Origin of the sequence: Pseudomonas sp. WS 5078 (assembly GCF_012985745.1) — a bacterium.
Lineage (GTDB): Bacteria > Pseudomonadota > Gammaproteobacteria > Pseudomonadales > Pseudomonadaceae > Aquipseudomonas > Aquipseudomonas lundensis_A.
Window position 1 is genome coordinate 1 of the sequence record NZ_JAAQWX010000013.1, and the last position, 57,671, is coordinate 57,671.

51 protein-coding genes and 1 pseudogene (1 of these 52 running past the window's edge) are annotated in these 57,671 nt (G+C 57.6%); 32 read left to right on the plus strand and 20 right to left on the minus strand.

Annotation, left to right across the window (positions count from 1 at the left end; genetic code table 11):
• Positions 1–357 precede the first annotated feature (357 nt).
• From recC to HBN68_RS16765, 6 genes are all read left to right on the plus strand, one after another.
• Complete coding sequence (gene recC / locus HBN68_RS16740) at positions 358–3,807, plus strand: exodeoxyribonuclease V subunit gamma (RefSeq protein ID WP_169965468.1); 3,450 nt, start codon at positions 358–360, stop codon at positions 3,805–3,807.
• Positions 3,807–7,499 (plus strand): exodeoxyribonuclease V subunit beta, encoded by a 3,693-nt coding sequence (gene recB, locus HBN68_RS16745; RefSeq protein ID WP_169965466.1) that lies wholly within the window; start codon positions 3,807–3,809, stop codon positions 7,497–7,499. Before recC ends, recB begins: the two co-directional genes overlap by 1 nt.
• Complete coding sequence (gene recD, locus HBN68_RS16750) at positions 7,496–9,580, plus strand: exodeoxyribonuclease V subunit alpha (RefSeq protein WP_169965464.1); 2,085 nt, start codon at positions 7,496–7,498, stop codon at positions 9,578–9,580. The genes recB and recD overlap by 4 nt, the downstream gene beginning before the upstream one ends.
• A gap of 146 nt (positions 9,581–9,726) precedes the next feature.
• The gene (locus HBN68_RS16755) at positions 9,727–10,302 is read left to right on the plus strand and encodes a YfiR family protein (protein ID WP_094995266.1); all 576 of its coding nucleotides are present in this window, start codon (positions 9,727–9,729) and stop codon (positions 10,300–10,302) included.
• Positions 10,299–11,570 (plus strand): diguanylate cyclase, encoded by a 1,272-nt coding sequence (locus HBN68_RS16760; protein WP_169965462.1) that lies wholly within the window; start codon positions 10,299–10,301, stop codon positions 11,568–11,570. The genes HBN68_RS16755 and HBN68_RS16760 overlap by 4 nt, the downstream gene beginning before the upstream one ends.
• A gap of 6 nt (positions 11,571–11,576) precedes the next feature.
• Positions 11,577–12,080 carry an OmpA family protein gene (locus HBN68_RS16765; protein WP_094995268.1) on the plus strand — a complete coding sequence of 168 codons (504 nt, stop codon included), beginning with the start codon at positions 11,577–11,579 and terminating at the stop codon, positions 12,078–12,080.
• Between the two features lie 154 nt (positions 12,081–12,234).
• Here the strand turns inward: HBN68_RS16765 and HBN68_RS16770 are convergent, their stop codons facing one another.
• The 6 genes and pseudogenes from HBN68_RS16770 to HBN68_RS16790 all read right to left on the minus strand — a co-directional run bounded on the left by HBN68_RS16770 (position 12,235) and on the right by HBN68_RS16790 (position 15,975).
• The gene (locus HBN68_RS16770; RefSeq protein WP_047295510.1) at positions 12,235–12,489 is read right to left on the minus strand and encodes a bacteriocin immunity protein; all 255 of its coding nucleotides are present in this window, start codon (positions 12,487–12,489) and stop codon (positions 12,235–12,237) included.
• Between the two features lie 7 nt (positions 12,490–12,496).
• Positions 12,497–12,604 (minus strand): annotated as a pseudogene (locus HBN68_RS22430) (colicin); the annotation flags it as partial.
• Positions 12,580–13,026, minus strand: coding sequence for an S-type pyocin domain-containing protein (locus HBN68_RS16775; RefSeq protein WP_346010215.1), 447 nt, complete (start codon positions 13,024–13,026; stop codon positions 12,580–12,582). The gene HBN68_RS16775 and the pseudogene HBN68_RS22430, both read right to left, overlap by 25 nt.
• Positions 13,027–13,212: 186 nt before the next feature.
• Positions 13,213–13,464: a bacteriocin immunity protein gene (locus HBN68_RS16780; protein ID WP_047278554.1), complete on the minus strand. Its 252-nt coding sequence runs from the start codon at positions 13,462–13,464 to the stop codon at positions 13,213–13,215.
• A complete protein-coding gene (locus HBN68_RS16785; protein WP_169965460.1) occupies positions 13,464–14,813 on the minus strand; it encodes an S-type pyocin domain-containing protein in 1,350 nt (449 codons plus the stop codon). The genes HBN68_RS16780 and HBN68_RS16785 overlap by 1 nt, the downstream gene beginning before the upstream one ends.
• A gap of 214 nt (positions 14,814–15,027) precedes the next feature.
• The gene (locus HBN68_RS16790; protein WP_094995066.1) at positions 15,028–15,975 is read right to left on the minus strand and encodes a LysR family transcriptional regulator; all 948 of its coding nucleotides are present in this window, start codon (positions 15,973–15,975) and stop codon (positions 15,028–15,030) included.
• Between the two features lie 112 nt (positions 15,976–16,087).
• Between HBN68_RS16790 and HBN68_RS16795 the strand changes: the two genes are divergently transcribed.
• Positions 16,088–17,599, plus strand: a complete 1,512-nt coding sequence (locus tag HBN68_RS16795) for a CoA-acylating methylmalonate-semialdehyde dehydrogenase (RefSeq protein ID WP_169965458.1) — start codon at positions 16,088–16,090, stop codon at positions 17,597–17,599.
• Between the two features lie 10 nt (positions 17,600–17,609).
• Positions 17,610–18,497: a 3-hydroxyisobutyrate dehydrogenase gene (gene mmsB, locus HBN68_RS16800; protein ID WP_094995064.1), complete on the plus strand. Its 888-nt coding sequence runs from the start codon at positions 17,610–17,612 to the stop codon at positions 18,495–18,497.
• A 102-nt stretch (positions 18,498–18,599) separates the two neighbouring features.
• Here mmsB and HBN68_RS16805 read toward each other — a convergent pair whose 3' ends face one another.
• A complete protein-coding gene (locus HBN68_RS16805; protein WP_169965456.1) occupies positions 18,600–20,003 on the minus strand; it encodes an amino acid permease in 1,404 nt (467 codons plus the stop codon).
• 150 nt (positions 20,004–20,153) lie between these two features.
• A complete protein-coding gene (locus HBN68_RS16810) occupies positions 20,154–21,047 on the minus strand; it encodes a LysR substrate-binding domain-containing protein (protein WP_169965454.1) in 894 nt (297 codons plus the stop codon).
• Positions 21,048–21,190: 143 nt separating this feature from the next.
• On the opposite strand from HBN68_RS16810, the gene HBN68_RS16815 reads away from it, so the two are divergent.
• Entirely contained in the window at positions 21,191–21,955 is a 765-nt protein-coding gene (locus HBN68_RS16815) for a sulfite exporter TauE/SafE family protein (protein ID WP_169965452.1), read from the plus strand.
• Here HBN68_RS16815 and HBN68_RS16820 read toward each other — a convergent pair.
• Positions 21,945–22,259 (minus strand): putative quinol monooxygenase, encoded by a 315-nt coding sequence (locus HBN68_RS16820; RefSeq protein ID WP_094995060.1) that lies wholly within the window; start codon positions 22,257–22,259, stop codon positions 21,945–21,947. The genes HBN68_RS16815 and HBN68_RS16820 overlap by 11 nt on opposite strands.
• Positions 22,260–22,456: 197 nt before the next feature.
• On the opposite strand from HBN68_RS16820, the gene HBN68_RS16825 reads away from it, so the two are divergent.
• From HBN68_RS16825 to HBN68_RS16840, 4 genes are all read left to right on the plus strand, one after another.
• Positions 22,457–23,041 (plus strand): NAD(P)H-dependent oxidoreductase, encoded by a 585-nt coding sequence (locus HBN68_RS16825; RefSeq protein WP_094995059.1) that lies wholly within the window; start codon positions 22,457–22,459, stop codon positions 23,039–23,041.
• A 68-nt stretch (positions 23,042–23,109) separates the two neighbouring features.
• Positions 23,110–24,021 (plus strand): LysR family transcriptional regulator, encoded by a 912-nt coding sequence (locus HBN68_RS16830; protein ID WP_094995058.1) that lies wholly within the window; start codon positions 23,110–23,112, stop codon positions 24,019–24,021.
• 87 nt (positions 24,022–24,108) lie between these two features.
• A complete protein-coding gene (gene ggt / locus HBN68_RS16835) occupies positions 24,109–25,776 on the plus strand; it encodes a gamma-glutamyltransferase (protein WP_094995057.1) in 1,668 nt (555 codons plus the stop codon).
• A 170-nt stretch (positions 25,777–25,946) separates the two neighbouring features.
• Positions 25,947–27,392: a SulP family inorganic anion transporter gene (locus HBN68_RS16840; protein ID WP_094995056.1), complete on the plus strand. Its 1,446-nt coding sequence runs from the start codon at positions 25,947–25,949 to the stop codon at positions 27,390–27,392.
• Positions 27,393–27,460: 68 nt separating this feature from the next.
• Here HBN68_RS16840 and HBN68_RS16845 read toward each other — a convergent pair whose 3' ends face one another.
• Both HBN68_RS16845 and HBN68_RS16850 read right to left on the minus strand, forming a co-directional pair.
• Positions 27,461–28,726, minus strand: coding sequence for a DUF2599 domain-containing protein (locus HBN68_RS16845; protein WP_169965450.1), 1,266 nt, complete (start codon positions 28,724–28,726; stop codon positions 27,461–27,463).
• 191 nt (positions 28,727–28,917) lie between these two features.
• Entirely contained in the window at positions 28,918–30,840 is a 1,923-nt protein-coding gene (locus HBN68_RS16850; protein ID WP_169965448.1) for a methyl-accepting chemotaxis protein, read from the minus strand.
• Between the two features lie 334 nt (positions 30,841–31,174).
• Here HBN68_RS16850 and HBN68_RS16855 point away from each other — a divergent pair, with 334 nt between their 5' ends.
• On the plus strand, positions 31,175–31,897 hold the full coding sequence (locus tag HBN68_RS16855; RefSeq protein WP_169965446.1) for a histidine phosphatase family protein: 723 nt from the start codon (positions 31,175–31,177) through the stop codon (positions 31,895–31,897).
• A gap of 5 nt (positions 31,898–31,902) precedes the next feature.
• Here the strand turns inward: HBN68_RS16855 and HBN68_RS16860 are convergent, their stop codons facing one another.
• From HBN68_RS16860 to HBN68_RS16870, 3 genes are all read right to left on the minus strand, one after another.
• Positions 31,903–32,502, minus strand: coding sequence for a DUF2589 domain-containing protein (locus tag HBN68_RS16860; protein WP_249275403.1), 600 nt, complete (start codon positions 32,500–32,502; stop codon positions 31,903–31,905).
• Between the two features lie 64 nt (positions 32,503–32,566).
• A complete protein-coding gene (locus tag HBN68_RS16865) occupies positions 32,567–33,214 on the minus strand; it encodes a DUF2589 domain-containing protein (protein ID WP_094995053.1) in 648 nt (215 codons plus the stop codon).
• Positions 33,215–33,295: 81 nt separating this feature from the next.
• The gene (locus HBN68_RS16870; protein WP_169965444.1) at positions 33,296–33,679 is read right to left on the minus strand and encodes a transcriptional regulator; all 384 of its coding nucleotides are present in this window, start codon (positions 33,677–33,679) and stop codon (positions 33,296–33,298) included.
• A 165-nt stretch (positions 33,680–33,844) separates the two neighbouring features.
• Here HBN68_RS16870 and HBN68_RS16875 point away from each other — a divergent pair, with 165 nt between their 5' ends.
• A complete protein-coding gene (locus HBN68_RS16875) occupies positions 33,845–34,399 on the plus strand; it encodes a pesticin C-terminus-like muramidase (RefSeq protein ID WP_169965442.1) in 555 nt (184 codons plus the stop codon).
• A gap of 10 nt (positions 34,400–34,409) precedes the next feature.
• On the opposite strand, the gene HBN68_RS16880 is transcribed toward HBN68_RS16875, so the two are convergent.
• Complete coding sequence (locus HBN68_RS16880) at positions 34,410–34,919, minus strand: hypothetical protein (protein WP_094995050.1); 510 nt, start codon at positions 34,917–34,919, stop codon at positions 34,410–34,412.
• A 202-nt stretch (positions 34,920–35,121) separates the two neighbouring features.
• Positions 35,122–35,565, minus strand: a complete 444-nt coding sequence (locus HBN68_RS16885) for a TM2 domain-containing protein (protein ID WP_169965440.1) — start codon at positions 35,563–35,565, stop codon at positions 35,122–35,124.
• 292 nt (positions 35,566–35,857) lie between these two features.
• Between HBN68_RS16885 and HBN68_RS16890 the strand changes: the two genes are divergently transcribed.
• From HBN68_RS16890 to rfbC, 16 genes are all read left to right on the plus strand, one after another.
• Positions 35,858–36,871, plus strand: a complete 1,014-nt coding sequence (locus tag HBN68_RS16890; RefSeq protein WP_094995048.1) for an ATP-grasp domain-containing protein — start codon at positions 35,858–35,860, stop codon at positions 36,869–36,871.
• Between the two features lie 51 nt (positions 36,872–36,922).
• Positions 36,923–38,053 (plus strand): trypsin-like peptidase domain-containing protein, encoded by a 1,131-nt coding sequence (locus HBN68_RS16895; protein WP_262373563.1) that lies wholly within the window; start codon positions 36,923–36,925, stop codon positions 38,051–38,053.
• A 76-nt stretch (positions 38,054–38,129) separates the two neighbouring features.
• The gene (locus tag HBN68_RS16900; RefSeq protein ID WP_169965436.1) at positions 38,130–39,266 is read left to right on the plus strand and encodes a phosphoribosyltransferase domain-containing protein; all 1,137 of its coding nucleotides are present in this window, start codon (positions 38,130–38,132) and stop codon (positions 39,264–39,266) included.
• Positions 39,256–40,014: a trehalose phosphatase gene (locus HBN68_RS16905; RefSeq protein WP_094995045.1), complete on the plus strand. Its 759-nt coding sequence runs from the start codon at positions 39,256–39,258 to the stop codon at positions 40,012–40,014. Before HBN68_RS16900 ends, HBN68_RS16905 begins: the two co-directional genes overlap by 11 nt.
• Entirely contained in the window at positions 40,007–41,101 is a 1,095-nt protein-coding gene (locus tag HBN68_RS16910; RefSeq protein WP_094995044.1) for a cysteine protease StiP family protein, read from the plus strand. Before HBN68_RS16905 ends, HBN68_RS16910 begins: the two co-directional genes overlap by 8 nt.
• Positions 41,101–42,060, plus strand: coding sequence for an HpcH/HpaI aldolase/citrate lyase family protein (locus HBN68_RS16915; protein WP_094995043.1), 960 nt, complete (start codon positions 41,101–41,103; stop codon positions 42,058–42,060). The genes HBN68_RS16910 and HBN68_RS16915 overlap by 1 nt, the downstream gene beginning before the upstream one ends.
• Positions 42,057–42,731 (plus strand): HAD family hydrolase, encoded by a 675-nt coding sequence (locus HBN68_RS16920; RefSeq protein ID WP_094995042.1) that lies wholly within the window; start codon positions 42,057–42,059, stop codon positions 42,729–42,731. The genes HBN68_RS16915 and HBN68_RS16920 overlap by 4 nt, the downstream gene beginning before the upstream one ends.
• Positions 42,732–42,807: 76 nt before the next feature.
• Complete coding sequence (locus HBN68_RS16925; RefSeq protein ID WP_094995041.1) at positions 42,808–43,398, plus strand: TerD family protein; 591 nt, start codon at positions 42,808–42,810, stop codon at positions 43,396–43,398.
• Entirely contained in the window at positions 43,395–44,579 is a 1,185-nt protein-coding gene (locus HBN68_RS16930) for a TerD family protein (RefSeq protein ID WP_094995040.1), read from the plus strand. The genes HBN68_RS16925 and HBN68_RS16930 overlap by 4 nt, the downstream gene beginning before the upstream one ends.
• Positions 44,580–44,645: 66 nt before the next feature.
• Positions 44,646–45,095, plus strand: a complete 450-nt coding sequence (locus HBN68_RS16935; protein ID WP_047277599.1) for a tellurite resistance TerB family protein — start codon at positions 44,646–44,648, stop codon at positions 45,093–45,095.
• Between the two features lie 7 nt (positions 45,096–45,102).
• Positions 45,103–46,149, plus strand: coding sequence for a TerC/Alx family metal homeostasis membrane protein (locus tag HBN68_RS16940; RefSeq protein WP_094995039.1), 1,047 nt, complete (start codon positions 45,103–45,105; stop codon positions 46,147–46,149).
• A gap of 27 nt (positions 46,150–46,176) precedes the next feature.
• The gene (locus tag HBN68_RS16945; RefSeq protein WP_094995038.1) at positions 46,177–46,752 is read left to right on the plus strand and encodes a TerD family protein; all 576 of its coding nucleotides are present in this window, start codon (positions 46,177–46,179) and stop codon (positions 46,750–46,752) included.
• Between the two features lie 39 nt (positions 46,753–46,791).
• The gene (locus HBN68_RS16950) at positions 46,792–47,370 is read left to right on the plus strand and encodes a TerD family protein (protein ID WP_094995037.1); all 579 of its coding nucleotides are present in this window, start codon (positions 46,792–46,794) and stop codon (positions 47,368–47,370) included.
• Positions 47,371–47,812: 442 nt separating this feature from the next.
• The gene (locus HBN68_RS16955; RefSeq protein WP_169965434.1) at positions 47,813–48,328 is read left to right on the plus strand and encodes an Hcp family type VI secretion system effector; all 516 of its coding nucleotides are present in this window, start codon (positions 47,813–47,815) and stop codon (positions 48,326–48,328) included.
• A 431-nt stretch (positions 48,329–48,759) separates the two neighbouring features.
• Positions 48,760–49,644, plus strand: a complete 885-nt coding sequence (gene rfbA / locus HBN68_RS16960) for a glucose-1-phosphate thymidylyltransferase RfbA (protein WP_169965432.1) — start codon at positions 48,760–48,762, stop codon at positions 49,642–49,644.
• A complete protein-coding gene (gene rfbC / locus HBN68_RS16965; protein WP_169965430.1) occupies positions 49,644–50,186 on the plus strand; it encodes a dTDP-4-dehydrorhamnose 3,5-epimerase in 543 nt (180 codons plus the stop codon). The genes rfbA and rfbC overlap by 1 nt, the downstream gene beginning before the upstream one ends.
• A gap of 67 nt (positions 50,187–50,253) precedes the next feature.
• Here rfbC and HBN68_RS16970 read toward each other — a convergent pair whose 3' ends face one another.
• The 4 genes from HBN68_RS16970 to HBN68_RS16985 all read right to left on the minus strand — a co-directional run bounded on the left by HBN68_RS16970 (position 50,254) and on the right by HBN68_RS16985 (position 54,272).
• Positions 50,254–50,814 (minus strand): hypothetical protein, encoded by a 561-nt coding sequence (locus tag HBN68_RS16970; protein ID WP_169965428.1) that lies wholly within the window; start codon positions 50,812–50,814, stop codon positions 50,254–50,256.
• A gap of 539 nt (positions 50,815–51,353) precedes the next feature.
• The gene (locus HBN68_RS16975; protein WP_262373562.1) at positions 51,354–51,752 is read right to left on the minus strand and encodes a transposase; all 399 of its coding nucleotides are present in this window, start codon (positions 51,750–51,752) and stop codon (positions 51,354–51,356) included.
• A 134-nt stretch (positions 51,753–51,886) separates the two neighbouring features.
• The gene (locus HBN68_RS16980) at positions 51,887–53,677 is read right to left on the minus strand and encodes a hybrid sensor histidine kinase/response regulator (RefSeq protein WP_222931630.1); all 1,791 of its coding nucleotides are present in this window, start codon (positions 53,675–53,677) and stop codon (positions 51,887–51,889) included.
• On the minus strand, positions 53,670–54,272 hold the full coding sequence (locus HBN68_RS16985) for a response regulator transcription factor (RefSeq protein WP_169965426.1): 603 nt from the start codon (positions 54,270–54,272) through the stop codon (positions 53,670–53,672). Before HBN68_RS16985 ends, HBN68_RS16980 begins: the two co-directional genes overlap by 8 nt.
• 469 nt (positions 54,273–54,741) lie before the next feature.
• Between HBN68_RS16985 and HBN68_RS16990 the strand changes: the two genes are divergently transcribed.
• Positions 54,742–57,671 carry the beginning of an autotransporter-associated beta strand repeat-containing protein gene (locus tag HBN68_RS16990; RefSeq protein WP_169965424.1) on the plus strand. The gene runs 6,748 nt beyond the window's last position, so 2,930 of the gene's 9,678 nt are visible here — the first part of the coding sequence; its start codon is at positions 54,742–54,744; the stop codon falls past the right edge of the window.

The window sequence follows — 57,671 nt, forward strand, 5'->3', positions numbered from 1 at the left end:
CGAACTCAGCAGTGAAACGATGCATCGCCGATGGTAGTGTGGGGTTTCCCCATGTGAGAGTAGGTCATCGTCAAGATTAAATTCCAGAATCCCTGTCTGCTCACGCAGACAGGGATTTTGTTTTTGTGGCTGAAAAAGAGCGTGCACGCCATCTCTACGCTGGACACTCCTTACCCCGTCCCCGCACGCATTTCAGCGTCTATGCAATTAACAAAGCTCATCCCCTACACACGCTCAAAGGTACGGTTGTTCAGTTAGTGCAACAACGCCATGACGGCCACTTTGCACCTTGCACTGACGTCCCTGCGCAATGGTAAGGTTCGCCTTTGGTTTTTGCCTTCCTCTAAGGATGCCGTCATGCCGGTTGCTACGTCCCTCAATGCGGGTTTTATGGTGGTTCACGGTAACCGTCTTGATGAGCTGCGCAGCTTGGTCGTCAGTTGGATGCGCATGTATCCTTTGGCTCCTTTAGAGAACGAAATTGCTCTTGTCCAAAGCAATGGCATCGCTCAGTGGTTGAAGCTGGCTTTGGCCGAAGATGCACAGGCTGATGATTTGGGCGGCTGCGGCATTGCGGCCGCGATAGATGTTCAACTGCCTGGGACCTTTCTGTGGCAGTTGTATCGACTGGTGCTAGGCAGCGAGGAGATCCCTGCCAAATCGTTGCTCGATAAAGCGCCACTGACCTGGCGACTGATGCGCCTGTTACCCGCACTCATCGACCAACCCCATTTCGAACCTCTGCAGCGTTTTTTGACGCATGACACCGATTTGCGTAAACGCTATCAACTGTCAGAACGCCTGGCAGACCTGTTCGACCAATATCAGGTGTATCGCGCTGACTGGCTGGAAGATTGGGCAGCCGGGCGCCATCAATTACGAAATGCGCGAGGCGAAACGCTGCCCTTGAGCACCGCCAATTGTTGGCAAGCAGAGCTATGGCGCGCCTTGCTACTGGATGTCGGGCAAGAGGGTATGGCTCAAAGCCGTGCCGGTGTTCATCAGCGCTTCATTGAAAAGATACACAGTCTCGAACAAGCGCCACCAGGTCTTCCTGCCAGGGTTATTGTGTTTGGCATTTCTTCACTTCCGGCGCAAGCCCTGGAAGCGCTGGCAGGCCTTGCGCGCTTCAGTCAGGTGTTGCTGTGTGTACATAACCCTTGTCGCCATCATTGGTCTGACATCGTTGCCGACAAAGATCTGCTGCGGCATCAGTACAAACGCCAAGCGCGTAAAGCCGGAATGCCTACCGCGTTGGACGTAGACATCCTGCATCAACACGCCCACCCGCTATTGGCAGCGTGGGGCAAACAGGGCCGCGACTACATCAACCTGCTCGACAGCTTTGATGATCCCAACAGCTACCGATCTGCGTTCCGCGATGGCCGCATCGATCTGTTCAGTGAAGTCGCCCCGCTTAACCTGCTCAACCAATTGCAGGACGACATCCTTGAGCTTCGCCCGTTAAGCGAAACCCGTGAGTGTTGGCCTGCAGTGGATTTGGAAAAAGACCAATCCATCCGTTTCCACATTGCGCACAGTGCTCAGCGAGAAGTTGAAATCCTCCACGATCAACTGCTTGCACGTTTTAGCGAAAACCCTGATCTCCATCCACGTGATGTGATTGTGATGGTCCCGGATGTTGACAGTTACGCCCCTCATATTCGCGCCGTCTTCGGGCAAGTCGATCGCGATGACCGTCGCTTCATCCCGTTCACCCTGGCTGACCAAGGCCAGCGTGGGCGTGATCCGCTGTTGATCGCGGTCGAGCATTTGCTAAAACTGCCGGACAGCCGGTTTCCGGTCAGCGAGATTCTTGACCTGCTTGACGTACCCGCCTTGCGCGCGCGTTTCAACGTACAAGAACGCGATTTGCCCACCTTGCACCGATGGATTGAAGGGGCGGGTATTCGCTGGGGATTGAATGCCGAACAGCGCGCAGGTCTTGGCTTGCCGCCGCACCTTGAACAAAACAGTTGGCGTTTTGGTCTGCGCCGCATGCTGCTGGGGTATGCAGTGGGCAGCGGTGAAGGTTGCGACGGCATTGAACCCTATGACGAAATCGGGGGGCTGGATGCGGTCTTGATTGGCCCGCTGGTGGCCCTGTTGGATGCGCTTGAGATTGCACATCAGGAACTGTCGCAACCGGCTATGCCGCATCAATGGGGCGAACGCCTACAAGCGTTAATGCAGCTGTTTTTCAAGGCCGAAACCGATCACGACGACTACCTGTTGGCCCAGCTTGAAGCGCTGCGCGAAGGCTGGCTGGAGACCTGCGAACTGGTCGGGCTGCAAGATGCGTTACCCCTGACCGTCGTGCGTGAAGCCTGGCTGACCGGACTCGACCAAGGCAAACTTTCTCAGCGCTTCCTGGCCGGGGCAGTCAACTTCTGCACCTTGATGCCAATGCGGGCCATCCCATTCAAACTCGTCTGTTTGTTGGGCATGAACGATGGCGACTACCCGCGCGCGCAACCGCCGCTGGATTTTGACTTGATGGGCAGCGATTACCGCCCGGGAGACCGCTCTCGCCGGGAAGATGACCGGTACCTACTGCTCGAAGCATTACTTTCTGCCCGCGATCAACTCTATATCAGTTGGGTAGGACGCAGTATCCGGGATAACAGTGAGCGTCCCGCGTGCGTGTTGATTGGCCAATTGCGTGATCACCTTGCCAGCGGCTGGAAGCTCCCTGAAGGTGAGGATTTGCTGGCAGCCCTGACCCAGGAGCATCCGCTTCAGCCCTTCAGCACCCGCTATTTTCATCAAGGCGACCCCAAACTGTTCAGCTATGCCCGTGAGTGGCAGCAGCTTCATGAGCCGCAAAGCGAAGTGCCCGAGCCCATCCGATTGTCGGCGCATGTACAAGAAGAACCGATCAATCTGACTCAGATGCAAGACTTTTTGCGTAACCCTGTGCGGCACTTCTTCAGCCAGCGTTTGAAGGTTTTCTTTGAGGCCGCTGAAGTGCCATTGGCTGACGAGGAGCCCTTTGTTCTCGATGCATTGGAACGTTACACCCTAAGTGACAGTTTGCTTGAGGCCGCGCTCGCACAACCAGATCAACTCGAAAAAGCGCTGCACGCTCGCGCAACCCGGTTGCAAGGCAGTGGCTTATTGCCCATGGCCGGATTTGGCGAATCACTGCAGCAAGAGCTGATCGAACCGTTGCCTGACGTGTTGCAGCGTTATCAGCAGCTGTTGAGTTTGTGGCCAACACCTCTTAACAGCGCTGTGCCAGTCAGGTTTGAAGAATATGGCCTGGTGCTTGAAGGCTGGTTGGCCAGCCTGCATCAGCGCAGTGACAACGGCTTACTCTCCATTACGACAATTCCTAATAGTATTGGCGCAGTTAAAACCCGCAAATGGCATCGCTTGACGCGCCCGTGGATTAATCACTTGGTGGCCTGTGCTGCGGGTTTAAAGATGTCTACCGCATTGGTAGCAAGCGATGACACCTTGATGCTTGAGCCCCTTGATGCGAAGCAGGCCGCCGAGATCCTTGGCAACGTGCTGATGGCTTGGCAGGCAGGCATGAGCCGCCCGCTACCGGTCGCGGTTAAAACAGCCTTCGCGTGGCTGGGCCAAAACGATCCTGCCAAAGCCGCAGCCGCCGCCCAAAAAACCTATGAAGGCGACGGCCAGACCAGCGAAGGTGAGCGGCGTGAAAGCGCTGCGCTGGTCCGGCAGTTTCCGGACTACGCAGCCTTGATGGCCGCAGAAGAATTTGAAGAGTGGTGCGATGCGCTTTACCGGCCGTTGTTCGACGCGCCTTGGCGCTCCTTGACCGGCGAGGAGACCCGCTAATGAATGAACTCGACCGCCCTTTGGCACTGGCTTTCCCGTTACGCGGCAGTCAACTGATTGAAGCCAGCGCAGGCACAGGCAAAACTTTCACCATCTCTGCGCTGTACCTGCGTCTGATTCTCGGCCACGGTGCTCAGGAAACCGGCTTTGGCCGAGAACTGCTGCCACCGCAAATCCTCGTGGTCACTTTTACCGATGCGGCGACCAAGGAATTACGCGACCGTATTCGTACGCGTCTTGCTGAAGCAGCGCGCTTCTTTCGCGAAGAAACCGAAGCACCCGATGCACTGGTCGCACAATTGCGCGAAGAGTTCGAACCTGAACAGTGGGCAGGTTGCGCGGGGCGGTTGGACATCGCCGCGCAGTGGATGGATGAAGCGGCCGTATCAACTATTCATAGTTGGTGCCAGCGCATGCTGCGCGAGCACGCGTTTGACAGCGGCAGCCTGTTCACCCAAACCCTTGAGACCGACCACAGCGACTTGCTGGGCGAGGTGCTGCGTGATTATTGGCGACTGTTTTGCTACCCGATGCAGGGCGATCCGCTCAATTGGGTGCGCGCAAATTGGAGCGGTCCGGCAGCCCTGTTGCCACGGGTACGGGCCTTGTTTGGCAATTCGCGGCCCGCAGAAAACCCCGATCAAACGCCATCCGAAATAATTGAGGCGTGCCTGCTCGAGCGGCGTCAGGTGTTAACCGAGTTAAAAGCACCGTGGCTGCAATGGGCCCAAGAATTGCGCGATATTTGCCTGCAGGGTGTGGCCGATAAAACCGTCGACGGTCGGAAAATGCAGGCGCGTTACTTTGAACCCTGGTTCGAGAAACTTTCCGCTTGGGCGTCAGACGTGTCATTGGAGCAACTGGATCTCGGTACAGGGTTCACACGGCTGACCCCTGAAGGGATGGCTGAAGCCTGGAAAAAGGGTGAGCCGCCCCGGCATCCAGCCCTTGAAGCCATGGGCGAGCTCAAGGCTGCTCTGGATGCGTTGCCAAGTCCTGATGCGGCAGTGCTGGAGCATGCAGCGCGTTGGGTGAGCGAGCGTTTTGAAGAAGAAAAGCGCCGACGTGCCGAGATGGGGTTTGATGACATGCTCATTCGCCTCGACACAGCCTTGCAGGCGCAGGGCGGGGAGCGTCTGGCCATCCTGATTCGTGAGCAATTCCCGGTCGCGCTGATTGACGAATTCCAAGACACCGACCCGGTGCAATATCGCATTTTTGAAACCATTTACCGGATCGAGGCCAACAGCCCGGAGACCGGCCTGTTCCTGATCGGTGACCCGAAACAAGCGATCTACGCGTTCCGCGGTGCAGATATTTACACCTATTTACGTGCCCGCCATGCCACGCGCGGGCGCTTGCATACGCTGGGCACCAACTTCCGCTCCAGCCATGCCATGGTCAACGCGGTAAACCATGTTTTCGAGCGAGCGGAACAGCGGGACGCAGGACGTGGGGCATTTCTGTTTCGTGATGGGGATGAAAACCCTGTGCCTTTTGTCTCGGTTAAATCCCAGGGCCGTAAAGAGGTGTTGCTCCAGCAAGGTCAACCCGTCACGGCGATGAACCTGTGGTTGTTGCCATCTGAACAACCTATTTCAGGGGCGGTGTATCGACAGCAAATGGCGGCTGTCTGCGCAGGTCAGATTGTGGAGTTGCTCAATGGAGGGCAACAAGGTCGCTGCGGTTTTGCCAGAGAGGGTGAGGAGCTGCGCGGCGTACTGCCGGCCGACATTGCCATATTGGTGCGCGACGGTAAGGAAGCTCAGGCGGTTCGTGGTGAATTGTCAGCACGAGGGGTACGAAGTGTTTACCTCTCCGACAAGGATTCGGTGTACGCGGCCCAGGAAGCTCATGACATATTGGCATGGCTCAAAGCGTGTGCCGAACCTGACGTCGAACGTCCTCTGCGCGCAGCGCTTGCCTGCATCACTCTGGACTTGCCGCTGATTGAGTTAGAGCGGCTGAATCAGGACGAATTGGCGTGGGAATCACGCGTGATGCAATTCCGTGGTTACCGTGAAATCTGGCGCAAACAAGGGGTGTTGGCCATGCTGCGCCGTTTGCTGCACGACTTCAAATTGCCTCAGGCGTTGATGGCGCGCACAGACGGTGAACGCGTTCTGACCAACCTGCTGCACTTGTCGGAATTGCTTCAGCAAGCCTCGGCAGAACTGGATGGCGAGCAAGCGTTGATCCGGCACCTGAGTGAGCACCTTGCGTTGTCCGGACAGACCGGAGAAGAGCAAATCCTGCGCCTTGAGAGCGATGAACAACTGGTCAAAGTAGTGACCATTCACAAATCCAAGGGTTTGGAATACCCACTGGTGTTCCTGCCTTTTATTTGCTCGACCAAGCCTGTGGATGGCAGCCGTTTGCCCTTACATTTCCACGACGCTGAGGGGCACGCGCACGTCAGCCTCAAACCCACGCCCGAGTTGATCGCCCGGGCCGACGATGAGCGCCTGGCCGAAGACCTGCGCTTGCTCTATGTCGCGTTGACGCGTGCGCGGCATGCTTGCTGGCTCGGCGTAGCCGATCTCAAGCGCGGTAACAACAATCGCTCGGTGTTGCATGCTTCGGCTTTGGGGTATTTGCTCGGTGGCGGCGGGTTACTTACCGAATCACCAGACTTGGAACGTTGGCTGGCGGATCTGCAACACGATTGTGCGGCGATTGACTACGCGCCCGTACCGGCCACCAGCGAAGCGCAGTTTTTCCCGCCACTCAATCAGGCGACGCTGCTTAAACCGCGGATCCCTGCACGCCGCGCATCTGAAAACTGGTGGATTGCGTCCTACAGCGCATTGCGCATTGGTGACAGCCTGAGCCCAGCCGAAGCGCCGGAAAGTGCTTTGGCACAAAAGCTTTCGGATGACGAGCGGCTGGATCCTGACGCTCCGCGTGACGTGTTACTCAGTGGTGGAGATATTCACCGTTTTCCTCGTGGGCCGAATCCGGGGACGTTCTTGCACGGCTTGCTCGAATGGGCTGGCGGTGAGGGTTTTAAGGCCCAGCCTTCAATGGTCGAAGATGCAGTCGCACGCCGTTGCAATCGGCGAGGTTGGGAAGGCTGGATCGATACCCTCGGCGAGTGGCTGGTGCACCTGCAAGATGAACCGTTGCGGCTGAATAATGGTCAGCCGGCTGTCGTCTTGAGCGAGTTGACTCAATATCAGATTGAAATGGAATTCTGGTTCGCCAGTCATAAGGTCGATGTGTTGCAGCTGGATCAATGGGTGCGTCAACACACCCACGGCGGGGCTGCGCGGGCCGCGGCGGAGCCGAGCGTGCTTAACGGGATGTTCAAGGGGTTTATCGACCTGACATTCGAACACGCAGGGCGCTATTACGTGGTCGATTACAAATCCAACTGGCTAGGACCTGACGACTCGGCCTACACCGACTCGGCCATGACCGCCTCCATTCTGGACAACCGCTACGACCTGCAATACGTGCTTTACCTGTTGGCCCTGCACCGCCAACTCAAGGCGCGCTTGGCGGACTACGACTACGACCGGCACATGGGTGGGGCGTTATATCTGTTTTTACGTGGTACACGTTCTCAAAGTCAGGGCGTTTTTTTCACCCGGCCGCCCAGATATCTGATTGAAAGCCTGGACGTGATGTTCCAGGGCAAGGCACCGCCCACTGCGGTTGAACCCGCATGGGAACAGGGAGTGTTGTTATGAGTCGTTCGTTTGCCGACCTGTTGCCGAAGCCATTGACGGCAGAGAGCCTCGCGCTCCTTCAGCCATTAACCCACGCTGAGGATTTATTGCTGCTGCTGGACCGCTGGGTCGAACGGGGCTGGCTGCGGGCGCTGGATAAAGCGTTTGTCGCTTTTCTGCATGAGCGCGCACCGCACGGCGATCCGCTGGTGTTATTGGCCGCTGCATTGACCAGTCATCAACTTGGGCACGGCCACGTCTGTCTGGACCTGTTCGAAACCCTTCAGGCGCCTGACTTCGCGTTGTCCTTGCCGCCCGAGGGGGATGTGCAGACCGGTGCAATGCTGTTGCCTTCGCAGTTGCTTGAGGCGCTGAAGGGCGAAGCCTGGTGCATGGCGTTACAAACCAGCCCACTGGTCGAATACGCAGGATGTGACTCGGCGGATGCTGCCAGCCGACCATTAGTGTTAAGCGAGCACCGCTTGTACTTGCGGCGTTATTGGGCGTATGAGCGACGTATCGACAACGCGTTGCGTCAACGTCTGACCTTGTCCGAAGTTACGCCTGACGACTTGCCTGCGCGCTTAAGTGCTTTATTCGGCAGCCCACAGGCGAATGCGCTGATTGACTGGCAAAAGTTGGCGTGTGCGCTGGCGACCCGAAGCGCGTTCAGCATCGTCACTGGCGGCCCCGGTACCGGCAAAACCACCACCGTTGTACGTTTGTTGGCCCTGCTACAGGCTCCCGCCGTGGAAGCCGGTGCGCCTTTGCGTATCCGCCTCGCCGCACCCACGGGGAAAGCGGCGGCGCGATTGACGGAATCCATCAGCCTGCAGGTCAAATCACTGGAAGTGGATGACGTCCTCCGGCAAAAAATCCCCAGTGATGTGACCACTGTTCACCGACTGCTCGGCAGCCGTCCCGGAACGCGACACTTCCGTCATCACGCGGGCAATCGTCTGCCGCTGGACGTACTGGTGGTCGACGAAGCCTCCATGATTGACCTGGAAATGATGGCCAACGTTCTGGATGCGCTCCCTGACCATGCGCGATTGGTACTGCTAGGCGACAAGGATCAATTGGCCTCGGTAGAGGCGGGTGCTGTGCTCGGGGATTTGTGTCGCGATGCCGAAGCCGGTTGGTACACCCCGCAAACCCGCGCATGGCTGGAGCATGTCAGCGGCGAGAATTTGGCCGGCAGTGGTTTGCAGCAGGACCTGGATGGCTCGCATCCGTTGGCCCAACAAGTGGTAATGCTGCGTCATTCACGGCGGTTCGGTGAGGGCAGCGGAATCGGGCAGCTTTCGCGCTTGGTCAATCAGCAGTGTGCACAGGAGGCCCGTGCGCTTTTGTCTTCAGGCGCTTACGCCGACCTGTCAGCGCTGGCGCTCAAGGGAGAGCAGGACAAGCACTTCGAGCGTCTGGTGCTGGAAGGGCGAGGGAGTGAGGCTAAAGGCTATCGTCATTATCTGGAGGTATTGCGCGACCAACGCCCTGCCTCCGGCGCGCCGCTCGAAGACCCTTGCTGGGCAGCGTGGGCGGGCGACGTTTTGGCTGCTTTTGAGGCGTTTCAAGTGCTCTGCGCGGTACGAAAAGGACCTTGGGGCGTTGAGGGATTGAACGAGCGCATCACCCGCGCGCTATATGCCCGAAAACTGATTGAAAGCGATCAGCACTGGTACGAAGGCCGACCAGTTCTGATGACCCGCAACGACTACGGCCTTGGGTTGATGAACGGGGACATTGGCATCGCCCTGAAACTCCCGGAGCGCGACGGCCACACCGAGCGGCACGTGCTGCGCGTGGCTTTTGCGCGTAACGACGGGCAGGGCGGCATCCGCTTTGTATTGCCCAGTCGTCTGAATGACGTGGAAACGGTGTATGCCATGACTGTGCATAAGTCCCAGGGGTCGGAGTTTTCTCACACGGCGCTGGTGCTCCCGGAGGCGCTCAACCCGGTGTTGACCAAAGAGCTGATTTACACAGGCATCACGCGGGCGAAACACTGGTTCAGCTTGGTCGAGCCACGTGCGGGCGTTTTCGAGGGCGCGGTGTTGCGCAAAGTGAAGCGCCTCAGTGGGTTGATGTTAGGGCTGGGATAACGCAAGCGTGTGCCTTGTATAGACTGACGGCGTGAGTAAAGGGCTGCGGTGGGGCAGTGGGTGAAACGTGACGTGTATCACAGACGCTACATTGCCTGTGCTATCGTTGCGGCATCATTCCTACAAAGTTCACAGAGTATTCCTGCATGGACGTGGCTGCCTCATCTTCAGAGCAGCGTGGCAGAGGGTGGCAATTCTGGCTCCCACTTTGCCTGTTTCTGATGAGCACTCCCTGCTTTGCCCAACCTGAAACGCCGATCAGTCTGGCTGACCAGCGTGCCAAAGCTGTAACACAAGTCGTTCTCGGCATCCTCAGCTATGCGCGCTGGCCCGTTGAGCCAGCCGAGCTGCGCCTGTGCGTGGTCGGCCCGACCGAATACACCGATGACTTGCTCAAGGGCGCGACCCAATCCACGGGGCGGCCTGTGCAGGTCCAGCGCTTGCTGGCGAGTAACCCCGCCATCGTCAGCGACTGCAACGCACTGTATTTGGGAAAACTCACGGACGAGGAGCGCAGCAATCTGTTCCAACGGCTCAATGGCCAGCCGGTGTTGAGCATCAGTGAACGTGATGATCGTTGCACCGTAGGCACCTTGTTCTGTTTGCGCGTGGGCGATGAACAAGTGGCTTTTGAGGTCAACCTCGACTCCGTGGCCCGTAGCGGCGTGCGCATTCACCCCAGTGTGTTGCAATTGTCGCGTCGACGGGCTGCGCAGCCATGAGTGCGCCGAAAAAGACCCAGCACCGTCGCAGCCTGGGCTCGGTGCTGAGCCGTGGGCATTTGGGGCTGGCGCTGGTGGCCGTGACGATGGCCAGCGTGTCGCTGACCATTTTGGGGGTGATTGCGTTAAAGGTTTACGCGGACCACAACTTGCACCTCATCGGCCGCTCCATCAATTACACCGTAGAGGCTGCGGTGGTTTTCGAGGACAGCGCAGCAGCCACCGAAGCGTTGGCGCTGATCGCGTCGACCGAAGCCGTGGCCGACGCCAAGGTGTTTACGGCTGATGGCGAATTACTGGCGCAGTGGCAACGTCCCGAAACTGACCTGCTGTCCAAAGTCGAAATGCTGCTGGCCAACAGCCTGCTGGCGCAACCCGTTACCTTGCCCATCCTGCACCAGGGGCGCGAAGTCGGCACCGTCACCCTCAGCGGCCACGGCGCCAACATGCTGCGCTTCTTGCTCAGCGGCCTGCTCGGTATTCTGGTGTGCACCATCCTCAGCGCCTGGAGTGCGTTGTTTTTGTCGCGACGCTTGCTCAATGGCATTACCGGGCCACTTCGCCAGTTAGCCCATGTCGCCCACGCAGCGCGTCGAGAAAGGGCCTTTGATCAGCGAGTGCCTGAAGCCAGCATTGAGGAACTGAATAATCTGGGCAACGACTTCAATGCTCTGCTCGACGAGCTGGAGTCATGGCAAACCCACCTGAAAAACGAGAATGAAACCCTTGCCCATCAGGCCAGCCACGACTCTTTGACTGACCTGCCCAATCGCGCCTATTTCGAGGCACGTCTGGCGCGCACTGTGCGCAAACTAAAGAAAGTCGACGAAAAAGCGGCCGTGCTGTTCCTCGACAGCGATCGTTTCAAAGGCATCAATGACACCTATGGTCATGCAGCAGGTGATGCCGTGCTGGTCGCCGTCGCCTCACGCATTCGTGCCCAACTGCGTGAAGACGACCTGGTGGCGCGCCTTGGGGGAGATGAATTCGCGATTTTGCTGACCCCGCTGCACACACCTGAAGATGCGCAACGCATTGCTGACAAGATCATTGCCAGCATGCTGGAACCTATCGACCTGCCCGATCAGGTGCGCGTTGTGACCTCGCTCAGTATCGGCATTGCGGTTTACCCCGAACATGGCGCCACCCCGGACTCGCTGCTCAGTGCCGCCGATACGGCGATGTACCGGGCCAAGCGTCTGGACCGGGGCGGACAACACCTTGCGCAAAACGAGCCACTTGCGTCCACCGTCACCCTCAGGAGCTAACACCCCATGCGTGCGTTTACTCAGCGTTACATTCAGTTTTTCGGCTTCGGCCTATTGCTCGCAATGCTGGCGCTGACCGGTTGCCAGACGGCGCCGCAAAAAGGTCTGACCCCGGCGCAAATCGCCGTGCTCAAACAACAGGGCTTTGAACTGACGGAGGAAGGCTGGGCGTTTGGTTTGTCGGGCAAGGTCCTGTTTGGCAGCGACCTTGAAGTGCTCAACGCGCAAAGCCAGGAAATCGTTGAACGTATCGGCAAAGCGCTGCTTGCTGTGGATATTCAGCGCGTGCGGGTAGACGGCCACACGGACGCCTCGGGTCAAGAAGCCTACAACGAACAACTCTCAGTGCGTCGCGCCAACAGTGTGGTCAACGTGCTGGTCCAGGTGGGCATGCGCCCGGAAAATATCCAGGTGCGAGGCCTCGGCAGCCGTGAACCCGTAGCGTCCAATAAAACCCGCGCCGGACGTACTGAAAACCGTCGGGTCGCGATAGTGGTCATCGCGGACTGATCCGATTTCAGGGCGCCACCTGACTCCGAGTTTGTTCGTGATGTCCGCAATCAATTTCTTCAGCGTATTTCGTCAGTCGAGAAACCAAGGGGCATCCAGCACCGGTGGCATTAAGTCAGGGCGAAGCTCCACATTTTCTTTCACGCTCCATTGATTACTCTTTAAATCCCGGCAGTCCTTGAGCCGCGCGCCATTTCTTCACGACGCGTGTCACATCCTCTGCTGATCCGCTGGAGTCAGCTTCAGGATAGTAGATAAGGTCGGTGCCATCTGGATGACCAGTGATCTCGCAGAACTCCTCTAGGAGCACGTCTAATACATCATCCGTTGGTGCTACGTTTTCAGCCAGAATCTTGTGCATGAATGCGATGAATTCGTCTTCGGTAAAGTCGGTGATATCTTTCTTCATTGTCGTGTTATCCGTTCCTGTGGATGTCGATGTGGTGCTTCGGCGTGACGACGTTCAGGTTATCGACATCGTAAACTTTACCGCCCTTGGCTACTTCGTCTGTGTGGTGGAGTTCGAAGGAACTACGTTTTCCTGCACGGTCTCTGTAACCTGCCTTTGGTGCCTTGCCTTGCCTTCTCGCATTCGGTCAACGCTATTGTCTGTGAATTGCTCCACTAATCCAGTACCTGCGACAGCCTTCCAGAGCGCCCGCGTGAAGCTGTCAAAGCTAGCGAAGCTTTTGCCCCGTAGTTGATCGGCAATCTCTGTTGGTATCGGGGCGCCAAGTCCAGAGGTAGCCCCGGCGAGCCAGATACCCGTCACATCTTTCCCCTGTCCTGTAACGGTACCGGGGTCAAGCCGGACATTCATTACGATGTACAGCGGCTGAATGCCAGAGTCTGCCGGGAACACAAGGATGAAGTCTTTGTACTCGGGCGGGTAGATCGGGTTGACGATGATGCTATCCGCTTTCTCAGATGGCGGATAAATCCAGATTTGTGGGGCTTAAGGTGCGCCCTCTAACGCTGGAATACCTAAGGTGTCGGATGGGTCAGGCGGCACCCTCGCGGCTTGGATCGTCACGAAAATCTTCGACAGCTACTACGATGTTTCACTTTTCATTCGATAGGCTCAGAACCTAGAGTTTGTAGCTCGCGATTGAGCGGGCTTTTCTTTTTTCTGTCAGTTCTTGAAGCCCGGTAGACTATTCGCACGGCAATAGTTGCCTACGGTGCGTGTTACACCTTCTGCTGAATCATCCTCGCCATCCTCTGGATAGTACAGTAGGTCGCTTCCTGCCGGATGGGGAACAATCTTGTTGAAGTGATCGACAAGCTCGCCCCTTTCGTCCTCGGTGGTTGCGTCTTCAATCGCCTGAATCAGCGACTTGAATTCCTGTTCGGTGTAGTCAGCCAGTTGGCTCTTCAATTCCATTACTCAACTCCCCTGTGAATGTCGATATGGCGTCTAGGGGTGACGACATTGATGTTGTCGGTATCGTATACCGCACCACCATCCTTGATTAGTTCGATATGGTGCAGCTCGAATGCGATTCGTTTTCCTGCATGTCCAGCCCTCGGGCTGACAGGTGCCAGACCATTTAACATGCCTTTAAGGTTGCGTTCGTTGAATTGCTGACTTAGCTCTGGGTCTTTGGCTACAAGCTCCCAGAAGGTTTTTCGGAAAGTGTCGAAGTCCTTGAATTCCCGTCCCCGCAGTTGGTCTGCGATTTGTGAGGGAACCGGTACACCAAGTCCTACACCAGCACCTGCAAGCCATATTCCTACTACGTCCTGCCCTTGGCCTGTAACAATGCCAGGCTTTCGACGAACGTTCATCACGATGTAAAGCGGCTGCACTCCCGAGTCTGCCGGGAACACAAGGATGAAGTCTTTGTACTCGGGCGGGTAGATCGGGTTGACGATGATGCTATCCGCTTTCTCAGATGGCGGATAAATCCAGATTTGTGGGGCTTGAGGTGCGCCCTCTAACGCTGGAATACCTAAGGTGTTGGACGGGTCAGCGGCGGGTGTCCATATCAGGGTTACGCCATCGCCCAAGTCAGCCACTTGCCGGGAGCCTTGGGCAACGAACTGCACCACGGGAATCATTTCCCAGTCGCGGCGCTTCTGGGTGTTGTACCCGTAACCTTTCAAGGTGCCATCGGCCTGCTGCTCAACGTGCAGGCGAACACGTGTACGTCCCTCTTTAAGCGTCTGGAGCTGTTCTTCGGTATATAGGCTGCTGTCGCCCAAGCTGGATGGCCACAGCAATGCAACAACGCCCGTCAAAGTACCAGCAGCAACACCCATGGTGGTCCCGGACGCCACAGCACCAGCCGTACACAAACCACCACAAGACACACCGCCTGCGGTGCCAGTAGCAACGCCTCCTAAGAGAAGTGTTCCCAGTGACGAGGGTACGGAGCCGCTGATTTTCTTAAGGGGAATGTTTCCTTGTGCATCCGTTTCACGGCCGCCCAGCAAGGCAAACTCGCCATATTGGCTAACCGGATCGGTGGGGATGGCTCCGCCGGGACTGATGTAGTTGATGGTCCCGTATGGCAGCGTGCAACTCTTGGCAAAGACGCATCCGCGTGAGGCCACTTCATCCGGCTTCTTGATCGAACGCCTACGTGCGTCAGCTGCCCGCTCGTTCCGTGCATTCGCCGCCAGTGTTCTGTCCCAAGCTGCCTGTGCGGCCTCTGTCGCCTCGGCATGTCGCCTGTTGCCATCTATCCCATTACATCCCAGGGTATTCGGGAAGATATTCTTAACCGCCATAACATTCCCTGCGCAAATTGACGGTCCGTGTTCGCCGCCTAAGTGCGACAGGACGCTACTTCACAGATGTTTGGCTTGTCCGTAGGAAAATTCTCAAAGTTATAAAAAATCGTCAGCGGATGCTTGAATGGGGAGGCACCCTTGAGTGGGGCGGAATGCAAACGTCGGCGTGTTACAAGTCGTTGGAAGTGGCTTGCTAACCCCCGTTAAATGCTTAATCGGCAAACTTCAACGCCCGCGTTTCCCCGAGCAGCAACGGCGCATTCAGCTCAGTCACCTCACGTATGTAATCCCACAACAGGGTGATCCGCTTCAACTTGCGCAGATCCTCGCGGCAGTACATCCAGAACTGCCGCGTGAGGTTGATCTCTTGCGGCAATACCGGCAGCAGGCGCGGGTCTTGAGCCGCCAAAAAGCACGGCAGGATCGCCATTGATCGACCTTGCTGCGCCGCGACGTATTGCGCGATCACACTGGTGCTGCGCAGGTTGGCGCTGGCCCCCGGCAGGACATTCGCCAGGTACAACAGCTCTGAACTGAACGCCAGGTCGTCGACATAACTGATAAACGGATGCTCTGCTAAGTCCGACGGTCGGCGGATCGGCGGGTGAGCGTCGAGGTAGTCCTGGGTCGCATAGAGTTGCAGCCGGTAGTCGCACAATTTGCAACACACATATGGCCCGTGCTCGGGGCGCTCCAAAGCGATCACGATGTCGGCTTCGCGCTTGGACAGGCTGATGAAGTGCGGCAGCGGCAGGATATCGACCGAAATGGCCGGGTAGGCATCAACAAAATGGCTGAGCTGCGGGGTGATGAAAAAGCTGCCGAAGCCCTCTGTGCAACCCATTCGCACATGCCCCGATAACGCCACGCCCGACCCTGACACTTGCTCGCAGGCCATGTGCAGCGTGCTCTCGATTGACTCCGCGTAGCCCAACAGGCGTTGGCCCTCATTGGTCAGGGTGAAGCCGTTAGTGCGCGACTTTTCAAACAGCAACGTGCCGAGTGCCGTCTCCAGCGAACTGATGCGTCGCGATACCGTGGTGTAGTCCACCGCCAGCCGTTTGGCCGCGCTGCTGGCTTTGCGGGTACGGGCTACCTCAAGAAAAAACTTCAGGTCGTCCCAGTTCAGTGCGCTCAACGATGTGATGTTTTTTTGCATGTTAGACCGGCTTTTATGTGCGTTCTTATTAGAAGAACGCACACCTATACTCCAAAAACAGTCCCGCGACCAACCCGTCGCCACTCCCATAACAATAATTTCGGAGACTTCCATGACGGCTTCTACCCCGTATCAAAACGCCCGCTTGCTGATTGATGGTGAGTGGATCGAGTCGCAGAGCACGGAGTGGCACGACATCGTCAACCCGGCCACCCAGCACGTGCAGGCCAAAGTCCCGTTCGCAACTGCCAATGAAGTCAACGCGGCCATCGAGGCTGCCCAGCGGGCCTTCCAGACCTGGAAACTGACGCCGATCGGTGCGCGCATGCGCATCATGCTCAAGCTGCAAGCGTTGATCCGTGAACACTCCAAACGCATCGCCACCGTGCTCAGTGCCGAGCAGGGCAAAACCATTGCAGACGCCGAGGGCGATATTTTTCGAGGCCTGGAAGTGGTCGAGCACGCGTGCTCCATCGGCACGCTGCAAATGGGCGAATTCGCTGAAAACGTAGCGGGCGGCGTCGACACCTACACCCTGCGTCAACCCATCGGTGTGTGCGCAGGGATCACGCCCTTCAACTTCCCTGCCATGATTCCGCTGTGGATGTTCCCCATGGCCATCGCCTGCGGTAACACCTTCGTTCTGAAGCCTTCGGAACAAGACCCGCTGTCGACCTTGATGCTGGTAGAGCTGGCGCTTGAGGCCGGCGTGCCGCCGGGTGTGCTCAACGTGGTTCACGGTGGCAAGGATGTGGTGGATGCGCTGTGCACCCATGCCGATATCAAAGCGGTGTCGTTTGTCGGCTCAACCGCCGTCGGCACCCACGTTTATGACCTGGCCGGGCGCCATGGCAAGCGCGTGCAATCGATGATGGGCGCCAAGAACCACGCCGTGGTGCTGCCGGACGCCAACCGTCAACAAACCCTGAATGCGCTGGTCGGTGCCAGTTTCGGCGCGGCGGGTCAGCGCTGCATGGCCACGTCAGTGGTGGTGCTGGTGGGCGCGGCCAAACAGTGGCTGCCTGACCTCAAGGCGTTGGCGCAACAACTCAAGGTCAACGCAGGCAGCGAGCCCGGCACCGACGTCGGCCCGGTGATTTCCAAGCGGGCGAAGGAGCGGGTGCTGAGCCTGATTGAAAGCGGCATAAAGGAAGGCGCGACGCTGGAACTTGATGGGCGCAACGTCAGCGTGCCGGGCTTCGAGCAAGGCAACTTTATTGGCCCGACCCTGTTTTCGGGCGTGACCACCGACATGCAGATCTATACCCAGGAAATATTTGGCCCTGTGTTGGTGGTACTGGAGGTCGATACGCTTGACCAGGCCATCGCGCTGGTCAACGCCAACCCCTTCGGCAACGGCACGGGCCTGTTTACCCAAAGCGGGGCAGCCGCACGCAAGTTTCAGAGTGAAATCGACGTCGGTCAGGTGGGCATCAACATCCCGATTCCGGTGCCGGTTCCGTTCTTCAGCTTCACCGGCTCGCGGGGGTCAAAACTGGGCGATCTGGGCCCGTATGGCAAACAAGTCGTGCAGTTCTACACCCAGACCAAGACCGTCACCAGTCGTTGGTTCGACGATGACAGCGTGAATGATGGCGTCAATACCACCATCAATCTTCGTTGAGGACAGCGTCATGAAAATCGCATTTATCGGCTTGGGCAACATGGGCGCGCCAATGGCGCGCAACCTGATCAAGGCCGGGCATTCGTTGAACCTGTTCGACCTGAATAAAGACATCCTCTCGGAACTCGCCGCCCAGGGCGGGCGCATCAGCGCATCGCCCAAAGAGGCGGCGCAGGGTGTGGAACTGGTGATTACCATGTTGCCCGCAGCGGCTCACGTGCGCAGTGTCTGGCTGGGTGAAGAGGGCGTGCTGGCAGGGATTGGCGAAGGTGTACCGGCAGTGGATTGCAGCACCATCGACCCGCAAACCGCGCGTGATGTGGCCGCTGCCGCGGCCAAACAGGGCGTGCACATGGCGGATGCCCCGGTGTCCGGGGGTACGGGTGGCGCGCAGGCTGGCACCCTGACCTTCATGGTCGGTGCACAGAAAGCGCTGTTCGATACCTTGCACCCGGTACTCGCGCAGATGGGGCGCAACATCGTCCATTGCGGGGATGTGGGCACCGGTCAAGTGGCTAAAATCTGCAACAACTTGCTGCTGGGTATTTCCATGGTGGGGGTTAGCGAAGCCATGGCGCTGGGCGCGGCGTTGGGCATCGATACCGAGGTGCTGGCGGGCGTTATCAACAGTTCGACCGGGCGCTGCTGGAGTTCTGAAACCTACAACCCGTGGCCGGGTATCGTGGAAACGGCACCGGCGTCACGCGGCTACACTGGCGGTTTCGGTGCCGAACTGATGCTCAAGGATCTGGGCCTGGCCACCGAAGCCGCGCGGCAGGCGCATCAGCCTGTGGTCCTCGGCGCAGTGGCCCAGCAGCTGTATCAGGCCATGAGTTTGCGCGGCGAGGGCGGCAAGGACTTTTCCGCCATCATCAACAGTTATCGCAAGCCCGAATAGGGTCTTTTCCGGGAGTCCGCGTCGGGCGGACATCCCGGTTTTTTGCGGCCAATAAAAACCCCCGGTCCTCTGCGAGTGCCGGGGGTTTTTGCAGGCGTTGCTCTAGCGCTGCGTGGCCAAAGGCTGGCCGGTGCGCAGGCGTATCCGGTAGAAAGCGTAGATGATCAGCAGCCACACGGGGATGGCATACACCGAAGCACGCACGTCGGGAATCATCCAGATCACCGACACAATCACCACCATGAAGGCCAGGCACACGAGGTTGCTCAATGGCGACCAGAACGCCTTGAACGACGGCACCACGCCTTGCGACGCCATGGCTTTGCGGAATTTGAGGTGCGTGAGGCTGATCAGCGCCCAGTTGATCATTAGCGAGGCAACCACCAGCGCAAACAGCAGCTCCAGCGCCTTGTGCGGCGCCACGTAGTTCACCACCACGCACAGCATGGTCACCAGCGCTGACACGCCAAGCGCCCGTAGCGGCACGCCGTTTTTGGTCAGTTTCATCAGCGCCTTGGGCGCGTCGCCCTGTTCGGCAAGGCCGAAGAGCATGCGGCTGTTGCAGTAAACACCGCTGTTGTAGACCGACAGCGCGGCCGTCAGCACCACAAAGTTAAGAATCTGCGCCGCCGTGTTGCTGCCAATCAGGGCGAAAATCTGCACAAACGGGCTGCCGCTGTAGGCATCCCCAGAAGCGCCCAGTGTGACCAGCAGTTGATCCCACGGGTACAGCGCCAGCAGCACGGTCAAGGCACCAACGTAGAAAATCAGCACGCGATACACCACTTGGTTGATCGCTTTAGGGATGACTTTTTTCGGCTCGCTGGCCTCAGCAGCGGTGATGCCCACCAGTTCCAGTCCGCCGAACGAGAACATGATGAACGCCATCGCCATCAACAACCCGGTGCCGCCGTTGGGGAAGAACCCGCCGTGGCTCCACAGGTTACTGAACGACGCCTGTGGCCCGCCGGTGCCAGTGATCAGCAGGTAACAGCCGAGCACGATCATGCCGATAATCGCCACCACTTTGATAATGGCAAACCAGAACTCCATCTCCCCGAACACTTTCACATTCAGGGTGTTGATCAGGTTGACCAGCACAAAGAACACCACGGCACTGACCCACGTCGGTACCTCGGGCCACCAGAACTGTATGTATTTGCCTACCGCCGTCAGCTCGGCCATACCGACCAGCACGTACAGCACCCAGTAATTCCAGCCCGACAGAAAGCCCGCATAGCCGCCCCAATATTTGTGGGCAAAGTGACTGAACGACCCGGCCACCGGTTCTTCGACGATCATCTCGCCCAACTGGCGCATGATCAGAAAGGCGATGAACCCGGCAATCGCATAGCCCAGGATCATCGACGGCCCCGCAGACTTGAGGACGCCCGCCGAGCCGAGGAACAGCCCCGTGCCAATGGCGCCGCCCAGGGCAATCAGCTGGATGTGGCGGTTTTTCAGGCCGCGCTTGAGTGTGATGGGAGGAGCGTTATGGTCGGCCATCAGGTGCCCTGTTCGTTGTTGTTTTCAGTGTTGGAATCCACGTCAGGCATGGCGTGTACCGGCCATCCGCGCAGTAAAGTCCGCGATATTACTCCCGGGGAAAATTCAGGCATACAGTCATGCGTGCTTCTAGGCTAATTCCTACAGGTTCTATCCCGGCTCCACGTTGCCTAACGCGTCCACCAGTGCCTGTGCATAAGCGGGCAGTTGATCGAACGACCGCGCGCACAGCAGCAGTGTGCGATCAGCCCATGGCTCACTCAGCGTGACGATCCGGAACGTGCGCGGTGCTTGCCACCGCTCAATGGTGGCGCGCGGCACAATGCCCAGTCCCGCGCCACGGGCGACCATGCGCAACACACCGTCAAAGCCTTCTGCGCGCAGCCGGGTGTGCAAGCGAAAGCCGCTGTGCAGCGCTTGTTCTTCCAGATACACCGCCAGCGCGCTGTTGACTGAAAGGCCGACAAAATCATGGTGCAAGGCGTCGTTGAAGCGCGGAGCGGGATGGTCGGCCAGCGCATGGTCAAGCGGGACCACCAACACGAGCGGGTCCTGCCGGAAAGGTCGGGTTTGTAGGTCACTCGTGTCGACGGCATCGGAAATGATCCCGATATCGGCTGCGTCCTGACGCAGTGCGTGGGTAATGCGCAAGCTGGTCAACTCCTGCTGGTCGACACTGATGGCGGGGTGTTGGCGAACAAAGTCGGCCAGCAACTCGGGCAGGTATTCAGTGAGGGCTGCGGTATTGCACAGCAGCCGTACACGACCTTTGAACCCCTGCGCGTACTCGGTCAGATCGTGACGCATGCGCTCGACGTGTTGCAGCAGCGCCCGGGCATGCTGGGCCAACGCCTGACCCGCTGGCGTCGGACTGATACCGCGTCGGCTGCGCTGCAAGCACTCGACCCCCAGCGAAGCCTCCATGGCCCTGATGCGGGCACTGGCGGCGGGCAGCGATAAATGACTCAGGCGAGCGCCCGCTGTGATATTGCCGGCCTGCACGATGTTCAAATACAGGCGCAAATCGATCAGGTCGACAGGCATCGTGGTGTTTTCCTTATGGTGCGCCCGCAGCCTCGGGCGGCGATATTTGGACGGTGTAAGGCGAAACAGCCTCTTGTCAAGCAATAGGCTGACTATGGTAATTGCGCATTTTCTGCCCGTCGGCCGTGCGCCAGCATACGCGCATGAAGACATTAATCGAGTTTTACCAAACCTTGGGCTGGGCCTTGTCACTGCTGGTGATGCTCACGTTTCTGTTGGCAGGCACGGTCAAAGGCATGATCGGCCTGGGCTTGCCTACGGTGGCGATGGGCATGCTCGGGCTGGCTATTGCTCCGGCGCAGGCAGCGGCGCTGTTGATCATCCCATCGATGGTGACCAATGCCTGGCAATTGGCTGTTGGCGGTCAGTTGCGCGCGTTGATCCGGCGGTTATGGCCCATGCAATTGGGGATTTTTTGCGGCACGGGATTCGGCATGTTGTGGCTCGGCATCGACGGCGGCAGCGGGGTGGTGCGCGCGTTGGGGGCAGCGTTATTGCTGTACGCCTTGAGCGGGCTGTTCTTGCCTGCCTTGCAAGTGGCCCCGGCCCGCGAACCGTGGCTCGGCCCGCTGTGTGGCGTGCTCACGGGCGTAATCACGTCAGCAACCGGGGTGTTTGTGATCCCCGCGGTGCCGTACCTGCAGGCCTTGGGTCTTGGCAAACATCAACTGGTTCAGGCCTTGGGATTGTCTTTCAGTGTCTCCACATTGGCCATGGCTGCCGGGCTGTACGGGCGCGGCAGCCTTGGAGGCGACGAACTGAACGCGTCACTGCTGGCGCTGTTGCCTGCCATGCTCGGCATGTGGCTGGGCCAAGCCTTGCGTCAACGCGTCAGCGCCATGCTGTTCAAACGCGTCTTTTTCGTCGGCATGGCCCTGCTGGGGGCACACTTGTTAATCAGCGGTTAGCCGAAGACGGGCTGAGCATGTCGATCAGGCGTACTTCAAAGTCGCGGGCAAGGTAGTCCATGCGGTTGTCGAAAAATTGCTTCATGTGCGGCAGGTTTTCATGCACCGCCAAGTGTTCGCGGGACTGCCAGATTTCATAAAAGATGAACAGGGTCGGGTCCTGCTGGTCGCGCAGCATGTGGTACTCGATGCAGCCGGGCTCCAGACGGCTTGGCGCCACGTAGGAGCGAAACAGCGCTTCGAAGGCGTCAGCTTTTTCGGGTTTGGTGTAGGCGTGAAGAATAAATCCGTGCAATGGGCGCATCTCGTCGACTCCTAAATGGGTGGTTTCGAGAGAATACGGCAACAATGGAATGGCTATTTGTGACTATTGAGCAAATGTAATTTGCCGCGGCACGGGTATTTCCTAAAGGAAGGAATCGTTACTGTGCCGGTCACTTTTAAACCCTTAGCCCAACGCCGCTCCACAGCGCCGAGGGTTTATTCCTGACGAGGCTGATGATGAAAAAAATACTTTTGCTTAACGGTGCCAAAAAATTTGCGCACTCGGACGGTCGTTACAACCTGACCATGCACGACACCGCACTGGCTTTTTTCGACCGTAATGGCTTTGACGTCAACGTCACCCACATCGACGAAGGCTACGACGTGGCCGAAGAAGTGCAGAAGTTTCTGTGGGCCGACGTCATCATTTATCAAATGCCGGGTTGGTGGATGGGCGCGCCGTGGATCGTTAAAAAATACATCGACGAAGTGTTCACCGAAGGCCACGGCAGCCTGTACGCCAGTGATGGTCGCACGCGCTCCGATGCGTCACAGCGCTATGGCAGCGGCGGTCTGATCCACGACAAAAAATACATGTTGTCGCTGACCTGGAACGCGCCGCAGCAAGCGTTTGACGACCCGGCTGATTTCTTTGAAGGCAAAGGCGTCGATGCGGTGTATTTTCCGTTCCACAAAGCCAATCAGTTTTTGGGCATGAGTGGTTTGCCGACATTCCTGTGCGTTGACGTGATGAAGCGTCCGCAGCCTGAAGTGGATGCTGCCCGCTACGAGCAACACCTCACCGACGTGTTTCTTCGGTAACGAGACGCTCGCAGTCACACGCTGCCCGGCAGCGACTACCATGACTGGCTATTCAATGAGGGACGTGTGTGAAAGCCAGATCTGATGAGTTGCAAATCTTTGTGTCAGTGATTGAGTGTGGCTCAATCTCTGCTGCTGCCGAGCACGCCGGGCAGACGCCTTCTGCGGTCAGCCGCACGTTGTCTCGGCTTGAGGCAAAGCTCGAAACCACACTGATCAACCGCACCACGCGGCGCATGGATTTGACCGAGGAGGGCAAGTTTTTCTTCGAGCGCGCCAAGCAGATTCTCGAACAAATGGACGAACTCGAAGAGCGCCTGATCGCGCACCAGCGCACGCCGTCCGGTCGCCTGCGCATCAATGCTGCATCCCCGTTCATGCTGCATGCCATCGTGCCCTACATCCCCGAGTTTAGGGCGCTGTACCCCGACATTCAGCTGGAGCTCAACAGCAACGACCTGATCATTGACCTGCTGGAGCAAAGTACCGATATCGCCATCCGCATCGGCACGCTGGCCGACTCCACGTTGCACGCCCGCTCATTGGGGTGCAGCCCGCTAAATATCCTTGCCAGTCCGGCGTACATCGCCGCACATGGCTTGCCGAACTCGGTCGCAGAGCTGGCCAGTCACAGCCTGATCGGCTTCACCCAAAACGATGGCCTGAACCAATGGCCTCTGCGTTATGCACAGGGGGACCGCTGGCCGATCGAGCCCAGTATCAGCGCATCCAGCGGCGAAACGGTACGGCATCTGGCGTTACAGGGGCAGGGCATTGCGTGTTTGTCGCATTTTATGACTTACGACGACATCGCCACCGGCCGGTTACAGGTGGTGCTGGCTGAATTCAACAGCGGTTATCGTCAGCCAATTCACGCCGTGTACTACCGCAACTCGCAATTGGCACTACGAATTCAGTGTTTTTTGGATTTTATCCAGACCAAACTCGCGAGCTACGCGGCCCCACACTTCCCTCATTAAGCCTTGGTTTTTTCTTTTGTTGTTTGAAAACGTAACTGAAATCAGACAAGGTTCAGCACCGTCATACAAAAATAAAAGGAAGTCCCCATGCGTGTTGTCTGGTTCAAATCCCTGACTTTGGCGGCTGCGATTGCAGCCAGCTCGTCGGCGTTCGCCGTCACTCTGGAAGGGGGCGCAGTGGCTGCCCCGGATCAATATGGCGCTGAAGTTGCTGCGCAAATTCTCAAAAAAGGCGGCAATGCTGTCGATGCTGCCGTCGCTACGGCGTTCACCCTGGCCGTGACCTACCCCGAAGCCGGCAACATCGGCGGGGGCGGCTTCATGACGTTGTTCATCGATGGCAAACCTTACTTTCTCGATTACCGCGAAACAGCTCCCAAAGCTGCCAGCCGCGACATGTACCTGAACGACAAAGGCGAAATCATCGAAAACATGAGCCTGGTGGGTTCACGTGCAGCCGGTGTGCCGGGCACGGTCATGGGCTTGTGGGAGGCGCATCAGCGCTTCGGAAAACTACCGTGGTCGGAGCTGCTGACCCCGGCCGTGGGTTACGCAAAAAATGGTTTCAAGGTTGCGGACAAGCAGTACCAATACCGCGAGGATGCGTTGAAGCTGTTCAACGGCACCACTAACTTCGGGGATTATTTCGGCAGCATGAAGCCGGGTGAGACCTTCAAGCAGCCGGAACTGGCCGCCACCCTTGAACGTATTGCCGATCAAGGCGCCAAAGAGTTCTATCGGGGCGAAACCGCCGATTTGCTGGTTGCCCAAATGCAGCAGGACAAGGGTCTGATCACCAAGGACGACCTGAATGAGTACAAGGTCAACTGGCGTGAGCCGATGCGTGTGGATTTCCGCGGCAATACCCTGTACACCGCGCCATTGCCAAGCTCAGGCGGGATCGCGCTGGCGCAACTGATCGGCATCAAAGAAGAACGGGCAGCGGATTTCAACGGGGTTGAACTGAACTCTGCGCCGTACATCCACCTGCTGGCTGAAATTGAAAAGCGCGTGTTCGCTGACCGCGCCGATTACTTGGGCGACCCGGATTTCGGCAAAATGCCCGTGGCTGAGTTGACTGACCCGGCGTATATCGTCAAACGTGCGAAAGAGGTCAATCCTAAAGCCATTTCGGCGACAGAAAAAGTCAAACCGGGCCTGGAACCGCATCAGACCACGCACTTTTCCATCGTTGATAAAGACGGCAACGCTGTTAGCAATACCTACACGTTGAACTGGGATTACGGCAGCGGGGTTGTCGTCAAAGGTGCGGGTTTCCTGCTCAACGACGAAATGGATGACTTCAGCTCGAAACCGGGCGTGGCCAACTCGTTCGGTGTGGTGGGCGGCAATGCCAATGCGATTGAACCTGGCAAGCGCATGCTGTCGTCGATGAGCCCGACGCTGGTGACCCGGGATGGCGAGGTTACGCTGGTACTGGGTACGCCCGGTGGTTCGAGGATCTTTACCTCGATTTTCCAGGTGCTGAACAACCTGTATGACTACAACCTGCCGCTGGAGAAAGCCGTCGCGGCGCAGCGTGTGCATCACCAATTGCTGCCCAAAGACACCATTTACTTTGATGCCTACGCACCGATTACCGGCAAAGTGGCTGACGAGCTGAAAGCCATGGGCTACACCCTGGAAGATCAGGGTTGGAACATGGGTGACATCCAGGCTATCCGTGTCAATGGCACCCAGCTTGAAACAGCCTCCGACCCGCGTGGCCGTGGTGTTGGCAAAGTCGTGAAGTAACCCCTTGTAGTCGCTGTCGGGGTACGAGGCTGCGAACGCGTGCAACGCGCGTTCACACCCGGAGCGCTGCCTTGCTCCCCCCGTCAGCGGCTACAGTTATCTCAGTGCTCCACAGTTTGTTACCATCTGTTTCTGAAACGCCCTTCTGAATGCCCCGATTTAGGTACTCCATGAAAATCTCCCGTCTGCGCGCCGATGTTCTGGCCGGACTCACGACGTCCTTTGCCTTGCTGCCCGAGTGCATCGCTTTTGCGCTGGTGGCTCACCTCAACCCGTTAATGGGCCTGTACGGCGCGTTCATCATTTGCACGTTGACCGCGCTCTTCGGCGGGCGGCCGGGCATGGTGTCCGGCGCAGCCGGGTCGATGGCGGTGGTGATTATCGCGCTGGTGGTGCAGCACGGCGTGCAGTACTTCCTCGCGACGGTGTTACTGGGCGGCCTGATCATGATGGTGTTCGGACTGCTCAGGCTCGGCAAGCTGGTGCGCATGGTGCCGCACCCGGTGATGCTCGGGTTCGTCAACGGGCTGGCGATCATCATTGCCATGGCCCAGTTGGAGCATTTCAAACGTGACGGCCACTGGCTCACCGGCACGCCGTTGTATGTGATGGCCGGGCTGGTGGCGCTGACGATGCTCGTTGTATACGGCCTGCCGCGCCTGACCAAAGTGGCGCCGCCCGCACTGGTGGCGATTGTGGGTGTGGGGGTGGCGGTGTACGTGCTGGGCTTGCCGACCCGCACGCTAGGTGACATGGCTCATATCGCAGGCGGCTTGCCGAGCTTCAGCCTGCCGCAGATCCCATGGACCTTCGACACGCTGCGCATCATTGCGCCCTACGCCTTTTTGATGGCCATGGTCGGCCTGCTGGAAACGTTGCTCACCCTCAACCTGACGGACGAAATCACCGAAAGCCGTGGCTACCCTGACCGCGAATGCGTGGCACTGGGTGCTGCGAACATGGTGTCCGGCGTGTTCGGCGGTATGGGCGGGTGCGCGATGATTGGCCAGACCGTGGTCAACCTCAGCTCCGGCGGTCGTGGACGACTGTCAGGTGGGGTGGCGGGGGTCATGATTCTGTTGTTCGTGCTGTTTCTGTCGCCGTTTATTGAGCGCATTCCCCTGGCGGCGCTGGTGGGCGTGATGTTTGTGGTGGCGCAACAAACCTTTGCCTGGGCCTCGTTGCGGGTGCTGAACAAAGTGCCGCTCAACGACGTGCTGGTGATCGTTGCCGTGACGGTGATTACGGTGTTCACCGACCTGGCCTTTGCGGTGCTGTGCGGCATCATCATTGCCGCGCTGAACTTCGCCTGGCAGCAAGCGCGCCAGTTGTACGCCGACAGCTCGCTGGAGCGTGATGGCAGCAAACTGTACCGCGTGCATGGCACGTTGTTTTTCGCGTCCACGACCGCGTTTTTGAATCAGTTCGATCCGGCCAACGACCCTGCTGAGGTGACGCTCGATTGCCGCCACCTGAGCTTTGTCGACTACTCGGCCATTGCCGCACTGATCACGCTGCGCGAGCGCTATGCCAAGGCAGGTAAACATCTGCGGGTACTGCACGTGTCCGAGCGCTGCAAAAAACTGCTCAAACGTGCGCGTGTGCACGCGGTGTAATCAGGCAGCGCACCGATCCGGCCATACCTTTTCAAAAGCGTTCCCGACGAGTTCTGCCTGAGCGTGCGCTAAGGGTGGCAGTTCGCCGCCAGGACGTGAGCCTGGGTCAAACCGTCGGCAGAACGCCAGGGGGCGATCTGCCATTGGGCAGCGTTGCGGTAGTTGGAGGCCAGGCACTGGAGTTGCTCCGTGATCGAATGCCCCGGCGGCAAGACGTTGAACTCTGCATCTGCGCCGTGCAGCGCCACCAACTCTTTACTCGCGGCCTGGCTATTAAACATCGCGACGGTCTGACTGCACGCGCTGGGCGTGACGACTAACAACCATTTGCCCTCTTTTAATACCCAACGGGCCGCATCGAAGTAGGTGGGGCAAACCCGTTGATCGGCTTGATTGAATGTGAAGACCGCGTGCTCATTCATGGTGGCCGGGTAGGTGATTTTGATAATGGGGGTGTAGGCGCGCTTATTCTCCACAACCCAATCCAGCTGATCCTGTTGAGCGGCCGCCAGCCCGCTGCCCAGATACGGATCGTCTACGTAAAAGAACGCCATGATCGGCAGCGAATCCGGGTTTTCTGCCCACGTCGATAAGCGCAGCTTGTTGGGTGTTTCAAAGGTGTCGTATTCAAGTTGGTCTGAGTTTTTAAGCAGCAGTGACCTGGCCTTCAGGCTGGCATAAAAGTGTTGCGCCCCCTTTTCTTCAAAGCGACCGCTGACCTCACGGAAGCCGCATTGCTTTCTGAGGGCGCCATCGGTTTTCAAATGGTCGTCTACCCAGTCTTCAGCCGTATGAATGTTCAGTGCTTCACAAGACGTTTCGACGGCCGACGTATCGAATTGATCCCCGCACCCTTTATCGTCCCGTTTGTGTGTCCCCGCATCGAGAGGGAAAGAGCACAGTACTTGGGGCGCTTTTTTAATGGGCGGGTGGGCATGGCCATAAGGATAAAGCACAAAACCATTGAGCTTATTGGCGTCGGGGTTATTGAACCGGGTGTCGGCGCGCAAGTAGATGAAGGAGATGCCCCCGCTTGAAGTTGAGGCGCGCCCCGGATTCCATGCGTAATGCCCTGGACGGCTTCGCGTGTTCTTTATCATCAGGCCCGAACAGTAATAGGCCGGCCGTTGCCCATCAGCACAAGACTCAACAGTGGACAGGTAGTAACGGGTCATCTCGGCGGCGATGTCATCTCCTGGTTCAGCCAGTGCGTTAAACGTGATGCAGGCCAGGGCCGTCAAATAAACCAGGCGGGTTAGCGTGCCATTGACCCATGTTGTTTTTATTAGCCGTTTTATCGGGGGGCATCCGTCCGAGATGATCATTGTCGTCATTCAATGCTCTAACGGTTGAGTGGGCTGCTCCTTTATTAAGTGATTTCACTCGGTATTTATACTGTCAGAAATGACAGGTCGCCCCAGTGCGACGTCGACTCCGGGCGCTGAAGCGGGGTTGGCGTTGACCCTGTTTGAAAACAAAAAGCCCTTCATTTAGAAGGGCTCAGGGTCATGTCATGGAGGCTGTTTCAGATTTTGAAGTGGCTCACCATCATTTGCAGCTGGTTGCCCAAACGGGCCAGTTCGACGCTGGACTTGGCCGTTTCATCGCTCGCGGCGGCGGTTTGTTCCGACACGTCACGCACGTTGATGATGCTGCGGCTGATTTCTTCTGCCACGGCGCTCTGTTGTTCCGCCGCAGCGGCGATTTGCTGGTTCATCGACTGGATGTTGGACACGGTACGCGTGATGCCTTGCAGTGACGTGCCGGCCTGGCGGGTCAGGGTGACGCTGCTGTCGGTCAGGCTGCGGCTGCTGTTCATCACGCTGGCCACGTGTTGGGTGCCGCTTTGCAGGGCAGCGACCAACGTTTGGATTTCTTCGGTGGACTTTTGCGTACGCTGGGCCAGCCCACGGACTTCATCCGCTACGACGGCAAACCCGCGACCGGCTTCACCGGCACGTGCGGCTTCAATGGCGGCGTTGAGGGCCAGCAGGTTGGTTTGTTCGGCCACCGCTTTAATCACGTCCATCACGCTGCCGATCTTGTCGCTTTCCTGTTGCAACACGGCCATGGCTTCGGTCGAGCGCCCGACTTCAACGGCCAGACGCTCGATCTGGTCGATGGCCTGATTGACCACCTGATCGCCTTCGCGGGCTTCAGTGTCGGCAGCCGCCGCAGCTTGCGAAGCATCTTCAGCGTTGCGTGCAACTTCCTGCACCGTGGCAGTCATTTCGTGCATGGCAGTGGCCACTTGATCGGTCTCGATCTTTTGGCTGTTGACCCCGGCACTGGTCTGTTCGGTGACGGCCGACAGCTCTTCGGCTGCGCTGGCAATCTGCGTTACGCCATCGCGGATGCCGCCGATCAGCTCGCGCAATGTGGTGCCCATGCGCGCAATGCCCTGTTGCAATACACCCAGGTCATCGCGACGGGTCACACGCAGGTTTTGGCTCAAATCGCCCCCGGCAATGCGCTCGACAACGTCCAGGGTTTCGCGCAGTGGGCGGGTGATCTGACGGGTAATGACCACGGCAGCCAATATCCCGAACAACAGCACCAGCAGCGTGCTGATCAATTGAATGGTGTTGGCGCTCTCGCTTTCACTGTCGCGACGCTCCAGCTGGATTTTGTACAGCTCATCACTGCGGCTGAGGATGCCCGACCCGTAGTCGGTCATTTCCTTGCGCATGTTAGCGATGGTTTTGTCAGTGTCGGCGTACACCTGCAAGGCGTGCTGATAGTGCGCCAAGGCATCGTCAAGGGTGCGAAGGGTTTCAGGAGCGCTGGCGACAAAATAGGTGTTGAGCGCGGTCAGGCTGGCAATGGCGTCGTTGAGTTGCTGGCGTGCGGCCTGTTCGTTGGCTGTGGTCTGGGAAGCAATGTAGGCGCGGACTTGATAACGGGCGATCAGGAATTTTTCGCGAACGGTGGACAGCGTGTCCAGTTGCTCAAAGCGGTCCTGTTCACTGGCGCTGCTCTGCATGACGCGGCTTTTCAACAGGTCCATCGCGTCGCGAGCGACTTTCGAGTACGTGTCCATGTCATCGCGAGACACCGCCGATTCCACATACGCTTTGCGCATGGTGACCAGAGCCGACTGGTAGCGCTTGATGATCTCGTGCTGTTCATTGAGCAGCTTGAGGTTTTCCGGGCTTTTGAATGTGGCAATCAGGTTTTTCTGCTGCACCACAAAGGCCTCCAGATTGGACTGAACGTTTTGCGCCGCAGTTTCGTCGCCATCGGTGAGCATGTACTGCAAGCGTGCAACACGCAGGTTGGTCAGCGATGTGTTGAGGCGGGTGATGTCGCTCATCCAGTTACTGCGATCGATCAGCTTGTCCAGGCTGAGCCAGTCGCTGATGGCCATTAATAACGTAAGGGTCAACACCAGGCCAAAGCCCAGTGCGAGTTTCATATTGACGCTGATATTGCTCAGCCAGCTGTTCATGCGTTCCTCCAGGAACCGTTCGCTTCTTGATCGAGATTTCGCTGGAGAGTCTTTTTGTTCTGGCCCAGCAGAAGGTGTATTGGGCTGTATCGGCGGCTTGGCTCAGAGCTGAAACGTTTTTTAAACAGATCGATAAACGGTCAGAAGCCCTTTAAACAGTGGGGGAAAGGCTGTGCGCTCACGTTTTTTTTCACATCCGTTTCACCGATCCCCAACGTGCCTGTTTTTAGACTTCTGTTCAGTCGGCTGATGGCCTGAGCGTGCAAGGATCTGCCTTGTATCGACGGCTTATCGGCCTGTTTCACTTAATAAGTCCTACAGGGGTAGTGCTATTTTGACGCCAAGTCTCGGCCTTACCGACGTTAAAGGTTTAACGCTGCGCAGTGCGTTCGCGCGTTACCGCAATGTTGTAGTGGTGCTGGCCGCCAGCGTGTTGGCGTTAGCCCTCACGGTTCAGTTACTGGCGCCCGCGTCGGCGCCGAATCTGGCCCAGACACGCCATTTTGATCGCGTGCAGGCGCTGACCCGCAGTTGGGCTCAAGGCGACGTGATTGCGCTGGTGCGTCATGTCGAGCGCTGCGACCGGTCCATTGCGCCGTGCCTGGGACCGGTCGATGGGGTGACCGTACGTGCCACTGATACCGCCCGCCAACTGGGTGCCGACTTCCTGAAAATGGGCCTGCAGAACGTCGACATCTACAGCAGCCCGCTGACACGAACCCGGCAGACGGCCGGTTTAATGTTCGAGCGCCCGGTGCAGGCTCAGGACTGGTTATTTAACTGCCGTGGCACGCTGTTGAGTGACGCCCTCAAACACAAAGTGCCGGGGCGCAATCTGGTGCTGGTCACCCACAGCGAATGCATGGACCAACTGGAGCAGTCGCTGCACGTGGCCACCGACACTGCGTTTGGTTACGGCGCGTCGCTGTTTATTGATGTTCCTTCACCAGACGCACAGCCAACGATGCTGGGTTATATCGAAACCGCTGACTGGGACCGTGTCCTGCCGATGGTCGTGGCAGGGCTGCACCGCGGGCTTGAAACCTCGAACTTCTAAGGGGTTCAAGGTTCACTCAATACGCACAATGATCGGGCCGGATTTGACGAAGCGTCTGATGCGCCATTGCGCACCGGGCTGATGAGTTGGGTGTATTCCTCGATCATGCGGTGAATCGCTTCGGGTGGTTCGCACGCGCGAAATTCCATGCTGATTTGCATTTCATCGGTTTTGCGGGTGTGAACATCGTTTTTGTCCCCGCCAAACGTGACGAAGAACTGCGCGCAATCCAGTTCGCCGTTTTCCAGTGCATGGCTGGCCTTTTGCTGCTCGGTGGCGTGCATGCGCACCGACAGATCAACCTTCATCGCCTCGAGCGCCAAACCGCGCGGTGCCACTAGCGTCACCAGCGGCACGCGCATGGTGTGCTGTTCATCCAGCGCCACCTCTACCATCTTGGCTTTCATCGGGGTTCCCAGATCATCAATGTCGTAGTCGAAAAACTGGTCGAACAGTTTGATGTATTGCTGCGCCACCAGGTTTTGCGTCGCAGCGGCGGCTTGCTGCAAACCGCGGGTAATGCTGCTCAAGTCGCAGGCCGCCATGGGTTGCTTACGTCGGTCAGGCAAGGCCAGCGGGTCTTTGTGGCGATTGAAAAGCGCCATATTTCACACTCCTTGGCGTGAGATAAGCGACCCCGTTGCCAGGAACGGGGTCACGTGGGCTGGGTTAGGTCGGGTCTGTTGCGGCGGCTCCCGGCGCTGGCAGCACGCCAGCGGTCGGCAGGGCATCCAGATGTTGCGCAGTCGCATTCGGCATGACGATGGGCTTGGTGGCAGCATCGGTGAGGAAGTCGATCACGCGCATCAGCGCTTCAGGCGGGTCCTGACGTACCACCTTGGTACTGATCGCATAACGCGCCCGGGTGTCGGTTTTGCGGGTTTGTGACGCTTTGTGGCTGGCTGAGCCCTTGATCGAGACATTGAATGGCCCCCAGCCCATCGAGGCGGCAAAGCTGCCTTCGGCACTGGTTTCGCGAGCGCTTTCGGCTTGTTGGCTGATGGTCAGCTCGAAATCGATGTTGCCTTCTTCAATGGTGATGTTCGGGTGACTGATCGCCGCCAACAGCGGGATGCGCATCTGCTTGGTGACGGTTCCCTTGTAGACGCCCTGGTCGTCCACCAGTGTTTCGTCGTAATCAAACTGTACCGAAACGGCTTTGCCATCCTGAATGCACACGCCCATGAGGAAGTCGGCATACGACTTGCTGGCCTGCACCTGAGCCTGAATCATGGCCTGCAGCGGGCCGGCAATCATGCGGTCCAGCGGCAATGCGTTGATCACTGAGCCAATAAGGCCTGAATCGATGTGTGACATGGTCAATCTCCGTATTGAGTTGCGCGAGGGTGCGCACTGTCACTTTATGGGCTCGCCCTGGAGCCATTCAGCAGGAACCGATTACCTTGTAGTGGGGCTTTCAAGGCGCCGGATATTGCCGATCTGGCGCAGGCTCAAACCGTATTTGTCCGCCAGCCTGCTGCGCGACAGGCCTTGGCAGGTTTCCTGCTGGATATGCTGATTACGGATCTGGCGGCAAAAGTGATCGGCCTTGGGGATTTCCAGCGCCAGCCCGGCAAAACGCTTGATCAGGGCGCCCAGCGCATCGGGCGGCAAAATCTGCGACAGCGACGTACGTTCGGCGTGTTTGGGGATGTACTTGGGCCTTCCGCCAAACGCGCAGGTCAGTGTGTAAGCATGCTCCAGCCCCACGCAGTCGATGAGCGCTTGCAACGAGTGGGGCAGTTGGCGAATGTTGACCAGGTTGAGGTCGTTGACGTCCATTGTTCGGTCCTTGGAATCTTAAGTGTCCATTTGGATACTAAGGACGCGTGCCACCCCCTTATAAGTAGGAAATACACCCCTTGCAGATAGGAATTATTACCAAGTGACATCGGGTGTCACCTGGGTGGTGCACTGCGTTTTCCCCTAGGGTTCAAGGAAAACGTCATGTCCGGATTCGCCATCGATTTCTCGTTTATTGCCCGCCTGGAAGGCGCGTGCGTCACCCAGGGCTATGTGCCAGACGTTATCCACAGCCGCAGCGGGGTGACCCTGGCCACCGGTTTTGATTTGGGCCAGCGTCAGGCAAGCGATTTGGCGGCACTAGGGTTGTCATGTGAGCTGCAACAGTTGCTTACACCTTATGTGGGCGTGAAGGGCGCTGCAGCCGTTGAGGTCTTGCGAAAACAGCCGTTGCAGATCAGTGCCGTGCAAGCGCAGCAGCTGGATCAAGCGTTCAAGCAACCATTTATTGCAACGCTGGCGCGTGATTACCTAGCCGCCAGCGGGGTGGATTTCACTGCGTTGCCCGGCGCCATGCAAACCGTGATTGCCTCGGTGGCTTTCCAGTACGGGAATCTGGCGCGTCGCACCCCCCACTTTTGGCAGCAAGTCGTCCATGGGGACTGGCCGGGCGCTTGGGCCACGTTGAACCGGTTCGGTGATCGCTATCCCTCGCGGCGCCAGCGCGAAGCGGCGTTACTCAAGGCCGCGCTGGCGTGAGGCGGGAGCCTTACGAGTCTTTGAGCACACGGTCCCAATTCTGGTCAGCAGGCCAAGATTGGTCTAACAGTTCACGGGCGACGAAGTTTTCAATATCGCTGGCGCTGAGCGTCGTCTCGTCCAGCCAGGGCCATGTAGCGTCGGCATCGCGAAAGTTGAGGTGGTTGTTGAGTTGCTCGCAGGCCAGAGCCAGCACGTGCAGCAGGTTCAGGTGGCTGGCGATGTAAGGTTTTCGCTCGGCGGGGGCTTTGTCCAGCAAGGATGAAACATCGCTCGCTTCGTCGCTGTACAAAGCGTCACTGCGCAGGCTCCAGAAGATTTTGCCGTCATCCGACGCATTTTCATTGGCGTGGGCGGGGTCGCCACTGACCTCAATCGAGAGCTGCACTTGATCTTGTTTCTCGAGCTGCTTGATCAAATAGTCGGCAAGCCCGGATTGACTCAAATAGGCCGTGGCCGTGTTAAAGGCCAACTGCGCGTTATACGCGCTCAGGGTTTTACTGGTGACGTTAATGGTCATGTCAGGCTCCTTGACGGGTTAAATACAGCGTCAGTTGAGCGTAGCCAATTGGCCGCGAACGGCCACGCCAAGTCAGGATCTATTGCTGTGGATCATTGTCGCGGCGGACTCAATACACGCAGCGCTGCGGGTTGGCCGGGCGCTGCACGTACTGCACCCGCTGCGCCGCTCGTCAGCGGCGACAGAGGAAAAGCCTGTTGGCTTAGAACCAGGGCTTGCGACCGACCACGTAGGTCTGTTCGAAGTCTTCGTCGGTCTTGGTCAGGTAGATGATGAATTCAATGAAGGCGATCAGGCCGATAATCATCGAAGGAACACCCAACAGGATGAAGCCGAACAGGAACACCAGCAGCATGATGATGCCCTGGGCGTTGTAGCCCAGATAGAACTTGTGCGCGCCAAATGCACCCAGGAAAAACGCCAGCAGGGCTGCCGGGATTTTCTTCGAGTTGCCCGACGCGGCAGGGCCATCCAGGAAGATTGCTTCGGCGTTGTTGGCATTGGCGGAAAAATCCACACTGCTGCCAGCCTTTGGCAGTACCGCGCTTTTCCACTGATCTACGCTGAACGCGTAACGGTTGCCGTCATCCGCGGAGATGGTGCCGGTGCGACTTGCCGAGTTGAACTCAAGAACCTTGCCTTTCATGTACTGCTCCTTGTTTTCCCCTCTCTATACGAGGGGTAGATAGATGAGTTGCTGCTAAGTCTGTTCCGGGCAAACGACGCATTTAAACCTGAACAGGTTTAATGCCAATCGACGACCGCATATGAGCCGGTCAGAGCCAATTAATGCCGAATGTTTCAAAAAAGGGCGGTAATTGGAGCATGCGCGGTAGTGGCATTTCAATAGCACTGTTCAGTTGCGTTCAAATTGAAGTGAGCTGGCGTAGAATTCCGCGCTTAGTGTCTCTTTCCTCCCTGTGTACTTAAGGATGTCCATGATCTGGTTTCTTGAAGGGCAATCCAGCCAGCGCGACGTCATTGCGGGCGCCCGTGCGGCGCTGCCCGAACGTGTTCAAATTCTGGCCTCGCACCGCCAAAGCCGTCCCGAGATTACCGGGCTGGCGGACGTGGCCTTGCGCGAGCCACAAGACAATGAGGCGCGCGTTGCCTGGGTGATCGAAAGCGCGTGCGCCCATGGCATCAAGGTGGTGCTGGCCGGGCGGGTGGGGCACGTATATGAAGCGCATCGCGCCGATTTTGAGCGCGCCGGTTTGGAATTGGTGACGGGCGCACTGAGCCTCGACACCTTCGAACGGGTGGACGACAAGTCGGTGTTCACCCGCGATGCATCGGCGGCCGGATTGGCCTGTATCCCCGCAATCACCGTGCACACGCAAGCCGAGCTGGAGCGCGCCTACGACGAGTTGTCCCGTGAAGGGCCGGTGTGTGTGAAGCCCACGCGCGGTATTTATGGCCAAGGGTTCTGGCGCGTGTCGGAAGAAGTCGACCCGTTTCGAAGCTTCGCCAACGCCGATTCTCACGAAGTGAACCTGAGTGTCTTCGCGCAAGCGTATGGCCAGTCCGGGCAGCCCAAGCCGCTACTGGTGATGCCTTACATGCCGGGCAGTGAGTGTTCGGTGGACATGGTGTGCGAAGCGGGCAAAGCCGTGGCGTTCGTCGGGCGGCGCAAGCAAGGCCTGATGCAATCGTTCGAGCGCGACAGTGCCGCGGTACAACTGGCGGTCAGGGCGGCTGAGCATTTCGGCTGCGATGGCATCGTCAATGTGCAAACCCGTGATGACGCCAATGGCCAACCGCATTTGCTGGAGATCAATCTGCGCTATTCGGGCGGCATCGGTTACACCCGAGAAACCGGCGTCAACCTGCCAGGCATTTTCGCTACCCGACGTCTGAATCTGCCGCAACCATTGGGCGTATGGCGTGACGATGTGCAGGTCAAGGCCATTACGGTGGCCGTTTCGGTTCGTGGGGAAGAGCTGTTAAGGTGAGCGCCTCTCATTAAGCGTACTGGCACAGGGGAATCAAGGAAGATGAAATTGATGCCGGGAGGCAACGCGCCTCTGCAGTCAGTGCGCAGTGAATTGACCCTTCTAAGCGCGCGGGCCGGTGCGTTGGGTGATTACGCCGGTCTGGCCTTGCTGGCGCTGGATGACCAGCGTCGTCTGGTGGGCGAACCTGCGCTGCTGCATCAACCGCAGCCCTGGGTGCACTGGCACGACACCTGTGGGCTGGCCCGGTTTGGTTTGGCGCTGGATCAACTGCCCGCCACGTGCACGCGCGTGCTGCTGGTGTTGTATGTGTACGGCGCACTGGGGCCACTGCGTGAGCTGGGTTCATTTGAGCTTAAAGCCGAGGATCAGATCGAGCATGGTCTGTCGCTGGCTGACTACGGCGACAGTGCGATGGTGATTGCCGAGGTGTACCGGCGTCAGGATCAATGGAAGCTTCGCGCGTTGGCTGAAGCATCGGCTTACGGTTTGAGCGCGTTTGCCCGACGCCTGGGCATTGATCTGGATGATCGCCACCCCCAGCGGGTCAGCGCCGATACCCACGACAGTGAGGCGCGGCATAGCGCTACCGGCACCGGATTTGCGGTCAGCGCGCAGCATATTCTGACGTGCGCCCACGTGATTGAAGGCCTGAACCATTTGTCCATCGACTCGTTCGAGGGCCGTTTTCAGGCAGAAGCCGTGGTGGTGGATCGCAAGAATGATCTGGCGCTGCTGCGGGTCAGTGGTGCGCCGCCTTTCAGCCCGGTGACTTTTCGGGATGGCATCGGCTGCGAGCTGGGTGAAAGCGTCGTCACATTGGGCTTTCCGTTGGCCGGGCTGGCGGGCGGCGGGGTGCAAGTCTCCCAAGGTGTGGTATCAGGGCTGTTCGGTCTGCGCGATGATGCCAGCCTGATGCAGTTCACCGCACCGATTCAGCCTGGCTCCAGCGGCAGCCCGGTGTTTGACCAGTATGGCCTGGTGGGCGGGTTGGTCACCTCCAGCATGGCAGATGCGCAGAACATGAACTTTGCCGTGAAAACGGCGCTGGTACTGGCGTTTCTCGAAGCCGCCCGCGTGCCCGCACAGCGCGGCCGCAGTGAGCGCTCGTTGAGCACACCCGAGCTGGTCCGTGCTGCGCAATCGGGTTTATGGCGGATAGACGCCAGCCATCTCCAGTAACGATTTCGCGCTTGTCATAACCCGTTGACTGGCGAATCGTCTCTCACTTTTTTGTATTTCCAGGTAATTAATTTCAATGAACAGCGGTAACTCCCCGACCGGCTTCAAGGTTTTGCACGCACACTTGAAGCGCGGTCGCCTGGAGGTGGAGGTCAATACATCGACCTTTGACCCACAGGCCCTTTTCAATTTCGCAGAACGTCGTAATCCCAAGCGCGCCTTTTTGTTTGTCTCGCGCGTGCTCGGACGGCATATACCGGCGCGCCCTTCATTGATGGCTGACAGTTTCAACGCCCTTGCGGCCAAAATTCCTGCGGACTTGCCCGGCCCCGTGCTGGTCATCGGAATGGCTGAAACCGCTGTCGGTCTAGGCGCCGGTGTACATCGTGCCTTGAGCCAGACCCGCGATGACACCGTCTACCTGGTCAGTACCCGTCACCCCACTGGCGGTGAGCTGTTTGCCCGTTTTGAAGAAGAACACAGCCACGCCAGTTCGCATCTACTGCACATGCCTCAGGATGCAGTCGCCCGAGAGCGCATGATGACTGCGCGCTCGCTGGTGCTGGTGGATGATGAAGCTTCAACCGGCAATACCTTTATCAATTTGTCCAAAGCGCTGGTGGATGCCGGGCTGACGCGTATTGAGCGTCTGGTCACCGCGACCCTGACAGATTGGTCGCAAGACGCCGTGCGCAACGCGATGGGCGAGCATGTGACCAGTGTCTCGTTGCTCGACGGCCGCTATACGTTCCATGAAGATCCCGCCGCTGATTTGCCTGACATGCCTGAAGTGGGCAGCGTTGCCCAAGGTGACTGGTCGTTGGACCCGCGTCGCGACTGGGGCCGCATGGGGGCGTGCGAACACTTCGATACGCTGGCGCCCGATCTGCACGTCAAGCCCGGCGAACGTGTCTTGGTCGTGGGCACCAGCGAGTTTGTTTGGCGTCCATTTTTGCTGGCCGAGCGCCTGGAAAAGGCGGGTGCCGATGTGCATTTCAGCTCCACCAGCCGTTCGCCGATTGCCTTGGGCCATGCCATTGACCATGCGTTGTCTTTTTCCGATAACTACGGGCTGGGCATTCCCAACTTTTTGTATAACGTTGCCCCTGGCCAATTCGACCGGGTGCTGATTTGCAGTGAAACGCCGGCCGCGGCCGTCGACCCGGCGCTGGTCAGCGCGTTGAATGCGCAGGTGATCGTCGATGACAAATAATCGTCCGCTGGTGTTCGTCGACCTCGATGACACCCTGTTTCAAACCGCCCGAAAAATGAGCGATGAGCCCCGTTTCACCGCCACGCTCGACGTGGACGGTCAGCCCAACGGCTTCATGAACGCCACCCAAAAGAGCTTTGTGGAGTGGCTGTTGGCCACATCTGATGTGGTGCCGGTGACGGCGCGCAGCATCGAAGCCTATCAGCGGGTGCAGTTGCCGTTTGCCCACGGTGCAGTGTGTGCCCACGGTGGCGTGATTCTCGCCGCCGACGGTTCGCTGGACGCCGCCTGGCATGCACGTATGGGCGACTTGCTGGCGCAGGAACAAACCCGGTTGCATCAACTGAGCGAGCAGACCTTGGCCATTGGCGCCGAGTTGGGTTTTTCGTTGCGCGGTTGGGTGGTGGAGGAGCAGGGGCTGGCCCATTACGTGGTCACCAAGCACAACAACGAAACCGACGAGGCGCTGCTGACCGTGCTGGCTGAGGTCAAGGCGCGGGGCTTGCTGGACGGGTTGTATGTGCATGGCAATGGCAACAATCTGGCGTTTCTGCCGCTGGCGCTGCAAAAACGCGAAGCTGTGCGCGAATGGATTCGTCGCGATCAGGCCGTGAATGGCAAGCGGCCGATGCTGGGATTTGGCGACAGTGTGTCGGATTTGGGGTTTATGGCCGAGTGCGACTGGTGGGGGACGCCCCGTCGCGGGCAGCTGGCCAGCCATGTGATGGCGAGTGTTGACCATGCGTGACGCATTTGACGGTTTAACCACCGTAGGCAGTGGCAGCTATGCTCCGGATGATGTGCATTTCCTGTTACGGGCGATGGACATTGAGGTCACCGACGTAGTGGAAAAAGAGCGCCTGATTCAGACCCGGCAGCGCCACTATTCAGAAATGATCAGTCAGGAACACCCACCGTCTGACACTCACAAAAGCCTTTACCTGCAAGCGCTGGCGCAAAACGGCGCGCGCATGGCCGCTGATGTACAGGCATTGGCGCTTGCTTTGACTGCGCGTTATCAAGGCGCCTCGATTGCACTGGTGTCGTTTGTACGTGCCGGGTTGCCGTTGGGCGTATTGCTGCGTCGGGCGTTGGTTGAGATGGGGCGCGACGCGCGGCACTACGGCATCAGCATCATTCGTGATCGTGGCATCGACAGCGTGGCACTTGAAGCTATCATCAAGGCCCACGGTGCCGAGAACATCGTGTTTGTGGACGGTTGGACCGGTAAAGGAGCGATCAGCGGTCAGATTCGCGACAGCCTGGCGGGCGACGCGCGTTTCCCGTCCGAGCCGCGACTGGTGGTGTTGGCTGACCCGTGTGGCCGGGCGTGGTTGTCAGCTTCGGCTGAAGACTGGCTGATTCCGTCGGGCATCCTGGGTGCCACCGTGTCGGGGCTGGTTTCCCGCTCCATCTGGCCAACTGATCCGGGTCTGCACGGGTGCGTGGTGTATGGGCATTTGGCCGAGCACGATGTGACGCGGGCTTTTATCCACAGCATCGAACGCGAGCGCGCACTTTTGGCGCCACAAACCCCGGTTCAACCGTGGACGCCCGAGCAGGCACAGGCGTTGCAACACTCCGCCGTGGCTGCGGTCGAACGTATCTCGACGCGGTTCGGGGTGAGCAACCCTAATCGCGTTAAACCGGGTATTGCCGAGGCCACGCGCGCGGTGATGCGCCGCGTGCCGGACCACGTGCTGGTACGCAGTCGTGACGATCAGGATGTGCAGTTACTGATGCATCTTACCCGTCAGGCCAATATCGACGTCGAAGAAGTCGGCGATGAGCTGGGGCCTTACCGGGCCGTGACCGTGATCAGGAGTGTTCGTTGATGATCAGACATTCCGCTTATGCCTTGGGCGCTACGTTGTATATGCCCGCCACCCGTCCCGATATTCTGGACGTGGTGTTTGGCGAGAAGATTCAAGGGTTGCGCTCATTGGTGGTGTGCCTGGAAGACGCTGTCGCCGAAACCGACGTGCAACAGGCACTGATCAACTTGAAGAACCTGTTGCTGGGAATTGAAGCCCGGGGTGGACGCCTGTCCGGCGGGCCGATCCTGTTCGTGCGCCCGCGGGATGCAGAAATGGCGGCAGTACTCAACGAGTGGTCGCTGATGCGTCACGTCGACGGCTTTGTCGTGCCCAAACTGCGTTTGAGCAACATTCGCCAATGGCAACAGGCCGTGACCCGCAACGAACTGGCACTGATGCCGACGCTTGAAACCCCGGAGGTGTTTGATCCGGGCGCCATGGTTGAGCTGCGTGACGCCATGCTGGAACAGTTGCCGGGACGTATCATCGCCCTGCGCATTGGCGGCAACGATTTGATGGGCTGCCTGGGCTTGCGGCGTAACCCGGCCATGACGCTTTACAGTACCCCCATGAGTTACGTGATCCCGATGTTATGCGGGGTGATGGGGGCGGCGGGTTTTGCGCTGACAGCGCCAGTGTTTGAACAGCTCAATACACCGCACTTGCTGGAGCAGGAACTGGCTTTGGACATGGCCCATGGACTTGTGGGTAAAACCGCAATACATCCGTCGCAAATCAGCGTTATCCACAAGGCGTTGCAAGTCACCCTTGAAGATTTGAACAGCGCCCGCCAAATACTGAGTGAGTCGGCGCCTGCAGTGTTCAAATTCAACGACGCCATGTGCGAGCCGGCGACACATTACAAATGGGCGCAAACCGTTATCGAGCGCGCGCATTGGCAAGGGGTTCGCACAGAGTGCGGTAACCCTTCCGACACTTTTGGAGGCAGCCTGAGATTGGCTGAATTGGTAGGTTGAACGACGTTTTAAATAAATCGGTTCCACAAAAACAGGTGCTGTCGGCCTTCGACTTCGATGGCACGCTGACGTATCACGACAGTTTTGTACCGTTTTTACGCTTTGCGTTCGGCAATCGACTGTTCGCCATGCGCCTGTTCCGGATGATCCCGGCCACGATCAGCTACTTGCTCGGCCAGATTTCCCGCAATGACCTGAAGGAAAAGCTCATCACGGTCTATCTGACGGGGGCCAAAGTCGCGTGGGTGGAAGAACGCGCAGAAGCATTTTGTGACGTTTCGTGGCAGCGGTTAATGCGGCCTTTGGGCTTAACATCTGTCGCCAACCAGCGGGAGCAGCAAGCGCTCGTGACCATTTGCTCGGCATCGCCTGAGTTGGTACTCAAACCGTTCGCTAAAAAACTGGGTATTGGCTTGATCGGCACTCAACTGGAAGCGGTTAACGGTGTGTTAACCGGTGAAATCAGCGGCACCAATTGCCGTTGTGAGCAAAAAGTCATCCGTCTTGAGGCGCAATACGGGCCTTTGGACCAATACACATTGCGCGCCTGGGGTGACACTCGGGGCGATGAACAAATGCTTGGCGCCGCTCAAGAGCCCCACTGGCGTGAATTTCATGCACTGTGGCGCCGTAAGCGGCCACTGGATGTGTGCTTGCGTGAAGAACTGTAAGCACGGCTCGTCATATACAAGCGTTAAATTAGGTTAAACAGCACGTTGTGCATCGATGCAGACAAGGAGACGCTTCATGGCCATTTCGCTGTCCAAGAACCAAACCATTTCCCTCGAAAAAGAAGCCGGAACCGGTCTCAAGAAAATCCGTATGGGCCTGGGCTGGGACCCGGTAAAACCGACCGGTTTCTTTGCCAAACTGCTGAACAGTGACAGCGCCATCGACCTTGATGCGTCCTGCATTGTGCTCGACAGCAACAAGCAGTTGCTGGACCTTGTGTGGTTTCGCGACCTCAAGTCCAAGGACGGCTCTATCGTTCACTCCGGCGATAACCGCACTGGCGAGGGGGATGGCGACGACGAATCGATCCAGGTCAACCTTGAGCAATTGCCAGCCAACGTCAAACACTTGGTGTTTACGGTGAACTCATTCACCGGGCAGAACTTTGAATCGGTCGAGAATGCCTACTGCCGAATCGTCGATGAAGTCAGCGGCAAGGAGCTGGCGCGTTTCCTTCTGTCGGAAAAAGGCCGTCACACCGGTTTGGTCATGGCTAACCTGAGCCGCACGTCGGCAGGCTGGGACTTCACCACCATCGGAACTGTGGCCAACGGCCGTACTGCACAGGATCTGGCCAACGAGGCTGCTCAGGCGGTGCGCGCATGAGCACATTGACGCCGGGTGCAAACACGTCCGTTTCAGCGGGCGCTCAGACCGTTACCATCACTTACAGCCCAGTTGCTGGCGCTGACCTGGACGTCTCGGCATTTTTGCTCACCGATTCGGGCAAGGTGCGCGGCGACAACGACATGTGTTTCTTCGGCCAGCAAAGCGTCAACAACGGCGCGGTCAAGCTGGTCGAATCGGCTGCGGGCCGAACAGTCTTCAGTATGAACCTGGATGCGATCGATCCGGCTATCGAGAAAGTTGCCCTGACGGCAACCATTTACGAGAACAAGGCCAAATTCGCAGCATTTCCGGTACTGAACGTATCGGTCAGTGGCGGCATTGAAGCGCCGATCCCGACGCAGGGCATGCAGGAAACCGCATTGATCCTGGGTGAGTTTTATCGTCGCCAAGGCGCGTGGAAGTTCCGTTGTGTGGCGCAGGGCTTTGCTGGCGGGCTTGCCCCCCTGGCTGAGCACTTCGGCGTGGATATCGCCGCGCCTGCCCCGTCGGCGGCCCCGACCCCTGCGCCCGCTGCAGCACCTGCGCCAGCGTCAAAAATCAACTTGTCGAAAATCACCCTCGACAAACAGCGTCCATCGATCAGTCTTGAAAAGAAAGACGGCGACTTCGGCGAGATCAAAATCAACCTGAACTGGAACCGCAGCTCTCAAAGCAGTGGCGGCGGCGGTTTTTTTGCTTCATTGCGCGGCAAGTCGGGCGGTATCGACCTGGACGTAGGTTGTCTCTACGAAATGGAAAATGGCCGCAAAGGCGCGGTGCAGGCATTGGGCAATGCGTTTGGCGATTTCCGCGATGAGCCGTTTATCCAACTGATGGGTGATGACCGCACGGGGTCGGTAAGTGATGGCGAATGGCTGCGCATCAACGGCAAGGAATGGCGTCAGATTCGTCGCGTTCTGGTTTATGCCTTCATCTACGAAGGCGCCCCGAACTGGCAGGCGACGGATGGCGTGATCACGCTGTATATCCCGGGCGAAGCACCGATTGAAGTGCGCTTGAGCGAAGAGGGCGGCAGCAAAGGCATGTGCGCTATCGCCTTGCTCGAAAACGTCGGTGGTAGCGTGCGGGTAAACCGCAAAGTCGAATTTTTCAAAGGCCACTCAGACATGGACAAAGCCTTTGGCTGGGGCATGCGCTGGGCTGCCGGATCCAAATGAGCGTTCTGTGAATGGTCGCCTGCCGAGGCAGGCGGTACTCCCTCAATTTCTGACAAGGTAACTCCAATGCTTGAATGGCTGAAAACCAATGCAACAGCTGCCCGTGACAAACTCTCGGCAGAAGTCAGCAAGTTCAAAAATCGTGAATTCATGGAAGCTGTGGTTTCCGGCTGTGCGCTGGTGGCTGCCTCCGATGGCGACATCAGTAGCAGCGAAAAGCAAAAAATGGTCGGCTTCATCCAGAACTCGAATGAACTGAAAGCGTTTGACGTTAAAGACGTCATCAAGTCTTTCAACGCCGTGTGCGAAAAGTTCGAATTTGATCAACAGATCGGCCGTGCTGAAGCACTGAAATCTATCGGTCAGTTACGTAAGAAAGAAGATGCGGCGCGTCTGCTGGTGCGCGTTTGCTGCGCCATCGGCAGCGCTGACGGCAACTTCGATGAAAGTGAGCGGGCTGCTTGCCGCACCATCTGCAATGAGCTGGGGCTGAACCCTGGCGATTTTGATCTCTGAGGACATCATGGAAAACACGGCAATTGGCTTCCCGCCAACCACCATCGCTGTATTTGTGGCTCTGGCGGTCATTGCTCTGGCAATCGACCTGTTCACCCACAAAAGCGATAAACCGGTCACGCTGACCAATGCGGCCATCTGGTCGATCTTTTGGGTGCTGATCTCCCTCGCGTTTGCGGGTTACTTGTACTACGCCCACGGCCCGAGCGTGGCCAGCCTGTTCGTCACAGGTTATGCGCTCGAAAAAGTGCTCAGCGTCGACAACTTGTTCGTGTTCATGGCGATTTTTGCCTGGTTCAAAATTCCGGACGCACTGCGTCACCGTGTTTTGTACTGGGGCATCATCGGCGCGATCGTTTTCCGCCTGATTTTCGTGGCTATCGGCACCGGCTTGCTGGCGTTTGGCCCATGGGTCGAAGTGGTCTTTGCAGTGGTCGTGGCCTGGACAGCGATCATGATGCTGCGTGGTAGCGAAGACGACGAAGATGAGGACTATTCCCAGCACATTGCTTACCGGTTTGCGAAAAAACTCTTCCCGGTATGGCCGAAGTTGCACGGGCATAATTTCTTTGTTTCTCGCACAGAGCTTGAAAAAGAGATCACGAAGCCGCAGAACAAGGGAATGACCCTGGTGGGCAAGGGCGCTCTGTTCGCGACGCCGCTGTTTCTGTGTGTCGTGGTGGTTGAAGTCTCAGACATCTTGTTTGCCTTTGACTCTGTCCCGGCAGTGATCGCCGTAAGCCGCGAACCGTTGATTGTGTACTCGGCCATGATGTTCGCGATTTTGGGGCTGCGGACCATGTACTTCGTACTCGAAGCCCTGAAGCGCTACCTCGTTCACCTGGAAAAATCGGTTATCGCGCTGTTGTTCTTTATTGCCGGCAAGCTGGCGCTGAACGCTACCGATCACCTGTTTGGCCATGGCATCAGCATTGACCCGAATACCAGCCTGATCGTTGTGTTGGTGGTATTGGCCATAGGTATCGTGGCCAGCATCATCTTTCCCGGTAAAGATGAAGAGCAATCTGACGTCAAAAACGACACGAACGCTTGATCGCATATTTATTAAGGAGAATCACTCATGGCACTTTCCCTCTCTAAAGGCGGCAACCTGTCTTTGACCAAAGAAGCCCCTGGGATGACCAAAGTCCTCGTTGGACTGGGTTGGGATGCCCGCTCCACGGATGGTGTGGATTTCGACCTGGATGCCAGCGCCTTCCTGCTCAAGGCTGACGGCAAGGTACGCGCCGATTCCGATTTCATTTTTTACAACCAGCTCAAAAGTGTTGATGGCTCGGTAGAGCACACGGGCGACAACCGTACCGGTGAGGGCGACGGTGATGACGAGGCGATCAAGGTTGACTTGTCCAAAGTGCCTGCCGATATCGACAAAATCGCGTTTACGGTGACCATTCACGAAGCTGAAACCCGACGTCAAAGCTTCGGTCAGGTACGCAATGCATTTATCCGCATCGTGAACCAGGACAGCAACGTCGAGGTCGCACGTTATGACCTGGCGGAAGATGCCAGCACTGAAACAGCGATGATTTTTGCCGAGCTGTACCGCCACGGTACCGAGTGGAAATTCCGTGCGGTAGGACAAGGTTTCAATGGGGGCCTCAAGCCTCTTGCTGAAAGCTACGGCCTGAAATTTTAATCGTCACCCCCTCAACTTTTTATATAAGGGTTCACGAACATGGCAGTAAGTCTGAGTAAAGGCGGTAACGTTTCCCTGACCAAAGAAGCCCCCGGTCTGACCGAGGTGGTTGTAGGCCTTGGTTGGGATCCGCGTGTAACCGATGGTAGTGAATTCGATCTGGACGCCTCGGTATTCATCGTTGGTGAGAATGGCAAAGTGCTGAATGACGGCAGTTTTGTGTTCTACAACAACAAGACGTCCCCGGACGGCAATGTTGTGCACCAGGGCGACAACCGTTCGGGGGCGGGCGAAGGCGACGACGAGCAGGTCAACGTGAACCTGTCCGGCTTTGCACCGGAAACCAAGAAATTGGTGTTCGCAGTCACCATTCACGAAGCGGATGCACGCAAGCAGAGTTTTGGCCAAGTTTCGAACGCTTACATCCGTGTTCTGAACAAAGCTGACGGCAAAGAAATTGCGCGTTATGACCTGAGTGAAGATGCGTCGACTGAAACCGCGATGGTGTTCGGCGAACTGTACAGCCATAACGGCGAGTGGAAGTTCAAAGCCATCGGTCAAGGCTTCGCTGGCGGCTTGGCGCCACTGGCTTCGAGCTATGGCGTTAACTTGGGCTAAGGCTCAGCGTTAACTAAAAGGCTCTTTCCGGAAGCGGAAAGGGCCTTTTTTGTGTGTGCAGAGGGTGTAATCGGCGTGGTCATAGGTATTAGCAAACCACCCCACTCAAGGATCGGTCGTATTGCACTCAATCGCCTTTTTTCGAAACACCCATTTGCGCAACTTTTAACCCTGAAAAATGCAGGTTTTTACCGACCTGAGTTTGTAGCGTCTTTAAAATCAAGGCCTGTAGGTCATTGCGCAATTAATTGCATAAGAGTGGGCCAATAGTTGCGCGATTAAAGGCATCAAGTCGCAGTTTATAAGGTCTTTTTATATGGGCTAAGTGTTCAAACCCCCGGTGTATAACGGGCCCATCTGTTCTGGCACAAGTCTTGGATTACAGGGGAGTACCTGCACACAGTATTTGCAGGTTTACCTTATGCACTTCAAGGAGAGAGTTATGGCTACGCCAGCGTATATGTCCGTCACCGGTGAAAAACAGGGGTTGATCACCGCTGGAGCATTCACGGCAGATTCTGTGGGAAACACCTATCAGGAAGGGCATGAAGATGAGGTCATGGTCCAGGCGTTCAGTCACGAAGTCTTCATTCCTCGTGACCCTCAATCGGGCCAGCCAACCGGGATGCGTGTACATAAGCCTGTTCGTATCACCAAAGTATTCGACAAGGCCTCCCCACTGCTGTGGGCGGCGCTGACATCAGGTGAGCGCATGAGCGAAGTCGTCATCCAGTGGTACAGAACGTCTGCGAGTGGCACTCAGGAGCATTACTTCACAACCAAGCTTGAAGACGCGATCATCGTTGAAATTAATGGATACATGCCTAACTGTCAGGATCCGGGAAATGCTCATTTCACCCATCTTGAGGACGTACATTTCACTTACCGGAAAATAACCTGGACCCACGAAGTTAGCGGTACTTCGGGTTCGGATGACTGGCGCTCGCCAAGTGTATAAAGCTCGGATTTCGGTCTAACCTGTTATCGGCCCGTCAAGGGCCGATAACTGTCTCAAGATGCATGCCATATTTCGACCCTCTGTTTCGTCCCAGCACTGAGACTTAGATTCTCAATCCCTCCTCACATAACCTCTTTGGTTGGCATAAAAAGAAGCCTACTCATTACGTTGCAGGTATCCTGCGTGCTGCGCCTCAATTGCACTGTCTTTAGCAGGATTTTCAGCAGCCTCGATTTTTTCAGCGTTACAGGTTGCGATAATGTCGCGGTCGGCCAATGTGTATTAGGCTTACCGGCGCACAGTGACTTATAAGTCGTCTTCCGGATCGCTGTAGGGGACGCGACTTGATATCTGCAGGATCCTCTCGTCGAGGCTTGGCATTCGACTAGATGGTATGGAACGGATGCTCACCGAATGTGTAGGAATTAAACATGCTCAAGCGTAAAGGGATCATTCTGGCGGGCGGATCTGGCACCCGTCTTCATCCGGCAACATTGGCAATTTCGAAGCAGCTATTGCCGGTTTACGACAAGCCGATGATCTATTACCCGCTTACAACACTGATGTTGGCCGGGATTCGCGATATTTTGATTATCTCGACGCCGCAAGATACCCCGCGTTTCTCTCAGCTGCTGGGTGATGGTAGCCGTTGGGGCTTGAACATTGCTTATGCCGTGCAAGCCTCACCTGACGGCCTCGCCCAAGCGTTCATCATCGGTCAGGACTTTATTGGTAATGACCCTTGTGCCCTGGTTTTGGGCGACAACATCTATCACGGTCACCAGTTCAATGAACTACTGCACAGCGCAATGCTGCGCGAGACAGGCGCCAGTGTGTTCGCTTATCACGTGAAAGACCCGGAACGTTATGGGGTTGTGGAGTTCGATAAGCAGGGCAAAGCCATCAGCCTCGAAGAAAAACCGCTCAAGCCCAAGTCCAACTATGCCGTGACAGGGCTGTATTTCTACGACCGGCAGGTGGTGGACATCGCCAAGAGCATCAAACCTTCCGCTCGGGGTGAGCTGGAAATTACCGACATCAATCGCATTTACATGGAGCAGGGCGAAATGTCGGTTGAGATCATGGGTCGCGGTTATGCCTGGCTTGACACCGGCACGCACCAATCACTGCTTGAGGCGAGCCTTTTTATTGCCACGCTTGAACACCGCCAGGGCCTGAAAGTCGCCTGCCCTGAAGAAGTGGCGTTTAGACAAAAGTGGATCACTGCCGAGCAGTTGGAAACGCTCGCTGAGCCGCTGTGCAAAAATGATTACGGTCATTACCTGAAACGCCTTCTGCTAGAGAAGATCTACTGATGAAAACCACCCCTCTGGACATCCCCGATGTCGTGCGATTCGAGCCCAAGATTTTTGGTGATGAGCGCGGTTTTTTCTTTGAAAGCTTCAACCACCGCCAGTTCGAAGACGCCATCGGGCGCTCTGTGCAATTTGTTCAGGATAACCATTCCCGCTCCGTGAAAGGCGTTCTGCGCGGCCTGCACTATCAGCTTCACCGCGCTCAAGGAAAATTAGTTCGAGTGGTTCACGGGGAAGTTTTTGACGTGGCCGTGGACATCCGGCGCAGTTCGCCGACATTCGGCAAATGGGTAGGCTCGTATTTGTCTGCTGAAAACAAGCACCAGTTGTGGGTACCTGAAGGGTTTGCCCATGGTTTTGTAGTGCTGTCTGAAAGCGCAGAGTTCCTCTACAAAACGACCGACTACTACGCGCCCGAACACGAGCGTTGCATCAGGTGGGATGACCCACTGATCGGTATCGACTGGCCCATTGTGGGCGAGCCCGCGCTGTCGGGGAAAGACCGTCAGGGCAAGCGCCTGGCCGACGCCGAAGTCTTTTAATAACAGCAGGACATCTCGCTGACGGGCAGCCGTTCGCCTGTGGATGGCCTGAACCATCTTCCTGCGATTATTGCGTGTACCAGCGCGTTCCCGGCAATGCCCACGCCAATGCGGGTTGCTGACGCAGCAGTGTCCACTGCCCGTTCTCTAACCGAAACATCGACATTTCATGAAAAAGCCGGGTTGAACGGCCGGTGTATTCGATCAGACTTAGCAACAACGGTGTCTTGGCGTTCCAGTGGTCCAGAATGTAGCGCTGAGCATCCTCGACCCGCCCAAGCTGGACATAACTGAACAGAAAACAGAAGTGTGGCGCGTGTTGCAACGCCGCATCCGACAGCTTCGCCGGTTCATTGATGGGAATCTGCGACGGGTCATTCCACTCCCATTCGGCAAACAGCACAGGCGAGCCCTGATTGTCACGTAGCACTGCGTCCGTACGATTGGACGACTCGAAGTGAGTGAAAAGCCCCAAAAGATCAGCCACGCGGCGCACGCTAATCCCCGTATGGATGTTCCAGTCCGAAACCGAGCCTACATCCCGGCTGTAACCGTCTATGGGAAAGTCGCGGTACCAGTTATAGGCAAACAGGGTTGCAAAATCAGTCAGCAAATCAGTAGGTGGCATATTCGTCAGGCTTCAAGCAGGTGGGTGCCAAGGCGGGATTTCAGGCACAAAAAAAGACGTCCGTGGACGTCCGTGGACGTCTTTAGATGTTGAAGTGGTGGAGCAGGGGGGGTAAAAATCTATACATAACCTATTGTTTTAAATGGGCTTATTTGCAGATTTATTATTAAGTGCCCCCCCGTGTACGAATTTCCGAAGAGCGGCTATCTAAAGAGTTTAACTGGCGTCCTTAACTATCGTTTGCGACCTGGCGAGGCCAGTCAACCACTGGGGAGCATTCAATAGAGTCGGTCGTGTACAGCATCACCTCGGTTATCTGGCCAAGAGGGTTTGATGCCCAGCTCAGACCGGGTGCTGGGTAGATGTCAGGTCACGCAGTTGGGTTTTTTCCACGGTAGCGCACCATGGGCTCATCTAGGGCGATTTGAGCTGAGGTGCGGTATGAGGCGCTCGATGGTTACCTGTCACAACTGTGGCAATGCGATGGTTCCGAAGGCGTCATATAGCCGTGGTTTCTGGGGGCATTCGCCTTCGTCCAATCATTGCCCCTTTTGCCTGAGTGAGAACTGGCACGGCGGAAACCACGTAGCCGCAAGCGGTCCAGTTTCAAGATGCGCGTGAGGTGTACGCTCGCGTTGCTGCGATGCGCGGAGCCACATCAGATCGACGTTGCGTTCGGCCTCACGCTCAAGCCGGCGGCTGGACTGAATCCGATTGAGGTAGCCGTAGATATAGATCTTTAGCAACTCAGCTGGGAGGTAGGCCGGACGATCAGTCGCGGCAGGGTCGACGCCCTCAAAACCAAGTGCACCTAGGTCGCGCTCATCAACGAAAAAATCCACCACGCGCACTCGATTTTCTTCGGCTACGTAATCGTCCAGACACTCCAGCAGCAAGGTGACTTGCGTCCGAGCCTCACCTTCGATGAATCGCTTCATAATCGCCCCGCTACGATCTGGGCGATCAGAAGGTTAGACAACCATTGGCATTTTCACACAGCCTCGACTTATAACTGCCGATCAGATCCAGCAGGATTCGGCCAGGACTATAGCGGGTCAGCGTAACATGATCCTTATTCATCCAGCAGCGCTCGCATGCCAACGCTGTCGCTTATCGCACGGTACAGTTGCATCGGCGAAACCGGTTTGTGCAGTAGTGGGACGCCGCTGTCACGGGCCTCACGCAAGCGCTCGGGCGCTGTGTCGCCAGTAATGATCAAGGCCTGAATCTCGGCCCCCATGGCCGCGCGCACTTGGCGCACAACCTGGCCGCCAGTCTGGTGTTCACGCAAGCGATAATCGCTGATGAGCAACTGTACGGGCCAGTCGGCAATCAGCCGCAGGGCATCTTCGATGTTCTCCCCCTCCCGGCACTCACACCCCCAGCCTTCGAGCAGTTGCAGCATGCCTTGGCGAACGCTGGCGTCGTCCTCTATGACCAAGACTCGCAGGCCCAACAAGCGCTCCGTATACATCTGTTGCGTGCTTGGTGCGGCGAAAGCATCGCTGCTGAAATTGCCCCAGGCAAACGGCACGCGAACACGAAAGACACTGCCCCGGCCAGATCGTGAGCGCAGCGTCAGCGTGTGACCGAGTGAATGTGCCAAGCCATCGCTGATCGCCAGCCCCAGCCCCAGCCCTTTGAGTCGATCACGCTCTGGATTGCCCAATTGATGAAACTCACGAAAAACCTCGGTCTGCTGTGCTGGTTCGATACCAATGCCCGTGTCAAAAACCTCAATCGACACATCACGACCCTGTTTACGGCAGGCAACTAGCAATCCCCCATCGTTGGTGTAGCGAATGGCATTGCTGATCAGATTGCGCAAGATCAGCTCCAATAGGGCTGGGTCAGAATTCACCGCAAAAGGTGTTTCGCGGGAGCGATAAACGATGTTTTTGGCGTCGGCCTGACTGCCAAGTTCGTTCTCCAGCTTGTTGAGCAGCGGTTGCAAGTGAAACGACTTGCGTTGTGGCTCAATCACTCCTGCTTCGATGCGCGAGAAGTCCAACAAGGTGTTGAGCATCTGTGCCGACGCCTGGCTGGCCGCTCGGGCGCTGTTTAATGCTTTTTGCTGAGCCTGGGACAGCTCGCTACGTGCCAGCACCTCCAGAAACAGCTCTTGGGCGTGAACTGGTTGGCGCAAGTCATGACTGGCCGCAGCCAGGAACTTCGACTTGGCCAGATTGGCCTCTTCGGCCTTGACCAGGGCTTGTTCGGTACGCGTGGACTCAATCTGCAAGCGCTTGAGCAGATCACGATTTTCAAAGCGCAAGGCAATGGACTGGCGCGATGCCCGTTGAACGATAAGCGCCTGGCCTATCTGGCCAATGACATAAAGCGTGCAGCCTATAGCCAGCACGGTATAGGACGAACCGTCGATCAACCACAGCTTGCTATTGATGACCCCCAGTTGCATCAACTGCATGCTTGCGTACAGCGGAAACACTGGGGCCAGCAATGAGACGGCGTTACCGCTGACGCCCGCTAACGACGCCATGGTCAGCAATTGCTCCGGCAGTGAACCTTGCCCCATGACGATCCAGGCCAGTGCCCCCCAGGTAAGCCCCTCGAACGCCTTGATTAAGCACATTTGCCAGATCAACTTCAATGTATTGCTCGCGGTAATCCCGCTTCGCAGAGCTAGAATCGCATAGCTCACGCAGATCACACGGCCACCAGCCACCAGGGCGAACCAGATCAGCAAATGAACGCTGTTATCAGCCGAATACAGCGCCAGCACAAGCACCAGGGCCAGAGCTATGCCCAGATACAATGAGTTCTTCATGCTGATGAACACCAAGCGCACTTGCTCGACGCGGATGTCCATGTCGAGTTCGGCGTTGGTACGCCAATCACTCATTGGTCAGGCCCCGTCGGCGCGCCACGAAAGCTGCTTCAGAACGACTGGACACCTGCAATGCTGACAATGTGGCCTGCACATGCCCGCGTACTGTATTTTTGGAGAGTTCCAGACGCCGGCCGATCATCTTGTTCGACAGCCCTTGGCACAACAGATCAAGAACTTCACATTGGCGCGGCGTCAGTTTGAACGCACGGTTTTCCAGCGAGGCCGGGACATTACGAGGCAAGCGATCAGCGAGTGTCTCAACGACCTGCTCAAGCAGCCGCTGCGAGGTTTCGGCTTTATAGATGAAGCCCTGGGCACCTAGCGCGAACGCTTGCTCTTTCACCTTGGCGTCCTGCGAAGCAGACACCATCAATACCTTCGCCTTAGGCCACTTGTCTTTGAGCAGGGCAATGCCCTCCAGCCCGCTAAGCCCTTCTAACTGCACATCGAGCAGCAACAGATCGATCGTGTCGCAGGGGCAGAGCAGCGCCTGCTCCATCGATGGCGCCTCAAATACATGTACGCCACGTAAGCCGGCGGCCAACACCATGGCAAGGCCGGATCGAAACAGGGCGTGATCGTCGATGAGCAGCAGGTTGATAGTCATGCTGGCAATTCAATCCCAAGTAGATGGCTATCTGCAAGCAACCAGTCCAAATGGACTATGGGCATCAGACCCACTGCTGGTTAGTGTGTGCGGCTGTTATATCGAGCATTTTCTTTGAGCAGTTTTCTAGGTATCGCTCAACGGATTCTCATTGAATGAAGAGTGCACGGATCACCATAAAGTCTCACTACTAGAAACGCTAAGGATGAGCATGCTGCCTGCACGGCATTCTTTTTAATCAAGCCTGGTCTCCTCGTGCTGAGTGCCTCCCTCTCTTTTTGATTCGCCAGGCGGGGGTTCGATTGTCAGGCAATGGGGTGGGAATCGTCGGTTAGGGCAGCATAAGCAGCACTTTCAGGCCGTTCTCTGTGGCGTGGCCTAGGGGATGTAGGACTCGGCTTATCGTCCGCTGAATCGCTGATGGCTGCTCACTAACAATAATGAATACCGACATCAAAGGACTGAGCCGATGAATCACGTTTTTGCGCTGGTGTGGAATGCCTCGTTGGGCTGCTGGGCGGTCACTCACGAATTCAGCAAGCGTTGCCGCAAAGGCTCGCGTTGTTCGGGCAAGTTGGCATTGGCAGCTTTGCTGCTGAGCACGGGGTTCAGTTCATCTGCCTTTGCAACTTGTAGCACGGCTGGATCGACTGTCACTTGCACCGGCGTGCCGGTCCTTCCGCTGTTTCTCAACCAATACTCAAGTGCCACCAATGGCCTGACGGTCAACGTCAACCCCGGCGCGCAGATGAACGCCATCCTCGGCGGCCATGTGATGGACCTGACCGGGGTGAACATTTCCCTGAATAATTCTGGCACCCTCGATCCAGCGCTCTTCGGCTTCGTATCGATACTCAGCGGCGGTGCATTCATTGGCACGGGCGCGACCAGTGCCGTGAGCGTGCTCAACAACGCCAGCGGCATCATGCGCGGTACCGGGATGCTGCTTGGGCTCAACCTGACCAGCCTCGACGGTCTGGCAATTGGCGTGAACAACGCGGCGTCAGGCATCACCAGCATCACCAACAACGGCACTATCACCTCGACCGGCCTGTCGACCGGCGGCATTACCCTGGCCGATACCCCAGTGATCGGCGTCTATGGCGGCTCGCAGGTCAACATGACCAACAGCAGCACCGGCGTCATCAACGGTCGGATAGCGTTCGAAACGTCGGCGGCGGGCAATACCTTCGCCAACGCGGGTAGGATTACCGGCGGCGTATCGATGGGCGCGTGGAGCACCAACACCTTCACAGCGTTGACTGGTTCTTCGGTGCAGGTCGGTGACGGCGTGCACACCAGTGTTGGCCTTGGTGGTCTGGTCAATATCAACCTGACGTTCGCCCCAACGGGCACGGTCGATGGTGGCGTGGGAGGCACTAACAGCCTGATCCTGCAAAACCAGGTGGGCGTTGGCGGAGGTACTACGGGGGACGGTACCGCCTCAAGCGCTACCTACGTCAACTTCAACAACCTGATCCTCAACAGCGGTAACTGGACGTTGCAGGGGCCACTGGTCAGCGGGGCGACCACGCTCAATGGCGGTGTCGCTCAGTTCAATAACAACGCCACCTTCGGCAGCGGTGTGATCACTTCCAACGGCGGGATCCTGCAGGCCAGCAATGCCGGATTGAACATCAGCAATCTGATTTCACTGGGTGCCGGTGGCGTGACGGTGCAAGGCACCAACGCCACCACCCTGAGCGGTGTGATTTCCGGTAGCGGGGGTTTGACCAAGGTCGGAACGAGCCAGCTTAACCTCAGCGCCGCCAATACCTATCTGGGCAACACCACGCTCAGTGGCGGTACCGTGCAGATCAGCAATAATCAGGCGTTCAGTACTGGCACCCTCAACGTCACCAGCGCGACGACATTGAGCGCGCCGGGAACCATCAATCTGGCCAACGCTATCAACCTCGGCGGAACCTTGACGGCCAGTGGCACTGGTGCACTGACGCTCGGCGGCTTGATCAGCGCCAGCAGCGGCCTGACCAAAACGGGAACTGGCAGCCTCACCGTCAGTGGCGCCAACACCGGCTTCAGCGGCACCACCACCCTGAGCGCCGGCAGCCTGGTGGTGACCAATAACAACTCGCTGGGCAGTGGGGCACTGAACACCGCCGCTGGCACCACTCTCGACAGCACCACCAACGTCACGTTGGCCAATAACATCAGCATGACCGGCGCGCTCAATGTGCTCGGCAGCAATGCCCTGACCCTCGTCGGTGAGTTGAGCGGTACCGGCGGCATCACCAAAAGCGGCACCGCCAGCTTGACCCTGACCGGCAATAACAGCAACTCAGGCAACACCGCCCTCAATGCCGGCACGTTGTTGGTTGGCAGCAACACCGCGCTGGGAACTGGCGCGCTGAGCGCGGCCGAGGGCACCACCCTCGACGCCAGCACCTCGGTTACGCTGACCAACGCAGTCTCGCTTGGTGGCAACCTGAACATCGGCAGCAGCGCCAACGTCAGCCTCGGCGGCATCGTCAGCGGCAGCGGCGGCTTGACCAAAAACGGCGCGGCTAACCTGACCCTCAACGGCAACAACAGCTTCAGCGGCGGCACCACGCTCAACGACGGCACGCTAACGCTAGGCTCTGCCAACGGCCTGGGCAGCGGTAGCCTGATCGTCGGCAGAGCGGCGACGCTGGATAACAGCGCTTCGCTCGGCATCGGTAACGACATTACGCTGAACGCCGGGTTGACCGTCGCGGGCAACAACGATTTGAGCTTGAACGGCATCATCGACGGTGCCGGCGGCCTGACCAAAAACGGTTTGTCGGACTTGACGTTGGCAGGTAACAACACTTTCACCGGCACCACCGCGATCAATGGCGGCACCGTCGGTCTCAGTGGTTCGCTGGCCAGCGCGCAGGTCAACGTCAACAGCGGCGGCACCCTGACCGGCACCGGTTCGGCGCTCGGCTCCGTCAACGTCAATAGCGGCGGGCATCTGGCGTTGTCGTCGGGCAACAAACTGTCGGCGGGTTCGCTGACCCTCGCAGCCGGCAGCAACGTCGATGTGACGTTGGGCACACCATCGACCACCTCGCTGATGAACGTCGGCGGCAACCTCACCCTCAACGGCAATCTCAACGTCAGCGATGCTGGCGGTTTCGGCGTCGGTGTGTACCGTCTGTTCAACTACACCGGGGCCCTGACCAATCTGGGGCTGGATGTCGCCAACGTACCGTTCGGTTATGGCCTCGGCGATCTGGTGGTGCAGACCGGCGTGGCCAATCAGATCAATATCCAAGTGTCGGCGCCGAACGTTAACATTCGTTATTGGGACGGCAGCCAGACTTTTCCCAACGGCGTTGTCGACGGTGGCAGCGGCGCGTGGAGCGCGGTCGGTACCAACTGGACCGACGCCAACGGTCTGGTGAATCAATCTTG

Bases quoted from the DNA above. Each gene is read 5' to 3' on its own strand.
- recC (WP_169965468.1), top strand. From the start codon at position 358: ATGCCGGTTGCTACGTCCCTCAATGCGGGTTTTATGGTGGTTCACGGT.
- recB (WP_169965466.1), top strand. From the start codon at position 3,807: ATGAATGAACTCGACCGCCCTTTGGCACTGGCTTTCCCGTTACGCGGC.
- recD (WP_169965464.1), top strand. From the start codon at position 7,496: ATGAGTCGTTCGTTTGCCGACCTGTTGCCGAAGCCATTGACGGCAGAG.
- HBN68_RS16755 (WP_094995266.1), top strand. From the start codon at position 9,727: ATGGACGTGGCTGCCTCATCTTCAGAGCAGCGTGGCAGAGGGTGGCAA.
- HBN68_RS16760 (WP_169965462.1), top strand. From the start codon at position 10,299: ATGAGTGCGCCGAAAAAGACCCAGCACCGTCGCAGCCTGGGCTCGGTG.
- HBN68_RS16765 (WP_094995268.1), top strand. From the start codon at position 11,577: ATGCGTGCGTTTACTCAGCGTTACATTCAGTTTTTCGGCTTCGGCCTA.
- HBN68_RS16770 (WP_047295510.1), bottom strand. From the start codon at position 12,489: ATGAAGAAAGATATCACCGACTTTACCGAAGACGAATTCATCGCATTC.
- HBN68_RS16780 (WP_047278554.1), bottom strand. From the start codon at position 13,464: ATGGAATTGAAGAGCCAACTGGCTGACTACACCGAACAGGAATTCAAG.
- HBN68_RS16785 (WP_169965460.1), bottom strand. From the start codon at position 14,813: ATGGCGGTTAAGAATATCTTCCCGAATACCCTGGGATGTAATGGGATA.
- HBN68_RS16790 (WP_094995066.1), bottom strand. From the start codon at position 15,975: ATGCAAAAAAACATCACATCGTTGAGCGCACTGAACTGGGACGACCTG.
- HBN68_RS16795 (WP_169965458.1), top strand. From the start codon at position 16,088: ATGACGGCTTCTACCCCGTATCAAAACGCCCGCTTGCTGATTGATGGT.
- mmsB (WP_094995064.1), top strand. From the start codon at position 17,610: ATGAAAATCGCATTTATCGGCTTGGGCAACATGGGCGCGCCAATGGCG.
- HBN68_RS16805 (WP_169965456.1), bottom strand. From the start codon at position 20,003: ATGGCCGACCATAACGCTCCTCCCATCACACTCAAGCGCGGCCTGAAA.
- HBN68_RS16810 (WP_169965454.1), bottom strand. From the start codon at position 21,047: ATGCCTGTCGACCTGATCGATTTGCGCCTGTATTTGAACATCGTGCAG.
- HBN68_RS16815 (WP_169965452.1), top strand. From the start codon at position 21,191: ATGAAGACATTAATCGAGTTTTACCAAACCTTGGGCTGGGCCTTGTCA.
- HBN68_RS16820 (WP_094995060.1), bottom strand. From the start codon at position 22,259: ATGCGCCCATTGCACGGATTTATTCTTCACGCCTACACCAAACCCGAA.
- HBN68_RS16825 (WP_094995059.1), top strand. From the start codon at position 22,457: ATGAAAAAAATACTTTTGCTTAACGGTGCCAAAAAATTTGCGCACTCG.
- ggt (WP_094995057.1), top strand. From the start codon at position 24,109: ATGCGTGTTGTCTGGTTCAAATCCCTGACTTTGGCGGCTGCGATTGCA.
- HBN68_RS16840 (WP_094995056.1), top strand. From the start codon at position 25,947: ATGAAAATCTCCCGTCTGCGCGCCGATGTTCTGGCCGGACTCACGACG.
- HBN68_RS16845 (WP_169965450.1), bottom strand. From the start codon at position 28,726: ATGACGACAATGATCATCTCGGACGGATGCCCCCCGATAAAACGGCTA.
- HBN68_RS16850 (WP_169965448.1), bottom strand. From the start codon at position 30,840: ATGAACAGCTGGCTGAGCAATATCAGCGTCAATATGAAACTCGCACTG.
- HBN68_RS16860 (WP_249275403.1), bottom strand. From the start codon at position 32,502: ATGGCGCTTTTCAATCGCCACAAAGACCCGCTGGCCTTGCCTGACCGA.
- HBN68_RS16865 (WP_094995053.1), bottom strand. From the start codon at position 33,214: ATGTCACACATCGATTCAGGCCTTATTGGCTCAGTGATCAACGCATTG.
- HBN68_RS16870 (WP_169965444.1), bottom strand. From the start codon at position 33,679: ATGGACGTCAACGACCTCAACCTGGTCAACATTCGCCAACTGCCCCAC.
- HBN68_RS16875 (WP_169965442.1), top strand. From the start codon at position 33,845: ATGTCCGGATTCGCCATCGATTTCTCGTTTATTGCCCGCCTGGAAGGC.
- HBN68_RS16880 (WP_094995050.1), bottom strand. From the start codon at position 34,919: ATGACCATTAACGTCACCAGTAAAACCCTGAGCGCGTATAACGCGCAG.
- HBN68_RS16885 (WP_169965440.1), bottom strand. From the start codon at position 35,565: ATGAAAGGCAAGGTTCTTGAGTTCAACTCGGCAAGTCGCACCGGCACC.
- HBN68_RS16890 (WP_094995048.1), top strand. From the start codon at position 35,858: ATGATCTGGTTTCTTGAAGGGCAATCCAGCCAGCGCGACGTCATTGCG.
- HBN68_RS16895 (WP_262373563.1), top strand. From the start codon at position 36,923: ATGCCGGGAGGCAACGCGCCTCTGCAGTCAGTGCGCAGTGAATTGACC.
- HBN68_RS16900 (WP_169965436.1), top strand. From the start codon at position 38,130: ATGAACAGCGGTAACTCCCCGACCGGCTTCAAGGTTTTGCACGCACAC.
- HBN68_RS16905 (WP_094995045.1), top strand. From the start codon at position 39,256: ATGACAAATAATCGTCCGCTGGTGTTCGTCGACCTCGATGACACCCTG.
- HBN68_RS16910 (WP_094995044.1), top strand. From the start codon at position 40,007: ATGCGTGACGCATTTGACGGTTTAACCACCGTAGGCAGTGGCAGCTAT.
- HBN68_RS16915 (WP_094995043.1), top strand. From the start codon at position 41,101: ATGATCAGACATTCCGCTTATGCCTTGGGCGCTACGTTGTATATGCCC.
- HBN68_RS16925 (WP_094995041.1), top strand. From the start codon at position 42,808: ATGGCCATTTCGCTGTCCAAGAACCAAACCATTTCCCTCGAAAAAGAA.
- HBN68_RS16930 (WP_094995040.1), top strand. From the start codon at position 43,395: ATGAGCACATTGACGCCGGGTGCAAACACGTCCGTTTCAGCGGGCGCT.
- HBN68_RS16935 (WP_047277599.1), top strand. From the start codon at position 44,646: ATGCTTGAATGGCTGAAAACCAATGCAACAGCTGCCCGTGACAAACTC.
- HBN68_RS16940 (WP_094995039.1), top strand. From the start codon at position 45,103: ATGGAAAACACGGCAATTGGCTTCCCGCCAACCACCATCGCTGTATTT.
- HBN68_RS16945 (WP_094995038.1), top strand. From the start codon at position 46,177: ATGGCACTTTCCCTCTCTAAAGGCGGCAACCTGTCTTTGACCAAAGAA.
- HBN68_RS16950 (WP_094995037.1), top strand. From the start codon at position 46,792: ATGGCAGTAAGTCTGAGTAAAGGCGGTAACGTTTCCCTGACCAAAGAA.
- HBN68_RS16955 (WP_169965434.1), top strand. From the start codon at position 47,813: ATGGCTACGCCAGCGTATATGTCCGTCACCGGTGAAAAACAGGGGTTG.
- rfbA (WP_169965432.1), top strand. From the start codon at position 48,760: ATGCTCAAGCGTAAAGGGATCATTCTGGCGGGCGGATCTGGCACCCGT.
- rfbC (WP_169965430.1), top strand. From the start codon at position 49,644: ATGAAAACCACCCCTCTGGACATCCCCGATGTCGTGCGATTCGAGCCC.
- HBN68_RS16970 (WP_169965428.1), bottom strand. From the start codon at position 50,814: ATGCCACCTACTGATTTGCTGACTGATTTTGCAACCCTGTTTGCCTAT.
- HBN68_RS16975 (WP_262373562.1), bottom strand. From the start codon at position 51,752: ATGAAGCGATTCATCGAAGGTGAGGCTCGGACGCAAGTCACCTTGCTG.
- HBN68_RS16980 (WP_222931630.1), bottom strand. From the start codon at position 53,677: ATGAGTGATTGGCGTACCAACGCCGAACTCGACATGGACATCCGCGTC.
- HBN68_RS16985 (WP_169965426.1), bottom strand. From the start codon at position 54,272: ATGACTATCAACCTGCTGCTCATCGACGATCACGCCCTGTTTCGATCC.